Here is a 57,671-nt window from a genome sequence, read left to right as displayed (position 1 = left end):
GCCGAAAGCCCGGCAACAATGACAAAGTAAATGGCAGCCACGGCAAGGAGCGGGAGCATCGCTTCGTAGGTCATGCTACGGATAATGTCACCACCGCGCGTCAAGTCCATCAGGCCGATGTAGCCGCAAATAGACGTTTCCTTGATGAGAGTGATAAATTCATTCGTAAGCGCAGGGAGCGAGTTCTTGAATGCCTGTGGGTAAACGATGTGGTAAAGGACCGTGCGGAACTTGAGTCCGAGACTGCGCCCCGCCTCGATCTGGCCCGGGTCCACGCCCTTGATGCCGCTACGGATAATTTCAGAAACGTAGGCACCCGAGTTCACGCCGAACGCGACAATCGCCACAAGAATCTTGTTCACGTTCACCGACGAGAAGACGATGTAGTAAATGATGAGCAGCTGGATCATCATCGGGGTGCCGCGTATTACGGCGAGGTAGACTTTAGTCAGTGCGTTCAGAACCTTGTAGCGGCCGTTGAATTCGTTGCCGGTGCGAATTTGCGCCACGACAAAGCCAATCAGAATGCCAAGCAGTGCCGCAAAGAGCGAAATGATGAGCGTGTTGCGGAGGCCCAACGCGATAAACTTCCAACGGGAATCCTTCACGAAGTTCTTGCGGAAATGTTCGGCAAAGCTCTCGTCGCTTTCCACCGCCTCGTCGCCGCGGACAATTACGACAATTTTCGAGAGCGTGTACGGAGTCGTGAAGTTGATGGACTTCTTGCGTTCTTCGGTCACGGTAAAGCCTGCGAAGCCGACATCCGCCTTGCCCGAAGAAACAGCGTTGATAATCGCATCGAATTCGATGTCCTGGATTTCGACGGTACGGTTCAGGTAGTCGGCGATGTAGTTCACGATTTCGATATCGAGGCCGACAATTTTCGCATTTTCGTAGTATTCGTACGGCGGGAACTGAGCGTTCGTCGAGAGCACAAGCTTCGGACCTTTGGTCACCTTCTTTTGATAATGGTAGTCGCCGGTGCGGTAGATGTAAGTGTTAAAGAGCGAATCGTAGACTCCGTCCTGCTTCATGGCGGCGAGCGCCTGGTTCACGGAATCGAGCAGAGCTTCGTTCCCCTTCGCGACAACGCCCGCGTACATTTCCTCGACAAAGACTTCGTCGAGAATATGGAGCGACGGATTTTCGCGCACGAACGCCTTGGCGGGCTGGTCGTCACTCAAGACCGCGTCGATTTTCCCTTGCTTGAGCGCCTGAATGGCATCAGCGAGTTTCGTGTAGCGGTCCACATCGATTTTCGCGGTATCGCCGCCAAAATCAGACGCGTAAATATCGGCGGTGTTGCCGATCTGCACGCCCACCTTCTTGTGGCCGAGATCATTAACGCAGTGGACTTTATTGGGGATTACCGCCTGCTTGCTATCGCAAGACACCAGGGCGAGCGCATAAAGCGCGATGAGGATTGGGAGGAGGAATTTTCGCATCTTTTTCACCTTAGATGCAAATTTAGAAAAATGTCACCTTATTTGAAAGGGGGAAGAATCCCCCTAACTCTAGCCACAGCTTAGCCTGCTCCGTACGCAACCGAGACCACCCGGCTCTATTGCAGAAAAGAAAAGCCTATTTAGCCTCGGGCTCCGCACAACGAATGTTTCAGGTTTTTCTATACTTGCGGCATGACTTTTTCGACTCTTATCGGCATTGTTCTGTTGCTAGCCCTTGTATTTTTTAAGGTCAAGGGCAAAACGCCGAAAAAGAATCCGAAAATGTACCACGGCGATGGTCGCCGCAAGACTTTCCGCGACTTTGAGCAGGAACGCCGCAAGGGGCTAAGTAACGGAATTCGCGGGTTGGACAAGCCTTTTGAATTGGGCGGATACGGCATTACGCACGCGCCCACACGCAGCGAGAATTTCTTTAAGCCGGACCCGAAATTCAACGACGAGCGAATCGCAAACGACCCGCGCGGAATCTTTGGCGAAGCGGCCATGATGGCACTCACCGCACGCGTCTGCGACACCGACAAGCGCCGCTATGTGCTAATGCAAAACTTGTACATTCCCGCCCGCGCAGGCTACACCGAAATCGACGCGCTGCTTTTACACCAGTCGGGCATCTACGTTCTCGAAAGCAAGAACCTTTCGGGCGAAATCGCAGGCGACCTCGAAAGCGAACGCTGGATCCAGCACCTGAGCGCAAACACCGAACATACGTTCCACAACCCGATTCGCCAGAACATCGGGCACATTATGGCATTGGAACATTTCCTGAAAATTCGTCACGAGCAGGCGCATTTTATTTCGTTCGTGGTTTTCAGCGACCGGTGCACCTTGCGAAAAGTTCCCAAGGACAACGAATTCTGGAGCATCGTCCACTGCAGCGAATTGCAGGACGCCCTACTCAAGCGCATTGCAAGCCGCAAGACGATTTACACGATGCAACAGCTCGAAGACTTTTACTACAAATTGCAAGGTTGCATGAACGTGAGCGAAGAAGTAAAGAAGCAACACAGGGAGTATGCGAACGCAAGAGGAAATAAGACATAGATCCTTCGACTTCGGCCCTTCGGCAGGCTCAGGGACCTTGAAAGATTAACGAATATGCTAAAAGACGAGAGAACGGACCTGAGGTCCTACAGACGAGAAACTAGAGAAAAGAGCTATGAAACAGATTGTAAAGAAAACAGTTCTCGATAACGGTATCACTATTTTGACGGACTATATGCCGCATGCTTACTCGGTCGCGGTTGGCGTCTGGGTGCCGCGCGGATCGCGTCACGAAGCAAAAGATGAATTTGGCCTGAGCCACTTTTACGAGCACCTAGTATTCAAGGGTACCGAAACCCGGAGCGCACTTGAAATCGCCCGCGCTATCGAAGACAAGGGCGGGAACCTGGAAGCCTACACCACCCGCCAAGAAACGGGATTCTACGCGCAGATTGAACGCAGCCACTTGTCGCTCGCCGTAGACGTGATCGCCGATATGCTCATGCACCCGCGCATGGACAAGAAGGAAATGGAAAAGGAACGCCGTGTGATTATCGAAGAAATCCACAGCTACGACGACATTCCCGAAGAAATCGTGGGCGACGTCTTTAACGCCATCCATTTTAAGGGTTGCGGCATCGCACATTCCATTACCGGAAATATCAAGCAGGTCAAGGCGCTCTCCCACAAGCAAATGCTCAGGTACAAGGAGCAGGTGATTAGCGAGATTCCGCTTTTGATTTGTGCCTCGGGAAAGGTGAATCACGAAGAACTTATTGCACTTTGTTCTGAAAAATTCGCACAAAAGAAAGTGAACGGAACTATGCCCACCGACATCTATAAGGCTCACAACAGCGTCAAAGTCGTGCAGAAGCAGGATATTGCACAGTCGAACCTTTTCTGGGGTTTAAGTTTTGACCGCAGTCTGATGGATGAACGCGCACGCTGCGCCCTTTCACTCTTTAACGTGGCGATGGGCGCCGGCATGGCCAGTCGCCTGTTCCAAAAGATTCGCGAAGACAAGGGCCTCGCCTACTCCGTGTATTCTACCGCCGACGTTTACCTCGACTGCACCGACTGGGGCGTATCGCTGGCCACGGAACCGCACCAGTTGCAGACCGCTCTCGACTTGTCGCTTGCCGAAGTCCACAATTTCTTGAAACGCGGATTCAACAAGGGCGAATACGAACGCACCAAGACCAATATTCTGGGTGCGATGTACTTGGGAGCCGACAGCCCCGAAAAGCGTGTGGTCCGCATGGCAGAACAGGTGTTGCACCTGGGTGAATTCTACTCCATGGAGCATTCCGAGAAAATCATTAACTCCATGAGCGAAGACGAAGTCGTAGAGACAACGGGCAAGCTTTTTGCCGCCGCCAAATTCTCAGCAGCCGTCATTGAACCCGCCGGCAGAAAGAAGACAGAACTCGACGCAGATTTTTTCTAAACGCTACCACGACCAGCGAAATCCCGATACCTCCGTCAGAAAGATTCCCGCCTACGCGGGAATGACATTCTAGGCGAACGCCTCGATGCAAAAAAGCACCCCGCTCGATTAGGAGCAGGGTGCAATTTCTCGCGTGAAGATGAAGCTAGGCTTCAGCTCAATTAAGCAGCCTTCACAGTTTCGACGACCTTGGCAAATGCTGCCGGGTCGGCGACGGCCATATCGGCGAGAACCTTGCGGTTCATCTGGATGTTGGCCTTGGAAAGCTTGTAAATGAACTGGCTGTAGCTGATGCCATATTCGCGGACAGCTGCGTTCAAGCGAGTGATCCACAGAGAGCGGAAGTCACCCTTCTTGTCACGGCGGTGAGCGTAGGCATACTGACCGGCGTGGGCTACGGCGTCAATAGCAAGGCGAAGGTTGCTCTTGCGACGGCCATAGAAACCCTTGGCGGCCTTGAGGATGTTTTTGCGGCGTTCGCGGGAAGGAACTCTGGTTTTAGCGCGTGGCATTCTTACACTCCTTATGCAACGACAAGCAGACGCTTGACATGGTAAACATCGACTTTCTTAACGAGAGCGCCCTTACGCAGGTTACGCTTACGCTTCGTGGACATCTTGGCAAGAATGTGGCGCATGCCAGCACGCTTGAACTTGACGTGGCCGGAGCCAGTCAGGCGGAAGCGCTTCTTAGCACCGCTGTGTGTTTTCATCTTAGGCATTTTTACCTCTTTAGGTTATTAAGTTGAAGCCTCACCTGCTGCCATGGGCTCGGTTACGGGCTTTGGTGCCTGGTCCTGCTTTTTGGCAGAGCCTGCACCGCGTTTAGGACCGTAAATCGAAAGCATTGTGTTGCCTTCGACTCGCGAATCCATTTCCAAGTCGCCGTACTGGAGCAAGTCTTCTTTTGCGCGCTCCATCAGGCGTTTGCCGTAGTCCATGTGCGCCATTTCGCGCCCACGGAACTGCATAATAAGCTTGACCTTCATGCCATCCTGCAAGAACTCGGCGGCCTGCTTGATCCTGTACAGGTAGTCGTTCTCGGCAGTCTTCGGGTGCATCTTAATTTCCTTAAGCTTCACCACGTGCTGCTTGGCCTTTGCGGCCTTGGCCTTCTTGATCTGTTCAAACTTGTACTTGCCGTAGTTAATGATACGGCATACAGGCGGCTTAGCATTGGGAGACACTTCCACCAGGTCCAGTCCGGCGTCTTTCGCCATCTGGAGAGCCTGTTTGGTATCCATGATGACGGCCTCGCCATCTTCTTTCACAAGACGGATCGGGGAAATGCGAATGTCTTCGTTAATGCGGGTTCCGTCACTCTGTCTGTTCGGCATGCGGCGGTCGCGGGGGTTTTGTAACGCCAAGTTAAGCTACCTCTGGTAAATGGTTATTGTGGCGGTAAATATAGTTTTTTTACAAAAAAATGCAAGAACTTTTTAAAGAACCCCTTTGAAAATGGTTAAAATTTTGTATAATTGGACTTGCTCGCGGCGGTAGCTCAATGGTAGAGCCTTAGCCTTCCAAGCTAATGGTTGCCGGTTCGATCCCGGTCCGCCGCTCTTAGACCCTTCTCTAGAAGGGTCTTTTCTTTTGTTTCACCTCCCTTCAGGAGGTCTTTTTTGTTAATTGTAAAACGAACGCGAAAGCCCCAAAAACTATTCGGGCATATTATTGTACAACGAAATTCTCCGCAACCGAATCCGAACAGGAATCGACCTCGCGAACAGTCGCCAGCGATCAATTTCGCACCATACGACTTCCGGAGGATTGAACCAGCTCATTTCAAAGACGCTGAAATGCTTATTCAGAAAACGATGGATGAAGTTGATAAATTTTTTCTTGGAAAAACGGCCAAAATTTCCACCGTCTAGAATTTTTTCGAGCAGCATTTTGCCACGGCGCTCATCGGACTTGCAGAGCAACTTTTCCTTTTCCAGGCCATACAGATTTTCAAAAATCCACATGACGGCCCCACTCATTTGCAACAAAGAAAAACTTGCAAGGTGCGAAGCGACTTCTGCGCGGTCCTCTTCCGACGAACGTTGCAACAAGATGTAATAGTCCGTCAGCTGCTTAAGGCCAATTCCGCTACCCAAGAAATGCCGCTGGATGTGAGACATTTGCATCACCAGGGCAAACCGAATCGAAGGCGAGTAGAACCCTTCGGGAACCTTTTCCGCTTTCAGGATTTCAGATTCCAGATAACGTTGCATTCGCGCATTCGAAAACGGGTTATGGTTTCCCGACGAGGGCCAAAAATGGATTTCGACAGGAATATCATTTTCCGTAGGGAGCAGGTGAACATGATGCTTAGACAAGACATCATCCCTGCTGACGACATAGCCCATTTGTTTCAGCAAATTGAGAATACTTTTTTTCCCGCCTTCTACCCAGAGGTCGATATCCCCCGCTTGACGCAAAGAAGGATCGGGGTAAAGCCTTGCATTCGCTGGTCCCTTGAGCACTGCAGTTCTGCGTCCCATCGCCCCAAACTTGGCGGTCAGGCGAGCGGCATATTCATTCAATAGCTTGTTGTGCCCCTTAATGGCTTCGGCCTCGCTTGCCCACTGAAACATCAGTCCCAGCGACGGTTTCAAGTTCTGCGGCAAACGGCATACTGCTCCATAAACCATTCCGGCCAAAAGCTGTTTCAGGGCTTCATCATGGATCTTATTCCACTCTTCATCACTCCACTTTTGCGAAAAAGATACCGCAGAACCTGCGGGTGCCAAAGCCAGCTGCAAAAGTTCAAACAGTTTTTTATTCTCAGAAAGCATTGCCGAATTTACCAGGGAAAGCGCCATAAAGTCACCGAACTCGTTTTGCACCACAATCTACATTTTTTTTCCGTGAAAAGTTTTTTCTATTTTTTTTGCGAAATACTTGAACGGAAGGTCTTTATGGAATTAGGTAAATTCAACCGCGCCCGCGTCGAAGAAATTATGCCGCAGGGCTACTACCTGGAACTCGAAACGGGCGGGCGCGTGCTGCTCCCCGGTAAAAAAGAGGAATTCACGCTCGAAGTGGGCGAAGTCCTCGACGTGTTCGTTTACATGGATTCCGAAGACCGTCCCATCGCAACGCTCGACAAGCCCTACGCAACCGTCGGAGAATTTGCCGTTCTCGAAGTCAAGGACGTCAACCGCTACGGTGCATTTTTGGACTGGGGGCTCAACAAGGACCTTTTCCTCCCCTTCAAGCAACAGCTCGGGGAACTCCGCCGTGGAGACCGCTGCGTCGTATTCATTCTTGAAGACGACAAGAGCAACCGCATCGTTGCTACCGAAAAAATCAAGAGCTTTTTAGACCCCGACACCTCGGAACTTCACCTGGGGCAAAAGGTGCAGCTCGCCGCCTACGAAGTAACACGCGACCACATCGACTTCCTTGTAGATTACCGCTACACGGGCCGCCTCATGGTTACTCCCAATACGCCGCGAATCTACATCGGCGACACCATGGCGGGTTACATCCAACGTTTCACCGAAGATGGCAAGATTACGCTGAACCTCACCCCCGTCGGCTACAAGGGCATTATGAAAAGCGAAAGCCCCGCCGCCATCCTCAAGAAACTTGAAGAGGCCGGTGGGAGCTTACCCTACGGAGACCACAGCGATCCCGAAGAAATCCGTCGCGAATTTGGCATGTCCAAGAAAACCTTCAAGAAGATTCTGGGCACGCTTTTCCGCGAAGGAAAGATTGTCATTGATGGCGACGGTTTCCGCGCCGCCCGTTAACTATCCGCTACAGAATAACTCTGCGCATTACTTTACCGTGAACGCAGTTCCGTCGTAGTCAATGACTACGGGCTTTGCGGCACTCACGTTGCCAGCGAGAATTGCATGGCTCAGCGGGCGTTCCACGTTCCTTTCCAGGTAACGCTGGATCGGCCGCGCGCCGAATTCCGGCTGGTAAGCGCCGTCGGCAATGGCATCGAGCGCCTTGTCGGTCAGCGTGAGCTGCAAATCCTGACGGGCGGCGCGTTCGGCAAGCCCCTTGAATTTGAGCCTTACGATGTCACGAATCTGCGGCTTCGTTAAGCTCTGGAACACCAGCACTTCGTCCAAGCGGTTCAAGAATTCCGGACGGAAGAATCCGCGGAGTTCCGGCTCAATTTCCTTGAGCGTCACGGGCTTTGCATCGCCCGCGCGGTTCTGGAAGTGCGCGGCACCCAGGTTCGACGTCATCAAGATCAAGGTGTTCTTGAAGTTCACGGTACGGCCCTTGCCATCGGTCAGACGACCGTCGTCAAGCACCTGCAACAGCGTGTTGAACACGTCGGGGTGAGCCTTCTCGATTTCGTCGAGCAGAATCACGCAGTACGGATGGGTACGCACGGCTTCGGTCAACTGGCCGCCTTCTTCGTAGCCCACATATCCCGGAGGCGCACCGATTAAACGGCTCACGCTATGCTTTTCCATGTATTCACTCATGTCGATACGCACGAGCGCCGCTTCGCTGTCAAACAGTTCAGTCGAAAGCGCACGGGCAAGTTCCGTCTTGCCGACACCTGTCGGGCCCAGGAACAAGAAGCTACCGATCGGCGCATTCTCGCGGCTAAGGCCACTACGGTTACGCAAGATAGCTTCAGAAACCGCTTCCACAGCTTCGTCCTGGCCAATCACGCGGGCATGCAGGCGTTCGTCCAGGTGCAACAACTTGGCCTTTTCGCCTTCACAAAGTTTGGTCACCGGAATTCCGGTCCAACGGCTCACCACGAGGGCGATGGTCTCTTCGGTCACCTCTTCGCTCAGGTCGCCGTCGCTTGCAGACTTCCTGATTTCTTCCGTCTTCGCGGCGATTTCCTTTTCGAGGTTCACAATCTTATTGTACTTGAGTTCGGCGGCGCGGTTCAAGTCGTAGCGGGCTTCGGCCTGCTCCATCTCGTCCTTCGCCTGCTGCAAGGACTTCTTGAGGCCCTGCAACTCGGCATTCTTCGCGCGCCTTTCCTGCCAACGGTCCTGCATCAGCTTTACAGCCGCATCAGTCGTTGCGAGTTCTTCGCGGAGTTCTTTCAAGCGCTTCAAGCTGTTGTCATCAGTTTCCTTCGCCAAGGCCTGTTCCTCAATTTTCATCTGCAGTTCCTTACGCTGCAAAGTATCGAGAGCTTCCGGCACGGTATCCATCTGCGTCTTCACAAGGCTTGCCGCCTCGTCAATCAGGTCGATGGCCTTATCCGGCAAGAAACGGTCACTGATGTAGCGGTTCGAAAGCTTCACGGCTGCCACAAGCGCGTTGTCGTGCAGACGCACGCCGTGGTGCGCATCAAAACCGTCCTTGATGCCACGGAGAATGGAGATAGATTCCTCTTCGCTCGGCTCGTCAACCTGCACGGGCTGGAAACGGCGTTCCAAGGCGGAATCCTTCTCGATGTACTTGCGGTATTCCTGCGTGGTCGTCGCACCGATGCAGTGCAGTTCACCACGGGCCAGTTTCGGCTTGAGCATGTTGCCCAAGTCCATGGAGCCTTCCGTCTTGCCCGCACCCACGATGGTGTGGATTTCGTCGATGAACAGCAAGGTATTACCATCTTCTTCAAGGGCGTCGAGCACCGCTTTCAAACGTTCCTCAAAATCACCGCGGTACTTTGCACCCGCCATCAACGCAGACAAATCGAGTGCAAACAGCTTCTTGCCCTTCAGAGCGTCAGGCACATCGCCGCGATAGATTCGCTCGGCAAGGCCTTCCACAATGGCGGTCTTACCCACGCCGGGTTCACCGACCAGGCACGGGTTGTTTTTCGTCTTTCGGCTCAAAATCAAGATGACGCGGCGGATTTCTTCTTCACGGCCAATCACCGGCGAAAGCTTTCCGTCGGCAGCCATTTCCACGAGTTCACGACCGTACAGTTTCAGCGGAGACTGTTCCTCGGCATTGGCGGCACCCGCAAACGGGTCCGACAGCCAGGTTTCCACGACTTCCACGGAACCGAGGGCGTCTTCGAACACCTTCGCAAGGCCACGGTCGCCCGAGAACTTCATCAAGGCCACGAGCATGTCGCCCGGAGTCACCATGCGGTTCACCTGACGCGCCGCCTGCACGGAGGCACGCAAAATGCGGTTCAAGTCGTTATCGGGTTCCACGTCGGGGTTCACGCCTTCCATACGCGGAATCTTCTGCACGAACGGTTCCAGCTTGCCGCGAAGCTCGTTGGTCTTCGTGCCCTTGGATTTATAAAGTTTCTTCAGGGTGGCATCGGGGCCTTCTACAAGCCCGACTGCCAAATGAGCCGCACCCAGGTAAGAATGTGAGCAACGGTCACGCAGGCTCTGCGCCTTCGCCAAAACTTTTTCTGCATCGTTGTTGAAATCGGACATATTTTCCTCCATTGACCGCTCGGCTCTATTGTAGATATTAAATACGATATCGCCTCGCTCTCGCGAATATGCCTCGTTAATACTCGGCAATTTCGCTCACAGTTTCTTTTTTTACCGCTTTCTAGATGCAAAACCCGTGCCAAGGGCCTCGCTCGGCAAAAAAAAGCCCAAATTCGGCTAAAAAAACAAAAAATGTCGCATTTTTCAGCATCATTTTTTCAAAATAAGACGCACGGGTGTTTAATCTTATGACCGCGAAAATATGGAATGAAGGAAGTGAACGTCCCTACACCAGATGCTCTCGAAAACGAGGTTCCCATATGACAAATCGGAACATTCCGACTTGGAATATCGTTCTCTTGAAAAAAAATTGAACTTTTGGCTTATTTCGTTTTTGGAAAGTATATTAGTATGCATCAGGGTCGAAGTGGACCCAATGTTAGGATACGACTATGATATAACGGCTTATTACGAGCAGAGGTAAAACTTATGCGTATTATGCACTTGCTAACCATAATGTTGGTTATTATGACAGCTTCTGTATTTGCAACAGAAAATCAAAAACTCCAAAAAAACGCCGCCGAATCCCAAACGCAGTTAGAATGTAATCATGGAGAAAACGGGAATGCTGATGCATGTAAACAAATAGACGCAGAAGTAGGCGACAAGGCTATGCTCAAAGACAAAGATCAATCAGAAAATTACGGCATGGTATTAAATAGAGGGCATGACAGAAATGTACCAAGCAAGGATATTGAACCGGACAACTCAATGGCGTGGCATGAGGGGCAGTCAACAGGAACCTCCTCTGGCAAGAGAAAAGTCAAAATGGCTGTTGGAGGGATGATGGCTGGATTTGGAACATTATTGGTTCTTCACAGCGTATATCTATTTAATTCGCCGGTCCATAATTCAGATAGAGAATCTAGGGATGCAACCGCAGAAGCATTCTCTACAGCTACATTACAATTTGGCCTTGCTGCTCTAGAACTTATTATTGGCGTACCCATGGTCCTTGTGGGGGTTCCGATCTTAATTTCCAACAGTACTCAATATTCTATTAAGAACGAATCTGACGACGAGTATCAAATGGCGCTTGAACGCCAAGGTGCAACTAAGAAAACAGTAACCGTTTCAATAATCCCCATGGTGAATTTCGATAAAGCTGGAGGCGGCATCAACGCGCTCCTGAATTTTTAGGTCACCTTGAAAAAATCTAAAAATGATCGTCTACTTCTAAAAAAAATCGGCATTTTCCGCAAAAAAACAAAAAAAACGGTGTTCTGGACGCAATAAGTGTTGTAAAGTACAACAACACTTTATCTACCCTACCCCTACCTTTTACCCCTCCACAAATCTATTTTATAGACACGAAACCAAACATCCCAAACACCAACTACGGCATCCCTTGGGGGGATGCCGTTAGTTTTTTTACCAAAATGACGGTTCAAGCTATTTCGAAAGGCACTGCGCCGCTTTCAGCGTGATATCCAGTTCCAGCTTTTTCTGGTCCTCGAAAGCGGTCTTCATCAGGCTCCGCACCGTGTAGTCCTTCTTGATGGACTTGAGCACACATTCGCAGGTCGCCTTGTTCACATCGCCCGCCTTGAGGCATTCCTTTACAAAGGCGTTATCCGTTTCGGCCGGGAACTGTTTCGGCAGGCAGGGTTCCACAAAATCAAAGCCCCACTTTTCAAAGTTGATGTCGTCACCACCGGCCCCCATCGAACCGAGGACCTTACCGATAAACTGATCGTCCTTCGTCAGGCGGTCAAAGGCGCAGTTGCAGGACTTGTCGGCCTGATTGGCCCCGAGCCATTCCATGGACTGCACGGTACAAGACTGCACAAAGTTATCCTTGAAGAGCGGACTCTGCAAAATCGCCTTGAAAATCATCAAATCCTCCGGCGCAAGGCCCAATCCCGCCGATGCCCCGCCCTGATTTTGGGCTGCAGACGCTGCATCCAGGGACTCCCCGCAATCCGTCGTCGACTGCACGATAAAGTTCACATACGAGGCATCTTCTTTGCCCTTCGCGAGGTCGCTTTCGTACTTGTTGAAGGTCGCCTCGCTGTATTTCGCCTCGAGCTTTTTCAGGACACATTCACAAATCGGAGCTTCAACACCTTCCTTGCAGCTCTTGAGGAACTTGTCCCGCGTCGGAGCGGAATACCCCTTGTTTTGGGCACTTGCCATGATCGACGCCGTAGAATTTTTGGACGGAGCCACCTTGGAGGGGGCCGCAAAAGCAACAGAGGCCGCCACCAGAGACAAAAATAGGGTTTTAAGTAAGTTCATAACGCACCGTGTTTCACCGAAAATAGAAAAAATCTTCAAGAAAGGAACGGCGCTACTCAAGTTTACGAACCAAGCGCAAGCCCTGAAATCCATGATGCAACGAACGGAATCTTGCTACAGGCCATGGTTTATCGAAATAATTACATTTGTATCGATTTAAAAATTCACAAGCTTTCCCAATATCATAGTAACGGGCATTGAAAGCATTACATTCTTCGTTCCCTAAGAAAACTCGATTTCCAGATATTATGGCAACACTTTCTTCCGCGTTCCCATATACATCATATAATCCATAAGGATTTTTCTCAAATTGTTTTACTGGATACACGCCAACATTTTCATCTATACAAGCAACATTGGAATACTGTCCTAAAGCCCGTTCATCTGCAGAATCCCCCCAAAAAAACACCGTTTGATTTCCGCCCAATTTCAAAGCTTCCCACTCTTGTTCAGACGGTTCTCTATACCCATTTGCAGCAGTATCATACACATCAACAGTTCTATTATACTTATTTGGAGAATGAAATAACATCGTTTTATTTGTATCAACAGAATCTAAAGGAACATTATAGCGCATCACACTATTCAAGCCATCAAGTACAGAACGGTATTCAGCATACAAGTGAAAATAAGCTGCAGGATATTCTAGCAAATTTAAGGTATCCCTTGACGGATAAAACAACTGCCGTTTATAGCCATTTTTTGATTTAACCCTTTTTCCATTTTTTTCAAGCCAAAGAGCATCCCGCAAAGTAATTTCCGTTTTATCAACTATAAGATCATATGTGAAAGAAATTTCTACATATTTAGATTCAGGGTTAGCCTTCACAATATTTGTTTTTCTTAACGCATTCCATATTTTGTGTGGAGACTTGCTTAATTCCACAATTGTCTGATTAACTAAAATCCAGCTAGAATCTGCATCTGTCAAGTCATTTAAATTTCTTGCAAATAAAACAAGGATGCTTCGTGTATAAGGCGAGCCGTCTACATAAACACAATTTGCAGAATCTATATGTGCAGAGCCATTCACAACCCAAGTTCCATCGCCCGTATTAAAGTTCTTTTCAGGGCATAGTTTAACACCCTGATTCCAATCCACCTCGTACCATTTCTTACGCCCACTTGATCTTGTAGAATTTACTGATTTATAAGAATTATTTTCCACAACACTCTTTTCTTTAGCGGCTATATAATATTTTTTCAAACCTTCTATTTGAAAAACATTCTGAGCCGAATGCACTTTATTCAACGTAGTTAAACAATTACCGTTAGCATCAAAAATGCAGAAGTCTCCCCCAAAAGAACAAGAAAGAAATATCAGCAATAAAGAAATCACTCTTTTCATAATCACCACTCCTAAAAATTTAATAAACGATACATTAAATAGTTGCCGTACGCCCCATTTCGTAACCATTTCGTATCATTGATAAATTCGAATTATACAGCAATTTCTCAAAAAATAAAATGCAAAACACAAAACACTTTTCTACATTATAGGTACTATGAGCTTAAAATTTGAAACCCCCATTACCGAAGTTCCGCTGTTCCACCAGGGTAAAGTACGCGACATGTACGACCTGGGCGACAGCTTCCTGATGGTCGCCAGCGACCGTCTTTCCGCTTTTGACGTGGTGCTCCCCACCCCGATTCCTGGTAAGGGCAAAATCCTCAACCAGCTTTCGCTGTTCTGGTTCAAGCACCTCGGCATGAAGAACCACCTCATCACCGCCGACGTGAACGAATACCCGGCCGTGCTCAAGAAGCACGCCGACTACCTCCGCGGCCGTTCCATGATCGTAAAGAAGGCCAACCGCCATTCCGTGGAATGCATCGTGCGTGGCTACATCGTGGGTTCTGGCTGGAAGGACTACCAGAAGACCGGTAAGATTTGCGGTCATGTTCTCCCCGAAGGCCTGCAGCTCTGCCAGAAGCTTGAAAAGCCGCTCTACACGCCGAGCACCAAGCCCGATGTTGGCCACGACGAAAACATCAGCTTCGAACAGACTTTCGACATCGTTGGCGAAAAGGTTGCAACGACTCTCCGTGACATGTCCCTCGACATCTACACGAAGGCTCGCGACTACGCCGCCTCCAAGGGCATCATCCTCGCCGACACCAAGTTCGAATTCGGTGAAATCGACGGCGAAACCATCCTCATCGACGAAGTGCTGACTCCGGACTCCAGCCGTTACTGGCCTGCAGACAAGTACCAGGTGGGCAAGAACCAGGAAAGCTTCGACAAGCAGTACGTCCGCGACTGGCTCGAAACTCTCGACTGGGGCAAGACCTACCCGGGTCCGGAAATTCCGCCTGAAGTCGTGAAGAACACGCTCGCCAAGTACGAAGAAATCTTCGTGCGCCTCACCGGCAAGCAGCCGGAATTGTAATAGTTCGGGCGCGATGCGCCCTTTGAGCTATGAGCGATGAGCTGTGAGCTCGGAGGCTACGCCTCCTTTGAGCAAAAAGAACCTAGTACCAACTAGGTTCTTTTTCATTTTTCTATAAACTCAGAGCGGAGCGACCTCATCGCTCACAGCCCACCGCTCTCCGCTACTTTTTCGTCAAGCGGAGTATTCCTTGCTTGTTGAATTCAGGGGCATCCTTCGGGAAGGGATTCTTGGCTTCGGCGCGGAGCGCGTAATGTACGCCTTCGCCGAGGTCGACTTCAGAACCGGACTTAGCGGGAATGCCGTCGCCAAACAAGGAATCGGCCGCCATCAACAAAGCTTCTTGCGGGTCTTCGGCACTGGCCGCGATGCACAAATCCGGCAACACGAACGTTGCAAGTCCGAGCGTATAAATCGAATCGCCCGCTTCCACAAAATTAATCCACGGATCCATCGGGTATTCGCCGTCGCCCACTTCTTCGCGGAAGCCCGCATCGGTCCAGGCAGCGCCACACTGCTGCATGTAAACGCCTAGAGCGCCCGCGTTGAACACCTTGAGAATCGCCATGTTCACCTGTGTCACTTCCTCGATATTTTTCACTTCGCCGAGCAAGAACAGAAGCGACTTGTGAGCCTCGATTGCGGCCGCCGTTTCAGCCGAAATCTCCTGATGTTCCTTGAAGATTTCGGCAAGGCCGTCCACATGTTCCTTGCGGACCACCTTGAACATTACTCTGCAACCGGGAATGATTGCGGAGGTTGCATCGGCGGCAAGCGTCACAGTTTCGGTAATGGCGAGAGGTTCGCCGACTTCTTTCGTAAGGGGAAAAGCTAGAATGAATTGAGGCATAGTTAGTTGAATGAAGAATTAAGAATGAGATATTAGTTCTCTAACAGCATTTTTTAAAAGGTCATTGTCACTTGGTTTAGGGAGGGCAACGTTTTCGTTTTGCCCAATGGCAGCAAGCAGAGTTTCTGTCGAAAATTTAGATTCATCAATCGTTGCGGCATAGCCTTCGTTGGCAAGATCGCGTCCTAGAATCACCTGTTCATACTGTCCCGGCGTCGGCACAAATATGCAACGGGCACCAAGAACAGCCATATCCATCACGGTGCTGTAGCCACCGCGCGAAATCACCCACTGCGCCGACCGCACCACAGAAGCAAACTGGTCGTCTGGCAAATGCGTGAACAAGTCCAAATTACGCTCATTGGAACTTTTCACTCCAAGCGACGGCTTGCCAAGGATAATCGCATGGCGTCCCGGAATCTTGACAAGCGTTTCTCGCAACAATTTCTCGAAACGACTTCGCGCAGGTTCCACTCCCGAAACGACCGCTACAAAGCAATAGGGGCCGCGTCCACTCAAACAAGCGGGCGTTTCCGACTCCATTCCGCTGAATCGCGACAACGCGCCCACGTACTTTACAGGGACAGGAGCCTTTGCCACATGCGAAAGCGCCCCCGCATACCCCGGAAACTCCGGCAAGTCCGGCACCCAGACTTCATCGAAACGTTTCATCACCGAGGCATGCCAAAGCATTCCGAGCGTTTCAAACGCCGACAGCACTCGCGGAAACGCGATACGACGCTGGTGCGTCATGTAAATCGATTTTGCTTTCCGGCTATAAAACCCGAAACGGTTATCGGAAACCAGCACATCGTAATGGTAACGCGACACCATCTCTTCGGCAAAGCGATGTTCAAAACTCATGACAGAACGCAAGTGCGCTCCGTTTTTCACAAGCCACAACACCATATTGTAGCCATGCTTCGGGTACACGATGTTGTACGAAGGCGCCAAGCGCTCACGAAGTTCCGGGAAAATTCCCCGCAAAAGAGACGCATTGGAACGCACCACGGCAAGCTCGACTTCGGCACCCTGATTCAGAAATTCCCGAATCACGGGCACGCAGCGAGTCGCATGCCCAAGTCCCCAGTCGAGTGGTGCGACGAGGACTTTCAACGAGAGGCCTCCAGCCAGGCATTCGCCCAATCGCCGTGGTCGCAGTCCTTATCCTTCTTGTCGCCTTCATCAATGCGAAGTTCAAGGACCTGAACCCCCGACACATCCAGTTTCAGAGCCTGCTTTTCCGTAGAATACAAGCGCTTGCTACGGAAAATTTCACGGTCATCGCCCATCACGATAAACGAAGCTCCGTCGCCACAAGCACTTTCGTCATCTAGGCCGACCGTCGCGTAGAACGTATTGTAGGTTCTCGGCAACTTATAGCGGAGATAAGAAGACGCATGCGAACCGATACCGTAACGGAAAACTTCCTTGTCCAAGGTTATCTTATGGTGTTCCACCGATTCATTGATCTGCGGAGAGCCCCACGCCTGGTTAAAGGAATCTATTCTCAGGCTAGAAAGCAAAAGAACCTCGGGCGATTCGACAAAGAAGTCCTTCGCCAAGCGAAGCGTATCGGAATCGGGCATCAGACATTCCAGGGACACGCGGTTCATACCGGCTCTAATCTTGGAAGAATCGAGCGCCAAGGTATCCGCTTCCTGCGAAAGCATCAGTTCCTCCTGCAGTTCCCCGTTCAATGCATAATTACAGGTAATGGTCTCGGGGAAACGCTTGTTCACCACCATCGAATTGTTTTCCATGTCGCCTACAAAGAAATTCTGCAAGTAGGTAGACACTCCCTTCTTTGCCGAAATCTTATAAATGGCAAGCGGATAGCCGAACAACTTGGGTTCAATCAACACGCGTTCGCTCTTGTAGTCCTGCAAGATTTCGTCCACCTGGTCCGTTGTCTTGAAACCCACCACACGCGATTTCCTGTTCAGCTGGCCGTAACCATCCTGACCGCGGACCATGTAAATGTTTCCGCCAGACACCTGCTGCCACTTGGCAAAAGTCTCGTTGTCCCACCCCATAAAGGTGCGTTCGCTAAACGAGCTATGTCCCGAGGCAAGCATCTGCCACGGGCGTGCATAAATAAAGATGGACTTTTCGGGGAAAGTTTCCAGAACGTGGTCCAGATAATCTTCTTCGCCCAAAAGCTTATTCTTATAGTAAAGCATGTTGTGGCGGTAACTGTCGCCATGGTAAACCATAAGGCCAATCGACAACGCTGCCGCAACCACGAAAATAATCTTTCCGGCAGCATCGGCTTTCATCTTGGTCGTAAACGCAAGAGCGTCGTATAGGCCAAGCGCCATAATCAGGGCAAACAACGGAAGCGCCACCAGCACGTAACGCTGGTTAATGTCAATCGTAAAGGTACCCGACACATTCAGAAGGATGACAAAAATCTGGATGCAGAAGGTGATCCCCAAAAGGGCACCGCGCCAATACCTACGGGAGTAAATCAGGCGGAACAGGAGCCATACCGTAGCCGCCAAAAGGATAATCGTAAATGTCGTGTAGAACGGATTTTCCATGATGCCGCCAAAAGACGGATCCTTGTCCAGATTCAGCATGACTTCGATATTGGTCTTCAGATTGAACCACAGGTTTTCAAACGAATGAGCCGCATGTTCGCCCCCCTGGAAATCGTAACCACGGTAGGCAGCCATCGTATTCACCGAAGGCCAGCTTACGGCAATCACCGAAGCCACGAACAACGGAAGCCTGTGCGCCTTTTCAAAGAAATACTTATAATAGAAAAGAGCGAACGGAACAAAGGCAAACACCGTTTCCTGGCGAGTCTGCGCAAAGAAACCGAGTAGCGGAACCGTCAAGAGGAAATGTTTCCAGTTCACCTTGCTTGCCGGGACAAACGCATACCAAGCCATCAACACCGAAAGCAGGAAAATATACAGCACCTCGGTCGAAGCTGACCTGGCCTGCAGCAGGTAAATCGGCATCCCGCCCAAGAAGGCCGTTGCCGCGAGAGCCGCCCAGTCGTTCTTGAACCACTTGGAAAGTGCAAAGAAAAAGAACAGAAGGCTGAACAGGTAGAAAGGATAATTGACCAACAGGGCCGTATCGCGGTTCGGCGGCATAAAGTTGAATACCAGCGAATACACAAAGCCTAGCGCCTTGCCCTTGAAGTTATTCACCTCGTGCTTGCAATCCAGAACGCCATCGTTCCAAATGCCCTCATTACAGATGCCACCCGTATGTTCAAAATACATCTGGAGGCCCATGGACTCCCAGCTAGTCTCGTCGCTCAACACACGGTGCGTATTGCTGATATTTCCGAACATGAACACCGAAAACACAAGCGCAATCCCCGCAAAGGCGCAGATGCTTTTTCCCGAAGGCTTAAAATCCCTCCAACCGTGCCATATCACGGGCAAGTTCACCACCACACCCACAACAAGCAAAATGAACGTCGAAAGGATGGCGTAATAGCCCCAGTCGATATCCCAGCGCCTTGCATACGGAACGGTAAGATTGTTAAAAATGAGGAATGCGCCCACCAAGACGGCAAGCGTAATACCTAATACGGCAAAATGCCTGCGGCCAACACCCAGGCGTTCAAGAATATTCTTCATGCCGTGAAATATAGTAAGAAGTCACGCCCTGCGGGCTAGTTACTAGTTAATAGGTACTAGAGATCCTTCGACTTCGCCTAACGGCTCCGCTCAGGATGACAGCTGATGACCTGACGCCTGAAGCCTGTAACCTGATACATCATTGCCCTTCGGCAGGCTCAGGGACCTTATAAACAAGGTTAGCGAGCCTGCGAAGCGTGAGCTTGCCGAACCAAAGCTCTAACTACGCGTTTACGTACTTTTCCATGAATTCGTCCATCGGGAGCGGCTTGGAATAGTAGAAGCCCTGCAGGCTCTTGATCTTGAAGCGTAGCAGGAATTCGCGCATTTCGGACGTTTCGATACCTTCTGCCGTCACCGAAGACGAGAACGAATCCGCCAGCTCCGAAATGAAGCGTACCGTATTCTGGTCCGAATTGTTCTTTTCGATATTCATCACGAAACTGCGGTCGATCTTCACCGTCGTCACCGGGAGTTCACGCAGCACGCCAATCGAACTGAAGCCCGTTCCAAAGTCATCGAGCGCCACCTTGATGCCATGCTTGCGGAGCTGCGTAAAGATTTTCTTCAAGAGTTCCATGTCCAAAAGGCGGCAACGTTCCGTAATTTCAAGGCACAGGTTCTGCGGCGGGAAATTCACTTCCTCGATAATTCCAAGCACGTCTTCCACGAAATCGGACTTTTCTAGCTGCGTGTAAGACAGGTTCACGTTCACGATAAAGCCCGGGTAACGAGCCAGGAACTTTTTCGTATCGGTGAGCGCCGTCCGCAAAATCCACTTACCGAGTTCCGGGAACAGGTTGTCCTGTTCCAGCACATCCACGAACTGCACCGGCGGCACCACGCCGTACTCGTCATTTTTCCAGCGGATAAGAGCTTCGGCCCCGATAATCTTTTCGGAAGTCGCATCGACAATCGGCTGGTAGCAGAGGAAGAACCCTTCGCAGTTGTTCACAATGCTATTGCGAATGACGTTGATGCGTTCGATGGCAAATCGTTTGTCGTCGCTCACGTTATTCTTGAGCACGAACAGATCGCCCAGGTGGTTGTTCTTGGATTCGTAATAGGCGAAACGCAGGCAGGAATACACCGTCTCTGCAGACACATCCAATTTATCCAAGTTGATGGCCCCAGCAATAAACGAAAGGACCACTCGGTTGTCGTCAACGATAAAGTCATGAAGAGAATTGTACTGGATTCGCTTGTACAGGTTCTTGAGATCGTCAACAGAAGACTTCTTGCAAACAATGGCGAACTTGGTGCCATCCATTCGGTACCATTCCCCCATACCGTTCGCTTCGACCTTGATCATCTTCGAGAATTCCTGCAGGACGCGGTTTCCGAAGGTATAGCCGTAAATTTCGTTCAATCGGGAGAACTCGTTGATGCCTACCAGCATAATCTGGATGCTGTCGCCCTTCCATCTCGCTGACTGCAGGTCTTCGAGGAAGCCGTACAGGCTCCTGAAATTCGAGATATCATCGAAATAACTCAACGTATCGTTATTCTTGATGTTTCCACCAAAATAATCGGGCTGTCCATTTTCATCTCGAATCACCACGCCACGACAGGTACAGACGATGTAATTGCCATCCTTGGTGCGGACACGGTACTGCAGATTATGTTCACTGACTTTGCCAGAAAATATTTCGTTAATGCTTTCCGCGTATGCGGCTCGATCGTCGGGGTGAACATTTTCCATCCAAACGTTTCCGGCATCTTCCATATATTCACCGGGCAAGCCAAAATATTCCACGGCCTTCTTGGACCATCGTGAGTAATTGTGCTTGATATCGGCAATATACGTATAAGCACCATCCGCCAGAATGGAGAATGCCTCATACAAAGAGTCCAGCTTGATTTTGTATACTTCTTCCATAGCTCACCACTCCTTAAATCACAACGACACGGTTCTTGCCACCATCCTTCGCACGGTAAAGCGCCTGGTCCACTCGGACACATGCTTCATCGGCACATTCTCCATCCTTGATTTCGGTAACACCGATACTCACAGAACGGTGTCCCGCCTTTTCGAAAGCGATTTCATTGAAAGCCTTACGGACACGTTCGGCAAAATCGATAGCCGCATCCTTCGAGGCTTCCTGCAGCAGCACCATAAATTCTTCGCCACCCCAACGGCCAATGGGCGTTTTGACATTGAAGATTTTGAACTTCGGAGCACCGTCAAAATCTTCGACCGCAATATCTGCATACATACCGTCGATATCGTCAAACTTTATATCGTGGGCATTCACGCCGGAAAGTCCACACTCGTCAGCCACACGACGCATCACATACGAAATACCCTTGATGACGTTATCGCCTTCCTGGTGTCCGAAATTATCGTTGATTTGTTTAAAGTTATCGATATCGAGCATCACGAGACAACCCGAAATCTTTTTCTCGGTGCACAAGGAAATACGCCGCTGGATTTCGCCACGGTTAAAGAGGCTCGAAAGCGGATCCGTAATGGCCATCAACGATAGTTTCTCGTTCGCCTCGGCCAGTTCCTGCGTCGCCGCATCGATGAAGGTCGCCAAACGGTTAATCATCGAGACCTTTCCGGAGAACGACTCCTGAGCCATATCCAAGTCGTAATGTTCACCGCCACGGCCTTCTCGCATGGCAGCAATCACCAGCGTCACGTTATGCTGGTTCACGTACTCACCGGTACGCAAAAATTCACTCGAGGTATAGAAGCCCGAAGTCGCAGCAAGGCTCTGCAGCGGAAGCGTTTCGTTACTGATTTCTTCTTTGCCCCAGAACGTGCGGCGGGCAGCACAGGAGAACACCTTGATGACTTCTGGATTGAATTCGCCAATCTTTGCACCATCTTTACGGACGCTAGCCAAGATTGTCCACGGGTCTCCATACGCCAAGCGTGCCTTCACGTTTTCGTCGATATCGGCAGTCATCACCAACGAGCCGTCGTCATTGCAAGAAATCGGCGCACGCAAGATGTTGATGCCATGATGCTTGTAGAAGAACGGGAATTCCAACGTATTGTTGAAGAAATGTTCGTCCTTTAAAATATTCAGGTAACGATAATAGGCCTCGTAGGCGGGCTTGCCATCCAATTCATAAAGAATCGCCTGTTTGGCCTTGGTTACGAGGAATTCACGACCGAGCGGTTTCCAGCCCGTAATATGGGTCGTATAGGTGTAGAAATTTTCGCCACCAATCAGAAGAGCGATAACACCACCCTCGGAATAGCCCTTGACATTCGAAAATACGCAGGCATCGTTACGGTTCAGGTCCGGGTTGAATGCACCGCCGCCGAAAATGGCGATAGAGGGGTCCACGTCCTGAAACGCATCGCAGAACGGAGTCATCGACATACCGCGGATGGTCAGCTGCAGTTCCACCGCCTTGACCCACGGGTTCGCCTTGATTTCCTGCTTGATTTCGTCCACTACACTGAGCGCCGTTTCGGCATTTAGCGTGTACTGAAGCAACTTGACCTGCGTGGTCGGATATTCAAAAATTGTGCAGACAATCGAGATAGACGCCTTGGAAAGCCGCCCTTCGATAATGTTGCCGTTCGTAGAACACCCCATGCAAATTGCCTTGGGGAAGCTCTGCGACACCACGTCACAGACAAGGTCAATTTGCCCCCTATCCAGGGAATCGGAATAAATCTGGAACACCACATGCGACAACGCCTTCGATTTGCACCAAAGGTTAATCTTGTCAAGATCACGCTTTAACGAGGTTATACTATGGTAATCAAACTGGAATTGTTTCATACAAATGGCATCCCAAATAAGAACATTCTATAATCAAGATACCATAATGTAGCGAAAACGTGCAATTTTTTTTTACAATAAATACTCCAAACTGGAATATTCGCACCTAAAATGGGCTAAAAAACGAATTTTTGGATAACCTCGGCGATGCCACCGTGGTTATTGTCAGCCACGGTCACGTAATTTGCGACCTTTTTAGCCACTTCGGACGCATTCGACATAGCAACCCCCACCCCGGCAGCCTCTATCATGGGGCAGTCATTTTCCTCGTCGCCCACCGCAATCGTAGAAGAAAGCGGGACCTTGTAGAAATCGGCCATAAAACGCACTGCATCGCCCTTGTTGCTCTTCAGGTGCGAAAATTCGAGCATTTCGGGCTTGCTGAAGACATCAAAAAGCTTTCCTGCAGTGGTCTTGCGCATCTCGGCGCGGAAATCCACCAGGCTACCGTGATCGAATGGCGTAATGATATTCACCTTGATAGGGGGCTTTACCACCACATTGATTGGAACGTTCGGCGCCAAGCCCGAGGTAACCCCCTCGGAACCGAAATACTCGCGGATATCGTTTACCACCAGGTAATCCATCTGCATAATACGGCAATAGGTCTTGAGCTGTTCCGTCTCATGCTCCGAAACCACCAGGTCCCCCGCATAGGTGTGTGCATGCATCCCGCACTCGTGCGCCCGGTCCATAATGAACTTGACGTCATCTACCGAAATCCGCCGCGTGAGAATCGACTTTTCCGTCGCGTAGTCGTAGATAAGGCCACCGTTGAAACTCACCAGAAAAAAGCCCGGCCTGTCGAAACCGTAACGTTTCGCAAGCATCTTGGCACTCGTGAGCGGACGGCCCGTACAAAGCACCAGCTTGTGCCCCTCCTCCAGCATTTTTGAAATGGCGGACATGTCGACATCAAGAATCTGCTTGTCGTCGGTCAGAAGGGTTCCATCAAGATCTGTAAAGAGGAGTTTCATAGGGCGGAGTCCGGTTTTATATCACATAGATTCAGCAAATGCGGGATATGGAAGTCCACCCAGTCGGGGGTGTCAGGGGTAGGGTTCACGAAAATGGTCGTCCAACCGCGGCGGTACGCCGGTTCCAGGTTACGGAGCGAATCTTCGAGCAGCACGATTTCCTTGGGATTTTCCGGATAAGCAACACCCTTCGTCGAAAGTTTTTCGGCAAGCCACCTTTCCATTTTTTCGTAGGCGCTATCGTGCGGTTTACCCACCCAATCCAACTGTTTCAGGTCGAACACGCCGTCAATCGCCGAATCAATCCCCATGTGCGCCATGCCGGCCTCGCTCCAGTCGTGGCGGCCGTTCGTAAACACGAATCGCGGGCCCTTCAAGCTTTGCAACAGGGCTAGCTTTTCTGGGGCCTTCTTGGGGTAAATCAGGTATTCCGGCTCATGGATAAAGTCAAAAAAATCATCCGGGTCGGTATTGTTCATCACCATGAGGCCGGCAAGCGTCGTCCCGAACCTTTCCAGGTAATCGGTACGGATCTTATGCGCCGACTCAAAGTCGCCTCCGACGGTTTTCTGCACAAAAAGCGAAATGCGGTGGTCCAGCGAATTGATAACGCACCTTTCCTCGGTTCCGTACAAAGTCAGATCGTAGTCGAACAGCCAGACCATAACAGACTAGTATCCCATGGCAAGGCCACCGATCTGGCGCGCGAGGTAGGTCGCGTAGTTGTCCGTCATGCCGCTTACAAAGTCGAGCACCTGGTGGTACGCTTCGGCCACCGTGACACTCTGGCCGATTTTCGCCTGGCCAATGAGTCGCACAATACGGTCGGCACGGTAAGAATTGTTACCATTCAAACGATAGTCGTAAACGCCATTGATAAAGGCGTCAAGCACCGTGGCAAGCGTCGTGTAGCTACCGACTTCAAGTTCGGTCTTTCGACGGTCAGGGTAAATACGTTCTACGCCCAGGCGCTTTGCAATGCGGATTCCTTCCATCACGTCGGACTTGGAAAGCACCGTCAAATGCTTGACGCGCTCCCCCGCCATAATTTCGTCGTAATGCTTCACGAAGGTCATGGCCACATCGTCAATCAGGTTCTGAATGGCAAGGCCGCGCACACTGCTCAAAAAGTCGCGGAAATTCTGGCCGTTTTCCTGGAACTCGCGGTCGATATCCACATCGGGGCCGCACAGGTAACTGAACATACCACGCACATCGCCGTAACTCAAAATGCCAAGTTCAATGGCGTCTTCTACATCCAGGATGCTGTAACAAATATCGTCGGCGGCTTCCATCAGGTAGACAAGCGGATGGCGAACCCACTTGCCCGTTTCCACTTCGGGAATGCCCAAGGTATAGGCCGTTACGCGATAAAGATCCGCCTCGGTCGAGAAAAGACTAGTCGGGAGCCCGAATTTTGCAAGCTGCGGATACTTGATCATGGCGCCAAGCGTTGCGTACGTGAGGCGCATTCCACCATCCAGAAAATGGTATTCCAGCTTACTCAAGATGCGGTGCCCTTGCGCGTTTCCATCGAAGTTGATAAAGTCCGCCATCTCGGTATCGCTCAGGTCGCGCATGGGGGCGGAGGTGCGGTTCTTGCGGAACCATTCGCGGATAGCGGCTTCGCCTGCGTGTCCAAAGGGCGGGTTTCCAATATCATGGGCCAGGCAGGCGGACTGCACGATCGTGCCGAAATGATACTCGTTAATGTACTTGGGCAGATACTTTTTTATCAGGTGGTACACCGTAATCGCAAGGCTGCGGCCCACACTCGAGACCTCGATGCTGTGCGTGAGACGGCTGTGCACATGGTCATTCACCGAGAACGGGTGCACCTGGGTCTTGCGGCCAAGTCGCCTAAACGCTGTCGAAAAAACAATGCGGTCGTAATCGCGATGGAAATCGGAACGGTTCGGGTCCAAATCGGCGGGGTGCCCGTAACGCGTCGCAGATAGCAAAGTATCCCATTGAAGCATGAAACGAAAGATAGTAAATAGTAGACGGTGGTTAGGAATCAAAAATGCCTTCCGGCGTGGTTCGCGGGAAGGCGGTTTAAATGACGTTATTCTGTTTTTTAAATCAGGCGAAGGATTTCTTGTGCGGTCTGTTCGGCAAAGGTATTATCTTGTACAAAACGACGCACTTCGGTCGGGTTGATTCGGGCATATTCCGAAAGGGCTCGACCAATCCCGTTCCTGATGTAATAGTCTTCGTCCTTGGCGCAGGTCAGGCAGAACTGCCTAAGGAGCGGCCAGTCGGTGCGGTCCTTATACTGAATCTGGAAAATGATCGCACTGCGACGCACCCACACGTTCGGGTCGCGGATCCAGGAGGCAATCTTTGACCGGAGGGCCGGCAAGCGGAGGGCAAGGTCCCCTAGAATGCAAGCGGCAAGGGTGTCGACCGTATCGCGCCAAGCGCGGGTTTTAATAAGCTTTTTAAGGAACGCAAGATGTTGCCCACCAAGTAAAGCCTTATGGCGGAACAGATAGTCGCATGCCGCATACTGAATTTCACGATACGGCTGCGTCCACATGTCCTCGACCCTGGCTACCAATTCGTCACCGTCTTTCGGCGGATACTTGTCGAATATGGGATAGGTCACCTCACGACGGGGAACAAGACGAATTCCAAGGAAATCGAACTGTTCACGAGCCTTCTTAGACATTTCGTGCGCTTCCTCTTCATTGGAGATCGCGCGTAGAGCAAGTAGTATTTCTTGTGTAAAGCGAAGCATTTAGCACAAAAATAGTCCAAAAAAAATTTTTTTTCTAGGGCTTGACAAGCATTTTTTTTCATTTTTTTTAAATTTGGTCTGCATTTTTTACAATAAAAAGACATTTTTCACTCTTGACAAGCTAAAAAAACGCTAAAATTAGGTTATATGAATCAAATTTCGGTCAACAATATGCAGGAAATTCTTGACGTCCCCCCCGAACTCAGAGGCCTTTCCGACGACGAAATCATCCGCAATTCCGAGAAATCAAAGAAGGACTTTGCGGGCAAACGCAAAAATGGCGCCGCCAGGCCTTCTAAACGCGATCGCGAAACCATGCGTAAGGAACAGGCCCTGAAAGAAGCCGAAAACATGGCTGCCGAAATATTCGGAAAAAACAAGCACACCAACGCGGATGTTTTTTCCAGCGGTAATTTTGCCATGCCGGAAAACATGGAACTGTCCCGCGAAAAGAAGGAACTTCTTGAAACAGCCTTCACACCGCGCAGCACGGGCTACTCCAAAGTTTCCGCCACGCGTCCTCCCCTTTCCAACAAAGTAGAAACCAAGCACGTCCCGCAGTCCATGATAGCCGAGCCCCCCAAGCCCGCATCGGGCCGCATCCTCAAGGCATCCTTTGGCGTCAAGGGCAAGGAACAACCCAAGGCAATCATCGTAAACGCTGCCGACCTCGCCAAACAAAAGGCCGAGGAACGCGCCAAGAAAGTCCAGGCATTCTTCAAGTCCAAGCACCCCGAAGCAACTACTATGCCCGACGGAACCCCCATCAAGCGTGGCCGCGGAAGGCCGAGAAAAATCGTAGACGGAAAATAGTGTTTAGGAATAAGGTTTAGAAAAAAGCGGACGTTGTCCGCTTTTTTTATTCTACCAAATATCAAAAAACTCCTTCCCGGGGTGAGAAGGAGTTTTAAGAGGCAACGATCAGACTCGAACTGATGAATAAGGCTTTTGCAGAGCCGCCCCTTACCAACTTGGGTACGTCGCCGAAGTGAACCGCAATATAGGTAATATTCTTTTCTTTTTCAAGGGTATACGCATTATTTTTTTCATTTTTTTATTTTTGGCTCATGCAAATGGATTCGTTCAAGGTGAAACTGGGTACCCTGCTTACGACACTATGGGTCAAAAGCCTGCGAGTAAGGATATCCACCCCAGACGATTTTGCACCTGGAATCCTCGGAATATGGCACAGGGACCTTCTTGCAAGCACGGCGGCATTCAAATACTGGGGAGTTCACGCCTTCATATCGCAATCCAAGGACGGAGACCTTTTCGCAGCCATCGCCCAAAAGCTCGGCTACACGGTTACCCGCGGTTCCGACAGCCACGGAGCCTCTAACGTAAGGCATGTTCTTTCGACGCTGAACCAAGGGAAATTCGCCGGCATGGCCCTGGACGGCCCCCATGGCCCGGCAGGACAGATTAAGCCCGGTTCACAGTGGCTTTCTAAGAAAAGTGGCCGCCCCCTTTGGCTTGTGTCGGCCAAGTACGGCCCTCACCTCACCCTAAAAACGTGGGATAATTTCATTTTGCCCCTTCCACTGACATCAATTGACATTGAAATTAAGTATCTTTGTACTTGAATCCTACCATGGTGATTTGAATACTCAAAAAGGAATACTAACGTGATTTTAATGCCACCTAAATTTGTAGCATTTGACCTTGAAACAACAGGCCTCAACAACCAGAAAGACGAAATTATTGAAATCGGCGCCGTCAAATTCACCGTGGAAACCAAGAACGGGAAAGTCGTCCCCAAGTTGCTTGGCGAGCTCGAAACCTTCGTGAAGCCGAACATGATGATCCCGGCCGAAGCCTCTGCCGTGAACCACATCTACGACAGCGACGTCCAGGACGCCCCCGCCGTTGGGGATGCCATCAAGAAGTTCACCGAATTTTGCGGACAAAGTTCCATCCTCATTGCCCACAACGCAAACTTCGACGCCAGCTTTTTGCGCGTCGCCTACAAGAACAACCCGCAGCTCGTGCCCGGGAACCCCGTTATCGACAGCCTTGCCATCTCCAAGGCGATTCTCCCCGAAGCAAGTTCCCACAAGCTCGGCATTCTCGCGAACATGTTCAAGCGTCGTGACGAAATTTCGATGAGTATCGAGGCCGACAAGATGCACCGCGCCGTCTATGACTGTCTGATGCTCATGGAAGTATTCGTGGCGCTCCTCCGCCGCCGGTTCAAGGAAAAGGACTGGGAAATGGCCTGCATCATGAAGAACATCGAAAAGTACAAGGGAATCCCGCAGTTTATCAATAAGTAGGGACCAGGTACCAGGTTTCAGATACGAGGCGCCAAAGGCGCCTTTTTTGATTTCCACTCGCGCTAACGCGCAATTCCGCAAATACGACAAAACACCGCCAAGAGGACCTTGGCGGTTATTTGAAATTTCTAGGCTCGGTAATTAGATGCCGAGTTCCTGAGCAACAGCCTGGATGCCAAGCTTGTTGATGGTACGAAGACCAGCGGCGCTCACGCGAAGCGTGACCCAACGATCCTCTTCAGGAATGTAGAAGCGCTTCTTCTGAAGGTTCGGCAGCTGCTTCATCAACTTCTTACGGTTAGAGTGGGAAACCATGTTACCCACGAGACCGGCTTTGCCGGTAACTTCACAAATGCGGCTCATAATAAACTCCGTTGTTTTATAACAGGCACCAATTTTAGAAAAAAATTAGCAATCCGTCAAGGTTAAATTATCAATCTTGCAAGGCCTTTGGTAGGTTAAACTTGGTAGATTCGACCAATTTTACAAAATTTTCAATTTCTACGGGGGCAAACTTGGACTTAATCCAGTCTACCACCCCCTGCACAAGCACCTCGGGAGCGCTTGCGCCACTCGAAATTCCGACCGATTCGATATTTTCGAACCATTCCGGATCCAAATCGTCGACCGAAGCGATCAAATGACTCTGAATTCCCTGTTCCAACCCAAGTTCCATCAGGCGGCTCGAGTTCGACGAATTTTTCGCTCCCACCACAAGCAGCATGTCCACCTTGGAACACAAGTCGAGCACCGCCGCCTGGCGATTGCCCGTCGCATAGCAGAGGTCCCCAGCATCGGGCCCGATAATATTCGGGAAACGATTCTTGAGCGCTTCGATAATCTTGCGCGTTTCGGCAACCGAAAGCGTCGTCTGGGTAATATAGGCGAGTTCCTTATCGGCGGGGACATCCACCGTGCGGGCATCTTCTTCGTTCTTGATGAGCGTAATCGCGCCCGGCGGAAGCTGACCCAGGGTACCCACCACTTCGGCGTGCCCCGCATGTCCAATCAAAATAATATGGCGACCGGCCGCATAATGCCGTTTGGCACTGTAATGGACCTTGAGCACCAGAGGACAGCTGGCATCCAGCACCTGCAGTCCGCGTTTTTCCGCATCGGCATAAATTTCTTCGGCGACCCCGTGGGCAGAAAAAATTACCACGGAACCCGTCGGGACCTCGTCAAGTTCGTCGACAAAGACAACGCCCTTTCCCTTTAGCGAATCGACCACGAACTTGTTGTGCACGATTTCATGACGCACGTAAATAGGAGTTCCAAACTTTTCTATCGCACGTTCCACCACATGGATAGCACGGTCCACGCCCGCGCAAAATCCTCGGGGAGTCGCAAGAATCACCTTTTTCATAAAAGACCCTTTATAAAATTCAACAACAACGAATAGGAATTCAAGACTTTCTTCTTTTCCTGCATCAAGCAGTTCCGTACCGTATCTGAAGACGGACGCCTGCGACGCAAATAGTCCGACGCCGAATTTATCTGCGCAAGCACATGCATAGAAACTAAGCGCGAAACGACATTTTCGTGTCCCTTGGAATAGGGGCCAACGCAGGTGGAAACGCCCATCCGCAAGGGTTCCCAGAAATCATGGATTCCAAGCACACGGTTGAACGAACCGCCCACCACGGCACTTTTGCTTTTCAAGAGAATCTCGCGGGAAAGGCCAAAACGGCCGACAATCGAAACCGCACCGTTTTGTACCGAAGGATAGTCCACCACCTGCAGTCCGGAGTCCTGCAACCGTTTACGGAACACGCCCTGCTCCGAAAGCCTACGGGGCATCAGCACCACCGATTCTCCCTTGTCTACGGAGTCCTTCGCCATCGCAAGGAACGCATCCATTTCTTCTTGATGAAACGACAGGAACACCGTATCTACGGTCGTATTCTCGGGAACGCAGACTAGACCGCCATCGCGGGACCAGTTCAGCAATTTCCAGTCACCGCCCATCGTACACGGTACGGCGCCCTTGCTCGCATACGAAAAGCGTCCGAGATCGGCAGACGTCTGCAAGCTGGCAAAACCCATCCCCGAAAAATCGAGGAACGGCATAGAACGGCGATAGCGCCCCGATACAAGCGCAATGTTTCGGCGGGTCGATATTTTCGACATCGTCGAAAGATACCCCGGCCACAGTTCGTTTTCGCCAAGAATGAGTCCCAGCGGCTGCACCGAGCTTATAAAGGCGTTCAACGCCGAAGGAATATCCGCAGGGGCAATACATACCTCGGCAACCCCACTACAAATATCCCGCAAAAAAGAAACCGCCTCGACCTTTTGCGAGGTTATCAGAAGTTTCGGACAATGCGGCAGGTCTTCTTTGAGGGCATGCGCAAGGCCAAGCAACATACGGCATTCGCCAAGGCTTGCCCCGTGAAGCCACAAGTACGGGCCATCACTCGGCCATGGCCCCGACAGGCGTTCTTCGATATGGTATTCGCTATCGAGTCCCGGAAACAGGCTCGCAGCACGGGCGAAAGCCTTTACGGCGCCGTCCCATGCGGCCCATCCCAAGTTCACACGCTTTAAGCCCATATCAGGAAATCGACCTTACGGAAAAGCACGAGGCCAACCATCAGCGCAAGCCAAATCCAGGTCCACATGTCGGCAACGATCGCTTCCTTTCCACTACGAAGCGGACCGGGAACATGGATTTCGCGAGGAATGAAGGCGGGCGTATTCATGGCCCACAGTTTCCAGTCGGAACCGTAACGACTTTCAAGATAGAGGTCATCCAGTTTAGCAAGCCTAAAGCCGAGAGCAAGCAAGATTGCAATAAACGGGATCACGAACCAGCTGATTCCCAGGTGCAGAACGATAAGGCCAATACCGATCGCCATATTGGAGGTATAAAGCGGATGACGCATACGGCCATAAGCCCCCCACGTCACAAGGACCGGAGCCTGCTGCGCCGTTCCACGCGTATGGTCGCCAATGGCCCTGCGGGCCTTGACGCGAAGGTAGATGGCGATGATAAAGATGTTGATAAAGACGAGGAACGGAACAATTTCCAAATCTGCCGGAGGGAATACTAAAGCGGCAATCGTCAAAATTCCAAGAATGATTCCCCGGTTGCGGTATAGGAACGGACGCTGCGGACGTTCATCCACTTCGGGAAGATCAATCGTCTTGGCATCGGCACCCGGCACGGAACTCTTGGGAGCGGCCTGTTCCGGCACCTTTTTTTCCGCATTGACCGGTTTTGCCTGATTCACGGATCCATTCGACTGAGCTTTCAACTGTTCTTCCATAGGCGCCTCCACTATAACTGCACAACATTAAATATACATTCAACTTTTGAAGAAAGTACATCATGACTCACAATTATTGTCCATTTGCCAAGAGAATCCGCTGCTTTTAGGTACGCCCGGAGCAGGGGTTCACGGTCGGCAAGCGCCACGGAGGCAAAAGGTTCATCGAGCAAGACGGTACGGCAATCGGAGGCAAGCGCCCAAAGGAGTGCAAGGCGCGCCCTTTCTCCACCGGAAAGCCCGTTTTTCTCAAACAGGGGCGCTGCACCAGAAACCGAGACGAATTCCGCAAGCACGGCAGCTTTCAAGCCCGCATCCGCAGACTTTTCAATGAGTCGGAAAAGCATCCGTTTGGGTGGAAGTTCCAAATCCTGAGCCACGAAAAAGACATCGGAGGGAGAAACGGAAAAAGAATCACATTTTTCAGCTTCTGACAGGGGTGTGTCCTGTTCATCTAAAGATTCGAGCCCCGCCAGCAGGCGAAGCAGCGTAGATTTTCCGACTCCATTCCTGCCGCGAACGAGCACAGGCTTTTCACGGGACCAATCGAGCGAAAGATCCGCAAAGACTAGATTCGTGGAACCATCATAATGAAATTTTGCGTTTCGGAAAAAGACCTTTTTTTCCGCCTTTTTCACATCGAGCCTTTCAAAATCCTCGAGTACATTCACCGCACTCACCGCCGCCCTGAACTGCGGCATCACGCGAGCACATTCCTTGACCGGCTTGTAGCAAAGCAGCACCGCCGAAGTAAACAGCACAAGGCCCGACGCATCCATATACCCGGTTTTCATCAGGAGCGCACAAAATGCAAGCACAAATACCATCGCAAGCACCGAAACCGTTTCGGTCAAAAGCGAAAGCCCGGACTTCCTGATTGCAGCAGAGAGGCCATCGTCGCGAAGCCCGCGCACCTCTTTCAGGAGTCCATTCGAGATTTCCCTGCGTTCATCGCGACCGCTCCACTGCCTAAAGAGTCTACGGGCAAGCGCCAGGTTTCCGCGATAATCGGAGCGGGAACGAAGCAGCGATTCTTCGGCGGGGCCAAGCTTATGGAGCCTGCGCTGCAGTACCGCCACCAGCGGCACCACCACCACGAAAAGGAACAACGTTAGCGGCCAAGAAATAAAGAACAGCACCGGCAGGAACACGATCAACTGCAAAATCGCCTGAACCGCCTGAAAGAACACGCCGCCATTGTTCTGCAACACGACAGTCGCCTCGTAAGCGGCCTCCACCATGCGTTCGCCCTTAGGAGTGTGGAAATTTCTGGGAGAAAGGCCCCGAAGCCGATGCAAGAACCAAGCCTGCACACGGGCAGACGCCTTGAAAAGCCACCCCTCGGAAATTTTGGTCTTTCCGTATAGGAAAACGAGCCGAAGCAGGGCCAACAACATCATGCCCACAAGCCAGGCCGAAAGGGGAATCCGCCCCGCGCCACCCACGATATCGATAAAGGAGCGCACCCCCCAAAGGACGGCGGCATCGGTGGCGCTAGCCAACAGAGCCATCGGCAAGAAGCGGACAACACCGCCTTTTAGGGATTTTTTTAGCCAATTTCGCAGGTTCACGCAGAAAAATTAACTTTTTTTGAGTTATACCCTTGACGGCTTTCTATTCTTTACCTATATTTGGCCCTACTAAAACGCCCCTATCGTCTAGTGGCCCAGGACTCGGGATTTTCATTCCCGCAACAGCGGTTCGAAACCGCTTGGGGGTACGAAAGAAACCAATCAAAAGATTGGTTTCTTTTTTTGCATCCACGAGCAACCGCGCCCCCTCCCCCTCAAAAAAAGATTAAAACACCCCTTGACGGATTAAAAAACTTTCCTATATTTGGTCGCACAAATCGCCCCTATCGTCTAGTGGCCCAGGACTCGGGATTTTCATTCCCGCAACAGCGGTTCGAAACCGCTTGGGGGTATAAAAACAGCACAACGCAAGTTGGGCTGTTTTTTTTTATACCCACAAGCCAACCGCTATACAGGGTATAAAAACGGCACAACGCAAGTTGGGCTGTTTTTTTATACCCACAAGCCAACCGCGACATAATCACCAACCCAAGCCAGGCGTTGCGGGCTGGCGTCTGAAGCCCGCTCGAAAGGGTCGCGTAAGACACATGTCTTTCCCGCCGGAGTTTATCCCGGTCAACGAACCGGGACCAGAATGACATGAGGCTGGAGCGAGGGGAAAACTTTCCCCTTTTTCTCTATTTTCTTAAATCAAAGCTTATTAAATCTCATCTAGAGATCCTGCTCCTACGAACCTTGCGGCCCTTCGACAAACTCAGGGACCTTAGGTTGGTGAGCCTGCCGAACCACGCTCAGGATGACACAACACCAACATTCTCTCGTCTTTCGTCTTTGCACTTCTTGCTAAATACTAGGCTCAATCATGTCAAAAATAAATTTTTGCCGTGATATTCGCCTTACGCATTTATCGCCTCTCGTCTAAATTTCTATCTTTGGGCCATGAATTTCAAGGACCGCATTATCCGCGCTACGGGCAAGAAGACGCCCTTCCGCCTGATTGTCGTCGACTTGACCGCGACGATGAACGAAATCGGCAAAAAGCATAACGCACAGGGTTTCGCCCTCAAGCTCCTCGCCGAAAACTCCATCGCAAGCATTTTCTTGAGCGCCTCGCTCAAGTTCCCGGGCACCGTAAGCTTTACCACCCGATTCTCGGGCGAAATCACGCTGGTGCAGTCGGACTCCACGCCGCAGGGCCTGGTGCGCGCCATGATTCCGCAGCCGGAACTCCAGGCCGTAGGTGGTAACGAACCCGCCCTCATTCCGCAGAGTGTCCGCGTCGTGAAACTGAACGAACAGGGCAAGCGCGTCCACGAAAGCATTATCGAGGCTCCCGCCGTATCGATGGGCCAGAACCTCGCCACCTACCTTTTGCAGTCCGAACAGATCCGCTCGGCCGTGGGCATCGAAGCCGCCTTCAATAAAGAAAATCCGAGCAAGCTCGACTACGCCGCCGGTTTCTACATCGAAGCCTTCCCCGACCTCGAAGACAAGGACATCAACCTGATCGAGGTCATCATCCAGAACTTGCCGAAGTTCTGCGACATGAACACGCCCGAAGGCTTTGACCTGGACGAGCTACTGGACCAGCTGCGCGGCCCCTACGAAATCGACATCGTCAAAGAAATCGACCCGAAGGCCTACTGCCCCTGCAGCCGCGAACGCACCGTGGCAACGCTTGCCACGCTCCCGCTCAAGGACTTGCAGGACCTCGAAAAAGAAGGCAAGGACCTCGAAGTGATTTGCGACTTCTGCCGCACCCCGTACCAGATTACGATTGCGGATTTAAGAGAAATTATTAAGGAACGAAAGAAATAAACGTTAAGGAGATCCCCGCCTTCGCGGGGATGACATTAGTATGTTTACCAAGCAATGTGTCGTTACCCTGGACCTTGAAGGTGTCCTCGCCCCTGAAATCTGGATCGCCGTCGCCGAAAAGACCGGTATCAAGGACCTGCGCCTGACTACTCGCGACATTCCCGACTACGACGTGCTCATGAAGGGCCGCATCAAGATTCTCGAACGCGAAGGCATCAAACTTTCGGACATCCAGAACGTGATTGCAAACCTCGGACTCCTCGACGGCGCCCGCGACTTTATGGACCAGCTCCGCGACGAAGCCCAGGTGATCATTCTTTCGGACACGTTCCAGGAATTCGCCTACCCCATCATGAAGAATCTCGGATTCCCGACTATTTTCTGCCACAACCTGGAAGTCGAAAACGACATGATCAAGGGTTACCATCTGCGCCTCAACGACCAGAAGACTAAAGTCGTGAAGCACCTGCAGGAACTCAACTTCAAGGTGTTCGCTAGCGGCGATTCCTTCAACGACACGGGTATGCTCAAGCAGGCCGACAAGGGTTGCTTCTTCTGCGCGCCGGATTCCATCGTCGCCCAGTTCCCGCAGCTCGAAGCCACCAAGACCTACGCCGAACTCCTGGAAAAATTCCACCAGTTCCAGGCTACGCTGTAAGAGCGATGAGCACGGACCTTCGGTCCTTCGAGGTATGAGGTCGCACCCCTTACAGGGTCGCTTTGAGCACAATCAACAACAAGGTTGTCACGCCCGCGAAAGCGGGCTTTTTTTTTCAAGGGGGGAAGGCTGGTCTTTCGCTACGCTCAAGCCCCAACAGATCGGCTCGGTTATGTCAAACTCCGTTTGCCACAACACTCGCCTTGAAGCTGTTGTCCCCCTCGCTTTAGCCACTGCTCAGCCTGCTCCGCACGCTCACATGGCCTCGGCCTTTGGCCGACGAATGTTCGCTTTGCGGCCAGGCTTTCGCGGTGTCTACCGCTACCCCCACACCTAAGGGGCTCTGCCCCCTAAAACCCCTGTAAGCGAAAATAGCAGCTATGCGGGCTTGGCTATGGCCGAGCACAAACAGTTTCTGCAAAACGTACGCAGCATCACTTTCATTGACAAGCGTATTCTTTTTTTATATTAGGCTAAAAAAAAACAGACTTCAAATGATACGCTATTTTCTTTTTCTTCTGTTCCTTGTCCCAACAGTCCACGCCATCACCTGCACGGAAGGGCTGCTGATGTATTACAAAGAGTGGTATGGGCTTTATCTAGGGGGAACAGATGCTTTCCTTGATAGTACTATTTTTACCTACAGCGATGGAGAATTTCGTTCCGAGAAAATTCTAAGAGAAAAAGACTACCTTGGAAGTATTGTTGAATCGAATCGTGACGGAATAAGTCAAATCGATACGACGATTAAACTTTATCTAGTAGACGATTTTAATTTTCAGTCTGACCACCGCAGCATTGCGAACAAAAAAATTTCAAATGACACTATATCTATCGAAGCTTTTATGAGGGATTCCATTGAACGTAAGCAAGATATTAGAACAACCAAATTTACTACGAAAGTGTATAAAGACGGCCTTATTCTTGACGACATAGAAACTTTAGAAAAAGAGCACGACACTTACGCAACCCATATTGAAGTATCATTAAAAAACGACACCTTGTTCATACTGCATCTTGGATCAGAAGACGGCGCACCGATGGATACTGCTCGTTTTGAAATCTATGTTGCCGACCCAAATGACAGCCATATTTGCCACGAATTCTACCGAGTTCAAGATTGCGAAGATGGTTGCACAGATAACAACGGGAATCCGATAAAAGATGGAGACATTGTACAGTCATACGACCACACAATTACAGAAAATAAAAACGGGTTCATGATAGAAGAAATCCGACACAACGGAACGAACCAATACTTCATGATTTATTCCGATGGAATAACAACATCCATAGCAAAGCGACCTGCCGCAAAAATGAACAGACTCCGACGCGACTTCTACTTTGACACCAAGGGGCGGAAGCAGCAGAAAACCGTTCCCTACAGGGTATTTTTCTAACTCAATTCTTCACGCAGCGGACACTGACACCGGCGTCCTTGTAGTTTTCGAACAATGTTGCTGCATCGTTTTCGTAACGCAAAACCAAGGTGATTGACTCGTCGTCATCGACCTCGGTGGCACTCCAGAAAAAGGCTCCCGAACTGACAAACGACTGATGCGTCTTGCCCCGTTGCGGAAGGCGCACGCCGCCAGGTAACGCGGTAAAGCCGTAATCGTCGGTGCCGTCTTTGTAATGCCCTTTATCGCTCCAGGTATTCGTGGCCTTGAGAATCTTCCCTGCCGTCGAGGAATCCCCGACAAATTCAATCAACGTATTCCATTCGGCCTGACTCGGCAAATGCCAACCACCGGGGCATACGGTCTTCGCTTCGTCCCAGGAATAAAGGCAACCGAACAAGGTCATATATTCCTTTTCGCCGCAGACTGCGTTTCCCGTTTCATAGTCAAGGTTCTCCGCCATCCAGACTTGATCGCCGATTTTCACGGTCTTGTAAGCCTTGCCGTCGCGCGAGTCCTTGAGGGTATTCGAGGAAGCATCGTATTCGCTGTTGGCACCGTTGCCAGAATCGCTGTTGCTAGAATTGTCAGAATTTCCGTTTGCAGCACTCGAGGAACCGTCGCCGCTGCAAGCGACAAGGAATACAACAAGAAACGCAACTAGAGATTGCCACCACCACGCTCCGCTCATGGCAGGCTTCGCAACAAATCTCGCAATGACGTTACTACTCTTCATAAAATCTCCGTTATCCCTAAAAAATGAATTTTCATAGAAAATTTAATTTATTCGAGAGGGATTGCGCCCAATTAAACATGCCAAAACAAAGCATGGGGCATATAAAGTCGGCAAAATCAAGCATTTTATACGCCCCTCGACGCCCCAAAGCATCAACATAGCAGCAAACGGGCTTCAATGGGGCATATAAATTCAGCACAAAGCCCCTTTTTATATGCCCTCACACTCCAAAGCACCTCATTTTCGACACATACAAACTACAAAAGGGCATATAAAACACCCTTCAAAACCATTTTTATATGTCCCAAACGCGAAAAAAGCCATTTTCTCACAATATCTACCCCCTTGCAATCCACCACAAAACGTTTTTTTTATATTATCACAACAAGGAGAAATTATGAAACTCTATACAACGGACTTTATCACCGGCAAAGAAATCGAAACCATTCAGATGGTGCGCGGGAGCGTGGTGTTTAGCAAAAACGTGGTGCGCGACGTCTTCGCTGGACTCAAGACGCTTGTAGGTGGCGAAATCGCCGGCTACACCGAGATGCTGAACGACGCACGTCAAATTGCCATCGAACGAATGGAAACCCAGGCAAGTTGCATTGGCGCAGACGCTGTCGTAGGCGTACGCTTCACCACAGCATCTGTAATGGCGGGCTCCGCAGAAATTATCGCCTACGGAACCGCAGTGAAATTCAAAAAATAAAAGCCGATGAAAATATTCAGCAAATTAAAGAAAGTCAATCTTACCACCCAGATTGCCGTTGCTTTCATTCTGGCGATTATTGTCGGCTGTCTGCTACAGGGCGTTCCCGATGTTTCGAACGCCATTATCAAGCCGTTCGGGAACGTATTCCTGAACCTGCTCAAATTTATTGTGGCGCCCCTCGTTTTGCTGTCGATTACATCGGGCATTCTTTCGACAAACAACCTTTCCACCCTCGGGAAAATCGGACTGCACGCAGTTTGCTACTTCATGTTCACAACGGTTCTCGCCGTCCTTACAGGGCTTGTGACATCTACCATTGCAGTGCAATTCATTCCATTAAGCAACATCACCATCGAAACTGCGACACCCATCGGCGCAGTCAAGAAAATGTCTCTGATAGAGGAGATTGTCAATTTTTTTCCGAGCAACATGATTGCCCCGTCCTACTCGGGAATCATGATTCAGATTATCGTCATTGCCGTGGTGTTTGGGATCGCTATCGTTCATGTCGGGGCCAAGGGGGATCCCGTCAAGAACTTGGTCTTGAGCCTAAACGAAGTTGTCCAACGCGTTTTAAATTACATCATGATGCTGGCCCCTATCGGCATATTCTGCATGTTAACGCCCGTCATCGCCAATAACGGTCCCTCCATACTAGGGTCACTTGCCGCACTGGTTGGACTCGCCCATTTTTGCTTTTTATTCCACGCCATGGCGGTCTATGTTCCCTGCCTCCACTTTTTGGGAGGCTATTCACCGCTAAAGTTCTTGAAACACATGCAGCCAGCCCTGCTATTCGCCTATTCAAGCGATTCATCGGTGGCCACGCTCCCCTACACCATGAAAAGTACCGAACGGATGCATGTCAGAAAAGACATCCGCGACTTCGTCCTGCCACTCGGAGCTACAATCAACATGGATGGCGTTGCCATCTACCTGAGCGTTGCAACTGTTTTTGTAGCGGCATGTTGCGGAATTCATTTAACAATGGGCATGTACATGGGAATCGCGTTCTCGGCAACCATCGCCTCCATCGGGACTCCGAGCGTTCCAGGTGCGTCCCTCACCTTCATGTCCGTGATTTTTGCACTAGTCGGAATTCCCATCGAATATGTCGCTGTCATCGCCGGCGTGGACCGCATCGTCGACATGGCCCGCACCGTAATGTCCATTGTCGGCGACGCTTCTTGCGCCGTAATTATGCAGCGCCATTTTGGCGATAAGCCGCCAAATCCAGAAAAAGAAAGCGCCTAGAGGCACGGCCCCTAGGACACCAGAGATTATTTACCTGCGATTTACTTACCCGCGATTTCTCTAGCCTTCGCCTCGATTTCGGCGATGGCTTTTGCACGGCCTTCGGCAGAGTCTTCGTTAGAGAGCACGAGGTTCACGAACACGGATCCAGCGACCACGGCGTACACATGCTTGCTGAGCACCTTGGACTGTTCGCCGTTGCGGATGCCGAAACCGCCGAGCACCTTCGCGCCACCCTTACCGACGGTGTCGATAAAGTCAAGCGTTGCCTGGTCAATCGTCGTTTCGCTACCGGTCGTACCCGCGCGGAGTGCAGCGTAAATGAACTTGAAGCCCTTGGAGGCCATCGCTTCGAGGCGTTCCTTGGTCATGCTCGGTGCTGCCACCGGGATGTTTTCGAGGCCGTGCTTCTTGCAAGCTTCAGTCAGACCTTCGTCACCATCGAACGGCAAGTCCGGAATGATGCAAGCGGATACGCCCGCGTCCTTGCACATCTTGACAAAGTTCTCGATGCCCGGCGTAAAGGCGAGGGAACCATAAGTCATGATGTAAATGGGCGTTTCAGGGTGGCGTTCGTGAATCTGCTTCACGATGGCGAGGCCCTGCTTGGTGGAATAACCCTTGTCGAGAGCGATGGTCGAAGCCGTCTGAATGGCCGGACCGTCGGCGCTCGGATCGCTGAAGGCAAGCTGGATTTCGAGGATGGTGGCGCCACCCTTCACAAGGGCGTCGGCGATAGCGATAGAAGTTTCTGCGTCAGGAAAACCCGCAATAAGATGAGACATTAAGTTCATAATTAATTCTCGCGGCTTTGCCGCTGTTGAAAGGTTTTAGTAGCTATGGGTCGGGCCTTCGGCCCTTTGAGGTGTGAGGTATGAGGTTTAAGCTTTTGCAATCGTAACCTTGCCTCAAAGCGAAGCGTGCTCAAAGCGGAGCGACCCCAGAGTGCGAAGCACGACCTCATTACCTATTTGTTCATTATCTCCGCGTCGTGGATGTCTTCGTTATTTTCGAGGCGAACAAGTTCGGCCTTCAGGAATTCCTTCCACTTTTCGGGGCGGAACACCGGGCTGGTGATAAAGATGTCCTTGTCGCCGCGGCCACTCATATTGATGACGAGCGCCTTGTCCTTCGGAAGTTCCTTCGCAATCTTCATGGCGGCTGCACCTGCGTGAGCGCTTTCGAGAGCAAAGAGAATGCCTTCGTTGCGGGCAAAGAACTTCACCGCTTCAAGGGCCTCCTTGTCAAGGATTGCCGTGAATTCCACGCGGCCAGATTCGCCGAGGGCAGCGAGCTGCGGGCCGATTCCCATATAGTCGAGGCCTGCCGAAATGGAACGGGTCGGCAGCGACTGACCGTCTTCATCAATGAGGAAGCGGCTCTTGTAACCCTGCAGAATGCCTTCGCGGCTCGCGTTACCCGTCATGCGGGCTGCATTTTCACCCTTGTTCGGGCCAATGCCACCGGCTTCGGCACCAATCAGGCGCACATTCTTGTCTTCGATAAACGGAGTGAACACGCCGATAGAGTTGCTACCACCACCCACGCAAGCAACAACGGCTGCGATGTCAATGTTGCGTTCAGCGGCCTGGCGCTTGACTTCTTCACCGATAATCGACTGGAAGGTACGAACGATATCCGGGAACGGAGCCGGACCGAGAGCAGAACCCAGCACATAGTGGGTGTTCTTGAAATTCGTAGCCCAGTCGCGCATAGCTTCGTTCACGGCGTCCTTAAGGGTGCGGGCACCACTCGTGACCGGCACGACCTTGGCACCGTACATTTCCATGGTCGCCACATTCGGCTGCTGACGACGAACGTCCACCTCGCCCATGTACACTACGCATTCAAGGCCAAGCTTCGCGCAAGCGGCAGCCGTCGCAAGGCCGTGCTGACCGGCACCCGTTTCGGCGATAATGCGGGTTTTGCCCATCTTCTTGGCCAAAAGGCACTGACCAATGGCGTTGTTGATCTTGTGCGCACCGGTATTGGCAAGGCCTTCGAGCTTGATGTAGATCTGCGCACCGCCCAGGAGTTCCGTAGCGGTCGGGGCAAAGTACAGCGGCGTTTCGCGACCAATGTAGTCGCGCTGGATGATACGGAGTTCTTCGAGGAATTCCGGATCATGGATGTACTTGTTGAAGGCCGCTTCGAGGTCGTCGAGCGGACGGCGGATGATTTCGGCAACATACTTGCCGCCGAACTTGTCAAAGAAACCGTTGTCAGAGGTTATGAGGTGTGAGGTAGCGCCTACGGCGCTTTGAGGTGTGGGGGTTATAGTTGCGTGAGTCATTTTGAGCGGAGGGGTTGGGGTTAAAATTCGTAGTTGAGGGGTAAAAATTAAAGGCCTTCGGTGAGTCCGAAAGCCTTTTACAAACACTTGATGAAATCAGCAAAACGGACTCTATTTAGTAGAGCCCCACCACCAGCGGTTGAAACGGATTGCTGAATTCATCTTCATGTTCCCTAATTTAGGAAGTCTAATTCTATTTGGCAAGGGGTTGAGCTGAATTTTTTTCTATTGCATCCGTAACCATGGGTACTACGTGCGTCTTGCGGCTCAACGTTTCCGCAGAATAGCAAATTCCGTCTTTCACGGATTCCCCGAATGCGCTTTCGGCGATTTTCTTCGCCTTTTCAGCATAATCGCCTACCCCATAGTACAAAATATAGGTACCGGCATTCAAATACAGGCTATCTTCCGAAGCCGCCGGATCCGAATTTAGCGTATGCAAGTCCACCTTGGACAACAGAATATCACGGTCCTTTTCCTTGGCAATTTCCGGCATGACTGCAAACATCCGTTCAAAAAATTCATCCTTGGTCGAATCGTCATACCAATTTTCACTCGCGATACCCAAATCAAAACCGCCGATAGTATAATCCTTATAATCCGCCAGGAAAATTTCCTTGTCGGTCATCCCGCTCATATCGTGTGAAGCGTCAGACATTCCCCTAAAAAGACTCCGCACGCTATCCGAGGACATCTTAAGCTGATTCATCAACTCACCAAGCACAACGCTATCCGCACGGGTCGTATTTACCTTGGTCAAGTTCCGCGTATCGGAGAGAATCCCCGCGAGCAAGATTTTGGCCACCTCATCGTCCAACTTTACGCCAGCCTCCTGGTAAAGATACTTTATCAGCGTACAAGTAGATCCCCAAAGTTCTCGCCGCACATAAGCAGAAGAATCCGCATCAATATCCCCCGGCGTATGGTGATCGATAATCTGCAGAATTTTCGCCTCATGCGCCCCGTCAACAGACTGCACATACTCGGCATGGTCGGTCAAAATGAGCCTAGTACCAGGCTTCACCGACACCATCTCATCTGGCAATTCAAATCCCAACTGTTTCGCAACGAACTCCGTCTCTCGATTAACAGGACCCGAAACCTTCGCAACCGCATTATGCCCCATGGCACGCATCAACGCAGCATAAGCCAGGGACGACGTCACCGCATCCACATCGGGAGTCTTGTGCCCGAACACATACGTCGTATCATCCCCCCAATCCATAGCCGCGATACTTTCTTTAAATTCAAAATCACACTTACAACTCGCATTCTGCCCAGTAGAAGAATCATCTCCACAAGCACATATCAGGGTTCCCATCGCCACCCCCAAAAACAAATTAGACAAAAATTTATCTTTCATGCCATAAATATAAGAAAGACTCCCGATCAGCGAGAGTCTTCCGTTAAACACTTGATGAAATGGCAATGCCTGAATCCCTTCTTTGAGAACCTCGTCGATAGCGGCGCTAGCGTCAAAGCGGATTGCCAATTTCACCTTTATGACTCCAATATACATAATAAGTCTTTGATTGTCAACGGGTTAGAGCAATATTTTTGTAAAAATTTCTTTTATAATTTGTACAAAACGGCCCGAGTTAGGCCATTTGGAGCAAACACCCGACAATCCCCCCCCTGTGATTTACATCATTACACGGTTTTTGAATCCTCTAAAAATTTGAAATCCCACTACCATTTAATTATATTTACATTGACATAGTTTAGAGTTCGCTCTTATTCGGACAGCTGGAAAACGACCAAAATTTCATCGTCTAGGAATAAGGCCGATTACTCACACCCCGTGGTGTGGGTCGTTTGTGCCTATTAGACGATAAGGTTTACTTGGTCGTTACCTCAGCTGTTTAGGGCACCTGCGATTCCACACTTTTTTTGTTTGGATTGCATCCTTGAACAAGACGAACTCCGCAGTAGAATTTTTCAAAAACGGAGACGACATGAAATCGAACCAAATCTTGGGCATTGCAAGCCTCCTCACCCTGGGAGTTCTCCCTTTCCTCGCCGCCTGCTCTGGTGAAAATGGAGCCGACGGTCGCGATGCAGATCCGGTAAACCTGGATTCTCTGGCTACGGTTATCCGCGACGAAATCTCGGACAACCTCAGAGATTCACTCTCCTCTATCCGCGAAGACGCAACCGAAACCCTCTGGGATTCCCTCTACGCCGAGCCCTACGTAGACACTATATACAAGATTCTTTTCGACAACGCCTACAGTACAGCCTGGATGGATTCTACGCGACAGTCCCTGCTAGACAGCCTCAATCAAGCGAACTACGACTCGCTCTACCAAGAACTCTACGATCAGGTGTACGCGGACATCTACGCACAAACAGTCACTCGGCAACTAGATGCCTTCAAGTGGACCACCAAGGAAGACATCTATTTGGCTTTCGCCAACCAATATCCCCTGATGTATAAAGATTTTCTCGGAGACAAGGGCGAACCACATCCCGTCCCTATCTCCATAAAAGTCAGAAACCAGTGCGCAGCAAGGTCAGACAAATCCGTTCCTTGCAACTGGAAAAAGATCATGGTCAAGGCCTGGATTACAGACTGGACCGATACGGGAAGCGTCACCGGGTTCGTAAATCCCGATACTGCGAACATTTTCGCCCCCGCACTGACATTTGACATGAGCAAGGCCGTCACACTGACCGCCCCCCAACAAGCCAATATCCAAATTCAGGCCTACGCCCTGGAGAACGACCACGAAATTCTGTTCTACTCCGCATCCGAGCCGACCACGCTTCACCCCGTACAAATCAACGGATGGGAACTTAAAGGCGTTCAAAATAAGAACTGGTGGTATGGAGTTTGGGTCACCCCCAACATGGATTCCATCCCGAATATTCTGAATGACCTGAAGAAGAAGCTCCCCGAAGGATCCGTAAAGATTTACCAGAAATACAGCGACGACGAGACCATCGCCGAAAGTTCCAAGCGCGTCGTCAAGGCAGTCTACGAAGTCCTGCAAGCAAGAAAAATCACCTACCTTCAGAACAACGGTGCCGGAAGTCTCGGACAAAAAATCAACTACCCGATCGAAGTCCTTCGCAGCCGCGACGGTCTGTGTCTCGAAACCGCCGCCCTTTTCGCATCCGTCCTAGAAGCACTTGGAATGCAGCCATTGATCGTAAACATTCCTAACCACGCCTTTGTCGGATGGCGCACCGAAGAAAACAGCAACGTTCTTGACTTTGTAGAAACCACCATGATCGGAGGCTCATCGACTTTTGCACAAGCGAACAAGTCCGGCATCGAAAAATTCAACGAACAAGTCGAAGCAGGGAACTTTGAATCCGGTGATGCAGAACTTATCGATATCGAAGCCGTCCGTAAATACGGTATCAAGCCGAACGACATTCCATAATATTCTAGGGATTTAAAACTTCAGCCTATTCAATTCACGTAGAGACAATATGAAAAAGAAACTTTTTTTCTTGATTCTATTTTGGAGCATCCAAATTTTTGCCGATGACACTTGTTTAGAACTATGTTTTTCTTGCATCGAAGACAGTGGTCGAGAATCTTGCGTCAAAGTTGAAAAGCTTTGCAAGTGCAGCGCAATGCTCGAAGGACTTAAGCAAGAACTAGCCACTCCAGACACAACTCCTGCAGACTCTGCAGCCCCCGCCATTCAGGATTCCCTTGAAGTAGCAACTGCAGACACCCTTGTCAAAACGGACACTGTGGAATCAACAGACTCCATTCAGGACGCGAATCAAAATGTTGCAGTCGTTGAGGAACTCCCTCCCCAGCAGGAAGACTATAAAACCCTACAAGACCAGAACGCAGAAAAGAAGAAACCGCGAAATTTCTATTGGGGCGTTTCTTTGGGCTATGAACAGTTCCAGGAAGAGACGGTTGCAAATTTCGATGTGGAGGAAACCGATGCCCCCTTTGACCACATGGGCGTGAATTTTGGTTTTTTTCTAAGGTGGTATTTCTATAGTGCAGGAAGTTTTCAATTAGGTCTGAACACTGTCTACCATCATGGACGTTACGATATCGAGGAATGTGACTTTCGTGTAGGTTATAAGCGCTACAATTACAGTCACGATGTTTGGATTGATTACCACAACATCATGGCCGAAATCCCTCTCACCTTTAGATTCGGAATTCCCTTTGTATTAAGTCCTTATGTCAGCCTTGATGTTCATGTCAGAAAACCTCTCTACGCATGGATTGACTACTCTGCCGACGTATCCTTACAACTTGGGGATTACTACAGCTACACTTCCCGTTATTACGACTTCGATGACGTCGGCGAATCGGACGCGGCCTTTACAGAAGAAGATTGGGAATTTTTAGGTTATTTAGGATTTGGCCTAGAACTTACACGTCACCTTTCTATTCAGTGGCAGATGCTATTGATTAACGCAGTCACCTACACTAACGAAATTTTGAACTACAAACTGTTGACCAAGTCTTGGCGAATAAGCTTGGATATCGCTTTTTAAAGAGGAATAAATGACTTTTTTTAAAATGATAAAAATATCCACTATGGGATTATTTGTTGCAGCCCTTCTATCTTCATGCAGTGATGAGAACGCATTCAGCATGGCAGAAGATAATCTAGACGATATGGAAGACCATGCCAATAGGGATTTTGACGACTACGAAGAGCAAAACGACGAGATGAGTGAAGCGGACAAATGCTATTACGGAGAAAGTTACCGTTCGGACTCGTGGTGCTGCAGCAACTATGGATTCCGGTGCAATTATGTTTCGAGTAGCTCCTATTACCGTTCTAGTTCAAGCCACGTTTCGAGCAGTTCCTATTACCGCTCTAGCTCAAGCTATGCTTTTAGCAGCTCTTATTATCATTACAGTTCTAGTGCAAAAAACGAAACCATTTATGATGACGATGTATCAACCTTCTTGTATAGGGCGTACTCCGTCGAAATAGACCTAACCTGGTTCAGGCAGCTTACAGACAACTGGGAAAAACAAAAGAAACACGAGGGTGACTACAGCGATGGAGACCCGAGCATATCGTTTGTGATAAAAACATACGCGGACTATACTCTAAAGGATTCCGTCAAAACAGAGGTATTCAAACTAGAAGATGCCGGTACATGGAGCGGGCACAAATATTTTACAAAAGATTTCTCTGGCGGAGTTAACGAGATTGACATTTGTCCGAAGGTTTTCGAACGCAACCTCATTGAAAGCAATGTGGATCACTCCTCTTACTACTGCTACATTATTCGCGATGCAGGAAAGAACGTCAACATACCCATAATGCAATCCGACAATATGGCAACTGATTTTGAACTAGAATGGACTGTTCGGATTAGCTACAATTAACACGAAAAGATGGGCTAAACAGTCCATCTTTTTTGTTTGAAATTTTTCTAACAGAGGCTATAATGCGGCGAAAAGTGCTTTCAGCTTTTCGCTGTTTTTGATTCCGGGGGCATCCTCGACGCCACTCGAAACGTCGATAAGTTCGGGGGCAAATTTGCCAACGAGCTCAGCGACATTCGCCGGGGTGATGCCACCAGCAAGCCAGAGCGGTAATTCACCCGCTTTTTCGCGGAGCAGTTTTTCGGGAATGGTCTTGCCCGTACCGCCGGGGATCCCTTCGACTTTCGCATCTAAGAGAATGCGGGGTTCACCATTCTTGCGGAGAGCCGCAACCTTATCGAAATCGGATTCTTCGCCGACGCGGGCAGCACAATAGTAAGGAATTGCCGTCGCGGCTAAGTTCGACGGGTCAACGCCGTGAAGCTGTATTGCATCGAGCACACCTTCGCGGGCAAGCTTGATGGCAGTTTTGCCTTCAGCAGATTCCGGATCGGTGATGACACCCACAAGGAGTGGTGATCCTTCGACGCGCTGCGCTTGCTCAGGATGACACGCTACGTCATTGCGAGTGGAGCGAAGCAATCTCTCTTTGAAGTTGCGCACGAATTCTTCGGTGGTGAGGCGCTTGGTGGTGCTGAATACAAAGCCGAGCATATCGGCGCCGAGTTCAGCAGCCAATAGACCGTCTTCTTCGCGCGTGATGCCGCAGATTTTGACTAACGGACGATTTGTGCCATGGATTGCTTCGTCACTTCGTTCCTCGCAATGACGTGCTTGTTTCTGCTGTTTGCGCTCTGCAAACTTTTTCCAGAACTTGCCACGGGCATTTTCGGAGCCCGATTCAAACGCACCGACCACTTCTTTGGCTAACGGCGGATTCTTGGCGACCGCCTCGCCCACCAGGATTCCCGTAAACCCGAGATTGCGCGCATAAGTCGCATCGGCCGGGCATAATATTCCAGATTCAAAAACAGCCTTCGCCGGAAGTTTACTACGCACCGACGCCGGCACGAGTGGGTCCGTATGGAAGGTCGCCAAATCGCGAGAATTCACTCCCGCGACAATCGTTTTGGCCGCAGATTCGCCAAGGGCTTCGGTCACGACTTTCAGCTTGCGGAAGTCGTCTTTTTCACGAACTTCAACGAAAGCCTGCATGTCGAAAGACTGCGCACGCTTCGCCATGCGTACAAGCTGCTCGTCATCCAGAATGCGCGCAATCAAGAGCACGGCATCGGCACCGCAGCGGTAGGCAATGTCGATTTCATCTTCGAACAAGAGAAAATCCTTGCGAAGCACGGCACACGCATGCAAGCCCTGCTGACGGCGACGTTCCATCAAGTCGGCAACCGCAATCAAGTCGCGGAGCGATCCCTTAAAAAAATTGCCTTCGGTAAGCACCGAAACCGCCTGCGCATGAGCCTCGGCATAAGTCATCGCTAACGCCACCGGATCCAAATCCGGCGCAATGTCGCCTTTAGAAGGCGATGCTCGCTTGACTTCAAGAATCGCCCCGGCGTTCCCGAGAAATTCGGTATGGCCGCCACGGCGCTTTTCGGGAATCTCGATTCCGAAATTCAGACCCAACCGCGAAATATCTTCGCGGCGCATACGTACGATTTTGGCTAAAATGTCTTCGCTCATGAATTTCCCTTAGGCTTCAAAGTCAAGGCCTTAGAGAAAAGATAGGAAATTATGGCCGATGCCAGGATAGAAAGAAGCGTAGGGCCAAGTATTACAGAATCCATGTGCGACGTGACTTGGTAAACGGCAAAGCCAACCAACCATGCGAACAAGTTCAAAATCCAGTACTTGTGACCCACCTGGTGATTTTTCGCCAAGAAGAACGAAACCAGGAGTACGGCCGCCATGGGCGCAAACACCGAAGCGATCAAGTAAAGGAATCCGATGTAATGATCCATAATACCCGAAATGGCAAGGACCGCGCTGATACCGCTGACCACGACACCCGTGATTTTCGGATTCAACTTGTGGACAATGGCCTTGGCCGATTCGCCGGCAGAGTTCGCCGCCAAGAAGTTGGTGGTCACGGTCGAAAGCACAACGATAATGATTCCCGGAATTCCAAGGCCCGCTAGCAGAATGGCGCGGGCGATATCGTTACCAACTCCGGCCGTTGCAATCTGAAGCCCGATAAAGTACATCCAGAAACTTGCCACCGAGTACGCAATCGCAGAAACCGCCGTAGCACACGTCGGCTTTTCGACATCCTTGGTGTAGTCCGAAATCACCGGCAACCAGGAAAGCGGAAGCGCCATCGAAATTTCAAAGATATTCCAGAAGCTAAGCGCATGTTCTGCGGCAGGCGCGCCCGAAGTTCCGACACCGAACAACTTGGCCGTCAGCACAATCAGGAGCACCGTCAGAACCGCCATCACGACCGTCGTGACTTTCGCAAAACGGCGGAGCCCAACAAAGACCCAAATGGCAATCAGCACCGCAAGAATCACGCAAGTGAGCGGGAAAGAAATCGGGAGATTGAGGCCCGCCAACACCGAGGCCCCCTGCGCATTCAGCACGGCAATCCATGCAATTAACTGGAACAGGTTCAGCGAGGCAAAGAACTTGGAACCGTAAGAGCCGTAAACAGACGCTGTCGTTTCCATGGCGTTCAGGCGGACACGGGCACCGATGAGACCCACGAAAAACAGCAAGATGCCGCCCAGGACATGGCCCAAAATCAGCGGGAGCCAAACGGAATCGTAAGAGGATGCCGCGCCGATTTCAATACCTGCCTCGATTTCAGAAACCGAGATTGCCACCCCAAACCAGATGACACCATTCGTTAAAAGATTCGTGCGTTTTTCCACAATACGCCTCCTAAAATTCTAAGGACGTGCCAAAGATAAAAAAGCACGCCCTAGAACACAAGGAATAGTTTAATACTTCTTTTTAATATTTTGTTATAGATTAAGGCTATTACGAAGAGCAGGTCGCCAGGTAGCGTTGCAACTCTTCGACATAGCGCTCGCCCACCAGGCCAAGCAACATGTTGCGCTTCGAAATGTAGCCGATTTCCATGACGCGGCGCGATTCTTCGCTCTTGTCCTTGAAGGGCACCGCCAAGTAATCGGAACCGTTCAATTCTTCGCAGATAATGCCGGAGCAGAGCGTATAACCGTTCAGGCCGATCATCAAGTTCAGCATGGTGGCACGGTCGTTCGCCTTGATGGTTCGCTTATATTCGTTTGTACTCAAGATTTCTTCGGCAAAATAGAACGAGCTGTTGTCGCCCTGTTCAAAAGAAAGGCACGGGTATTCGGCCAGTTCATCGAGCGTAATGAACTTGTTGTTGGCAAGCGGATGCCCCTTCCACAAGTACACATAGGCCTTACAGTCAATGAGTTTATGGAACGCGAGGTCGCGGGCATTCAGCAAGTTCATGATAACCTTGCGGTTGAAATCGCTCAGGTAAAGGATACCGATATCGCTCTTGAACGAGGCCACGTCTTCGATGACTTCTTTGGTGCGGGTTTCGCGAATGGCGAATTCGTACTTGTCGGTATCAAAGAGCTTGACCGTTTCGACAAAGCTCTTGACCGCAAAAGAATAATGCTGCGTCGAGACGCCGAATTTCTTTTTACGCTTGCCGATTTTGCCGTACTTGTCCAGCACCGTTTCGTAGTGATGGTAAAGTTCGCGGGCGTACGAAATGAATTCTTCGCCTTCGTTAGTGAGCTTGACTCCGCGGCTGGTACGATTGAAGATGAGGATGTTCAGTTCATCTTCAAGATCCTTGATGGCGGCAGTCAGCGACGGCTGCGAAATATAAAGCTTTTCGGCGGCCTTGTTAAAGGAACCGGTTTCTGCAATGCCGATGGCATAACGTAATTGTTGTAGAGTCATGTGGATCGGCCTCCTATTAAAATTCTTTGTAGGTTATTTCCTATTTGTTTGGTAGGAAAAAATATAGATAAAAACTATTGCATTGTCAAGTTGTTTTAAATATTATTTAAAAGTATCCCCGGCTCACTTCGACAAGCTCAGTGACCTTAGCCGGGGAGAATATTCCAAGAATTTCAGTCAACAGCCCTCTGAGGCGATAAGGCAAGCCTTATTGCCTCGTAAGAGTCTTGTACTTGATGGGCTTCGGATTGTCGGCATCTTCACCGAGGCGCTTGCGGCGATCGGCTTCGTATTCGCTCCAGTTGCCTTCGAACCACACCACCTTCGAATCGCCTTCGTAAGCGAGGATGTGGGTTGCGATACGGTCGAGGAACCAGCGGTCATGCGAGATAATCACGGCGCAACCCGCGAACTTGAGGATAGCCTGTTCCAGAGCCTGCAGAGTTTCGATATCGAGGTCGTTGGTCGGTTCGTCAAGGAACAGCACGTTGCCCGGCTTCTGCAGGTTCTTCGCCATGAGCACGCGGTTGCGTTCACCGCCCGAAAGGGCAGTGAGCTTTTTCTGCTGGGCAGCACCCGTAAAGTTGAAGAGTCCGCAGTAGGCGCGACCGTTCATCTTGCGGTCACCCACCATAATTTCGTCGTTACCGCCGGTAATTTCTTCCCACACGGTCTTGGTGTCATCGAGGCTTTCGCGGCCCTGTTCCATGCTGATGATTTCCACAGTCTCGCCAATCTTGAGCGTACCGCCATCGGGCTTTTCCTGACCCATAATCATCTTGAACAAAGTCGTCTTACCCGCACCGTTCGGACCGATAATACCCACGATACCCGAACGCGGCAAGCTGAAATTCAAATCATCGAAGAGTACCTTGTCGCCAAAGGCCTTCTGCAGGTGTTCCGCCTGAATCACGATATCGCCAAGGCGCTTGCCGTTTGCGATGTGAATCTGGGCCACCTTGATCTGTTCGCGAGAATCTTCGGCAAGCAAGTCTTCGTAAGCTTTGAGACGAGCCTTACTCTTGGCCTGGCGCGCCTTCGGAGAAGCCTTCACCCATTCCTGTTCGCGAGCGAGGCGCTTCTGACGATCAGATTCGCCCTTTTCTTCGTTCTTCATGCGTTCAAGCTTCTGGTCAAGCCACTGGGCGTAATTGCCTTCCCAAGGAATGCCGCGACCGCGGTCAATTTCCAAGATCCAGTTCGTTACGTTGTCAAGGAAGTAACGGTCATGGGTCACCAGAATCACGGAGCCCTTGTATTCGCGGAGGTGGCGTTCGAGCCAAGCAACCGTTTCGGCATCCAGGTGGTTCGTCGGTTCGTCAAGGAGCAACAAATCCGGTTCTTCGAGGAGCAAGCGGCAGAGAGCCACGCGGCGTTTTTCTCCGCCAGAGAGGTTTGTGACCGGCCAGTCGCCCGGCGGGCAGCGGAGAGCATCCATTGCAATTTCGATATTGCGGTCGAGGCTCCACAAGTCCTGCGCGTCGATAATGTCCTGGAGCTTCGCCTGTTCGTCGAGGAGCTTGTTCATCTCGTCGTCTTCCATGGGTTCTGCGAACTTCATGGAAATTTCGTTGAAGCGGTCAAGCACAGCCTGCTTTTTAGCGACGGCCTGCATCACGTTTTCCTTGACGGTCAAGTTCGGGTCAAGCTGCGGTTCCTGCGGCAAGTAGCCTGCGGTGCGGCCCGGTTCAATCCAAGCTTCGCCCTGGAATTCCTTGTCGATGCCCGCCATAATGCGGAGGAGCGTCGACTTACCGGCACCGTTCTGGCCGATAATACCAATCTTTGCGCCATAGTAGAAGCTCAAAGAAATGTCCTTCAGCACCTCTTTGTTAGGCGGATAGGACTTGGTCATTTTGTACATGTAGAAAACGAATTTTTCTGCTTTATTCTGTTCGGCCATATTTGCTCGCTTCGCTTCGAGGTGTGAGCGCGGACCAAAGGTCCTTTGAGGTGAGAGGTTATAAATTGTTGGGATAAATAGTTCTTTCCTTAAATATAACAAAAAATGTTTACTATACTTGTGGCATATGAAGTTGTTCAACACTATTATCGTGTGCCTTGCGCTTTCCGTTTTTGCGCACGCCGCAGACAGCACGGCCGTTTCTAGCGACACGGCAACCAACGACAACTTCCAGCGATTCTCGGTACTGCCTTTCGGCGCCTACACCGAAGAAACAAAAATCCAATACGGTGCAGTCTTCGTCCTATTTTTCAAGCCGTTCCAGGACGGCAAAAATATTTCGTCGATGGACTTTATCGCACGCGGAACGACGCGCGGACAATTCCAGTTCCAGTATGCCCCGAACATGTGGCTGCTCGGCGATCACCTGCACATTCCAGCAAAGCTGAACCTGAACAAATGGCAATATTCGCTTTTCGAACGCGGCGCACGCGGTGACTTTGAACGAATCGACGAATACAAGAGCACCTTTGTCTACGGGCGCATCCCCTTCGAAATGAACTTCGGCATTCCGCAGGGAATTCCCTTCCGCTACGGCCCTATTCTTGAAGGCGAAGCCCGCGACAACGAACTTGGCGAAGACATTCCCAAGAATTACCAAGACGGTTTTTACCTAGGCGGTGGCTACCTGCTTGTTTTCGACCGCAAGGACAACAACAACTGGCCCACCAAAGGCTACTACCTGAGTTTCGAAGAAGTCTTTTTCGGCGGAGACTTCAGCTACCATACCGAAACGTTCGACGCAAGACTCTACTCTCCCCTTTTCTGGGAAACCTCCATTGCACTCGGACTTTACGCAAGGCAGAGCCGTGGTGACAACGTCCCGCTCGGCTGCCTCGCCGGTCCTGATGGCACCAAGAGATTCCGCGGTGTAGAATCCGGCATCTGGAGCGACACGCAGACACTGATTTGGCAGATGGAATTTCGCCGACCGCTCTTCTGGCGATTCGCCGGAGTCATCTTTGGTGAAGCCTTGCAATCGGCGCCGTACTTCAGCGAACTTTTCAAGCGACAAATACATTACTCGGTGGGCTTTGGCGGGCGCCTCGCGCTCAACCGTAGCGAAAAGTTGCACGCCCGCGGAGACCTTTCGCTTGTAGACGGCAAGCACATCGGAATCACCATCGACTTGCGCGAATCCTTCTAAAAATTTCATCCAAACGAAAGATGCCCGATCAAGTCGGGCATGACAACGTTGGACAAAAGATTGGATAAAATCGCTTTAGTAATCGCTCGGCAAGTCTTCGGGCAGGAGTTTCATCAACTCCGCCACGTCATATTCCTTTTTCGCCAAACGGTTCGCCTGATTCACCAAGGTCTTTTCGTACAAATTACGAATCCCACGACCATTGCCGAACGTGCGGTCACCCTTCGAAACAATATGCGTGAGCAACGCCTTTAGGCAATTCTCGAATTCAGGCGACAGCACCAATTTCTGCTTTTCAGCCAGACGCTTGAAAATTTCATAAAGTTCACTAACGCTATAATCGGCAAATTCAATATAGCGGTTAAAGCGGGACGACAAGCCGGGGTTACTGTTAATGAACGTCTTCATTTCATCCGTGTAACCCGCCACAATCACCACCAGGCGCTTACGGTCATCTTCCATTCTCTTTAGGAGAGTATCAATCGCCTCTTGGCCAAACGCATCCTGCCCCTGGCCGTCGCTACGGGCGAGCGTATATGCTTCGTCAATGAACAGAACACCATCCAAGGCACTGTCGATGACTTCATTGGTCTTAATCGCCGTCTGTCCGGCATAGCCGGCCACCAGGGACGAACGGTCACATTCCACCAAGTGTCCCTTTTCAAGAACACCAAGATCCTTGTAAATCTGCGCCACAATACGCGCCACGGTCGTCTTTCCCGTACCGGGGTTTCCCGTAAAGACGCAGTGGTAAGACATCGGCACCGACGGAAGCCCCGCATCCACACGCTTGTTTTGCGCAAGAATCATATTCTTGAGCGAGACTATTTCCTTTTTCACCGACAAAAGTCCAATCAACGAATAGAGTTCGCGTTCCGCAGACGATAGCGTAAAACGGGTAATTTTCCTCTTAATGGCTTCCTTGACGACATGCTTCGCCTTTTCGTCCGGTTTATCCTTATCCGTCTTGGGCTTCTGCTCCGGTTTCGGATCGTCTTCCCTATAAACAACCTTCAGCACACGCCAGAACAGGTAGATTTCAAAAAGGGGCATCCACAGGCAAACGTTTTTGGAAAGGGATATGGTAACATCCGGAGCAGGGAGATCAGTATTCATCGAATAAAGAATCAGGGCCACGACCGTCGACAAGGAACAGAAACCGATCATCTCCTTCTTTCGCAAGGCACATTCCATTTCTGCCTCGTCTATCATTAGAAAATAGATGATCTGGACGATCGAGAAAAATCCCATGGCAGCGGAAAATCCCCACGACACGGGATAAAAAGGAATGATCCCCATCAAGCCAGCCACGACGCCTAGAGTCGAAGCCGATATCAAGCCTAAAATCACTTTGATTGCGCGCATACCATAAATATAAGAAAAAAATATGATTTTGAATTTAATTTTGTTTTTTTGCAAGTGCAATCTCCGTTTTTCTATATTTGGTGCAACGAAACTAGGAGAATTTATGCCCGCCCAAGGAGAACACAACAAATGGATAGCGCTTGCGCTTTGCATTTTGCTAGGATATCTCGGCCTGCACCGTTTTTACGAAGGTAAAATCTGGACAGGAATCCTTTGGCTATGCACCGGCGGACTCTGCGGAGTAGGAGTCGTTGTCGACGCCATTTTAATCGTCTTGAAACCGGAACATTACTAGTAGACCGTAAACAGTGGTTAGTAAGCAGGGATGTAAAGGGAACGTTCTTATTGTAATCCTAACCACCAACCACTAATCACTAAGCACTTTTGTATGAAGCATTTATTCGTAATCGCCACAGGAAATCCGGGAAAAATCAGGGATTTCGCGCATATTCTCGGAACCGAAAACAAGGAATTCAAGACGCTGAAGGACATCGGCTTTGAAGGCGACATCGTCGAAGACGGTAATTCTTTCGAAGCGAACGCCATCATCAAGTCCAGCACCGTCGCCAACTGGCTCTGCGAAAAGCATATCGAAGCCTCCGTCCTCGCCGACGATTCCGGCCTCGAAGTATTCGCACTAAACGGCGAACCGGGCATTTACAGCGCCCGCTACTGCGGCTACCACGGCAACGACCAGGCAAACAACGACAAATTAATGCAAAAGCTCAAAGGCGTCAAGGACCGCGGCGCCCGCTACTTCTGCGCCCTTTCGTACCAGAAAGTTGCTGAAGTAAACGGCAAGTGGATCGTGAGCGAGCCCAAGATTTACGAAGGAGAATGCCGCGGGCAAATCAACTACGCACCTGCAGGCGACATGGGATTCGGCTACGACCCGCTGTTTGTTCCCGATGGATTCGACCGCACCTTCGCGCAGATGGAGCTCGCCGAAAAGAAAGACATCAGCCACCGCGGAAACGCCATCAGGGCGATGAAAGCGGATCTAGAAAAGTGAGCACGGCACAAAGTGCCTTTGAGGTATGAGCACGGCGCTTTGCGCCTTTGTTAAAAAAATCCCCGACACCGTCGGGGATCATTTCTTTTACTCAGAGCCTTGCTATGCAAGGCGAACTCACAACTCTAAGCGAACCTGCGAGCGAGCTCAACACCTAGCGGCTTCGCCGCTATTAGAACCAGCGCCAGGTGAGTCCGAAGAGGACCATGCTCTTGTACTGAGCGTTT

General features: G+C 50.6%; 50 protein-coding genes and 4 tRNA genes (1 of these 54 running past the window's edge). 22 read left to right on the top strand and 32 right to left on the bottom strand.

Translation table 11 applies throughout. The annotated features are described in order from the left end of the window. A protein-coding gene (locus tag Q0W37_RS10630; protein WP_297701426.1) for an ABC transporter substrate-binding protein/permease crosses the window boundary here: on the bottom strand, positions 1–1,445 show its 5' portion. Its footprint begins 46 nt before the window's first position; only the first 1,445 of its 1,491 coding nucleotides appear in the window; it begins with the start codon at positions 1,443–1,445; the stop codon falls past the left edge of the window. A gap of 192 nt (positions 1,446–1,637) precedes the next feature. On the opposite strand from Q0W37_RS10630, the gene Q0W37_RS10625 reads away from it, so the two are divergent. Further along, complete coding sequence (locus Q0W37_RS10625) at positions 1,638–2,507, top strand: nuclease-related domain-containing protein (RefSeq protein WP_297701424.1); 870 nt, start codon at positions 1,638–1,640, stop codon at positions 2,505–2,507. 115 nt (positions 2,508–2,622) lie between these two features. Beyond that, positions 2,623–3,894: a pitrilysin family protein gene (locus Q0W37_RS10620; RefSeq protein WP_297701422.1), complete on the top strand. Its 1,272-nt coding sequence runs from the start codon at positions 2,623–2,625 to the stop codon at positions 3,892–3,894. A gap of 161 nt (positions 3,895–4,055) precedes the next feature. Here Q0W37_RS10620 and rplT read toward each other — a convergent pair whose 3' ends face one another. From rplT to infC, 3 genes are read right to left on the bottom strand one after another with little or no spacing between them, the layout of a single operon-like run. Then, entirely contained in the window at positions 4,056–4,406 is a 351-nt protein-coding gene (gene rplT, locus Q0W37_RS10615) for a 50S ribosomal protein L20 (RefSeq protein ID WP_088627192.1), read from the bottom strand. 11 nt (positions 4,407–4,417) lie between these two features. Continuing rightward, entirely contained in the window at positions 4,418–4,615 is a 198-nt protein-coding gene (gene rpmI, locus Q0W37_RS10610) for a 50S ribosomal protein L35 (protein ID WP_072800243.1), read from the bottom strand. An 18-nt stretch (positions 4,616–4,633) separates the two neighbouring features. Next, entirely contained in the window at positions 4,634–5,230 is a 597-nt protein-coding gene (infC, locus tag Q0W37_RS10605; protein WP_173352422.1) for a translation initiation factor IF-3, read from the bottom strand. Positions 5,231–5,383: 153 nt separating this feature from the next. Here infC and Q0W37_RS10600 point away from each other — a divergent pair. After that, positions 5,384–5,455: transfer RNA gene (locus Q0W37_RS10600), tRNA-Gly, on the top strand. A gap of 96 nt (positions 5,456–5,551) precedes the next feature. Here Q0W37_RS10600 and Q0W37_RS10595 read toward each other — a convergent pair. Beyond that, the gene (locus Q0W37_RS10595; RefSeq protein WP_297701420.1) at positions 5,552–6,724 is read right to left on the bottom strand and encodes a nucleotidyltransferase family protein; all 1,173 of its coding nucleotides are present in this window, start codon (positions 6,722–6,724) and stop codon (positions 5,552–5,554) included. A 72-nt stretch (positions 6,725–6,796) separates the two neighbouring features. On the opposite strand from Q0W37_RS10595, the gene Q0W37_RS10590 reads away from it, so the two are divergent. Next, positions 6,797–7,633: a S1-like domain-containing RNA-binding protein gene (locus Q0W37_RS10590; RefSeq protein WP_297701418.1), complete on the top strand. Its 837-nt coding sequence runs from the start codon at positions 6,797–6,799 to the stop codon at positions 7,631–7,633. 27 nt (positions 7,634–7,660) lie between these two features. Here Q0W37_RS10590 and Q0W37_RS10585 read toward each other — a convergent pair whose 3' ends face one another. Then, positions 7,661–10,213: an AAA family ATPase gene (locus Q0W37_RS10585; RefSeq protein WP_297701417.1), complete on the bottom strand. Its 2,553-nt coding sequence runs from the start codon at positions 10,211–10,213 to the stop codon at positions 7,661–7,663. Between the two features lie 528 nt (positions 10,214–10,741). On the opposite strand from Q0W37_RS10585, the gene Q0W37_RS10580 reads away from it, so the two are divergent. Further along, a complete protein-coding gene (locus Q0W37_RS10580; protein WP_297701414.1) occupies positions 10,742–11,413 on the top strand; it encodes a hypothetical protein in 672 nt (223 codons plus the stop codon). 252 nt (positions 11,414–11,665) lie between these two features. Here the strand turns inward: Q0W37_RS10580 and Q0W37_RS10575 are convergent, their stop codons facing one another. Further along, positions 11,666–12,511 (bottom strand): hypothetical protein, encoded by an 846-nt coding sequence (locus tag Q0W37_RS10575; RefSeq protein ID WP_297701412.1) that lies wholly within the window; start codon positions 12,509–12,511, stop codon positions 11,666–11,668. Between the two features lie 52 nt (positions 12,512–12,563). Further along, entirely contained in the window at positions 12,564–13,859 is a 1,296-nt protein-coding gene (locus Q0W37_RS10570) for an SUMF1/EgtB/PvdO family nonheme iron enzyme (protein WP_297701410.1), read from the bottom strand. A 157-nt stretch (positions 13,860–14,016) separates the two neighbouring features. Between Q0W37_RS10570 and Q0W37_RS10565 the strand changes: the two genes are divergently transcribed. Beyond that, complete coding sequence (locus tag Q0W37_RS10565) at positions 14,017–14,901, top strand: phosphoribosylaminoimidazolesuccinocarboxamide synthase (protein ID WP_012820053.1); 885 nt, start codon at positions 14,017–14,019, stop codon at positions 14,899–14,901. A 163-nt stretch (positions 14,902–15,064) separates the two neighbouring features. On the opposite strand, the gene Q0W37_RS10560 is transcribed toward Q0W37_RS10565, so the two are convergent. The 9 genes from Q0W37_RS10560 to Q0W37_RS10520 all read right to left on the bottom strand — a co-directional run bounded on the left by Q0W37_RS10560 (position 15,065) and on the right by Q0W37_RS10520 (position 26,816). Continuing rightward, entirely contained in the window at positions 15,065–15,751 is a 687-nt protein-coding gene (locus Q0W37_RS10560) for a hypothetical protein (RefSeq protein ID WP_297701407.1), read from the bottom strand. Positions 15,752–15,769: 18 nt separating this feature from the next. Beyond that, the gene (locus Q0W37_RS10555; RefSeq protein ID WP_297701405.1) at positions 15,770–16,867 is read right to left on the bottom strand and encodes a glycosyltransferase; all 1,098 of its coding nucleotides are present in this window, start codon (positions 16,865–16,867) and stop codon (positions 15,770–15,772) included. Further along, on the bottom strand, positions 16,864–19,353 hold the full coding sequence (locus Q0W37_RS10550) for an NPCBM/NEW2 domain-containing protein (protein ID WP_297701403.1): 2,490 nt from the start codon (positions 19,351–19,353) through the stop codon (positions 16,864–16,866). The genes Q0W37_RS10555 and Q0W37_RS10550 overlap by 4 nt, the downstream gene beginning before the upstream one ends. A 223-nt stretch (positions 19,354–19,576) precedes the next feature. Further along, on the bottom strand, positions 19,577–21,232 hold the full coding sequence (locus Q0W37_RS10545; protein ID WP_297701401.1) for an EAL domain-containing protein: 1,656 nt from the start codon (positions 21,230–21,232) through the stop codon (positions 19,577–19,579). A gap of 13 nt (positions 21,233–21,245) precedes the next feature. Then, positions 21,246–23,099, bottom strand: a complete 1,854-nt coding sequence (locus tag Q0W37_RS10540; RefSeq protein WP_297701399.1) for a diguanylate cyclase — start codon at positions 23,097–23,099, stop codon at positions 21,246–21,248. 116 nt (positions 23,100–23,215) lie between these two features. Beyond that, the gene (locus Q0W37_RS10535; RefSeq protein ID WP_297701397.1) at positions 23,216–24,076 is read right to left on the bottom strand and encodes a Cof-type HAD-IIB family hydrolase; all 861 of its coding nucleotides are present in this window, start codon (positions 24,074–24,076) and stop codon (positions 23,216–23,218) included. Beyond that, positions 24,073–24,741: a pyrimidine 5'-nucleotidase gene (locus tag Q0W37_RS10530; protein ID WP_297701395.1), complete on the bottom strand. Its 669-nt coding sequence runs from the start codon at positions 24,739–24,741 to the stop codon at positions 24,073–24,075. The genes Q0W37_RS10535 and Q0W37_RS10530 overlap by 4 nt, the downstream gene beginning before the upstream one ends. A gap of 6 nt (positions 24,742–24,747) precedes the next feature. Continuing rightward, entirely contained in the window at positions 24,748–26,037 is a 1,290-nt protein-coding gene (locus Q0W37_RS10525) for a deoxyguanosinetriphosphate triphosphohydrolase (RefSeq protein ID WP_297701392.1), read from the bottom strand. 116 nt (positions 26,038–26,153) lie between these two features. Further along, on the bottom strand, positions 26,154–26,816 hold the full coding sequence (locus Q0W37_RS10520) for a DNA alkylation repair protein (protein WP_297701390.1): 663 nt from the start codon (positions 26,814–26,816) through the stop codon (positions 26,154–26,156). Positions 26,817–26,963: 147 nt separating this feature from the next. Here Q0W37_RS10520 and Q0W37_RS10515 point away from each other — a divergent pair, with 147 nt between their 5' ends. Next, positions 26,964–27,629, top strand: a complete 666-nt coding sequence (locus Q0W37_RS10515; protein ID WP_297701388.1) for a hypothetical protein — start codon at positions 26,964–26,966, stop codon at positions 27,627–27,629. A 99-nt stretch (positions 27,630–27,728) separates the two neighbouring features. Here the strand turns inward: Q0W37_RS10515 and Q0W37_RS10510 are convergent. Beyond that, positions 27,729–27,801: transfer RNA gene (locus Q0W37_RS10510), tRNA-Cys, on the bottom strand. Between the two features lie 88 nt (positions 27,802–27,889). On the opposite strand from Q0W37_RS10510, the gene Q0W37_RS10505 reads away from it, so the two are divergent. Beyond that, a complete protein-coding gene (locus Q0W37_RS10505; protein ID WP_297701386.1) occupies positions 27,890–28,399 on the top strand; it encodes a DUF374 domain-containing protein in 510 nt (169 codons plus the stop codon). A 51-nt stretch (positions 28,400–28,450) separates the two neighbouring features. Then, the gene (locus Q0W37_RS10500) at positions 28,451–29,089 is read left to right on the top strand and encodes a PolC-type DNA polymerase III (protein ID WP_297701384.1); all 639 of its coding nucleotides are present in this window, start codon (positions 28,451–28,453) and stop codon (positions 29,087–29,089) included. A gap of 141 nt (positions 29,090–29,230) precedes the next feature. On the opposite strand, the gene rpmB is transcribed toward Q0W37_RS10500, so the two are convergent. The 5 genes from rpmB to Q0W37_RS10475 all read right to left on the bottom strand — a co-directional run bounded on the left by rpmB (position 29,231) and on the right by Q0W37_RS10475 (position 33,869). After that, on the bottom strand, positions 29,231–29,452 hold the full coding sequence (gene rpmB / locus Q0W37_RS10495) for a 50S ribosomal protein L28 (RefSeq protein WP_014546602.1): 222 nt from the start codon (positions 29,450–29,452) through the stop codon (positions 29,231–29,233). A gap of 70 nt (positions 29,453–29,522) precedes the next feature. Beyond that, complete coding sequence (ispH, locus tag Q0W37_RS10490) at positions 29,523–30,455, bottom strand: 4-hydroxy-3-methylbut-2-enyl diphosphate reductase (protein WP_297701382.1); 933 nt, start codon at positions 30,453–30,455, stop codon at positions 29,523–29,525. Continuing rightward, on the bottom strand, positions 30,452–31,642 hold the full coding sequence (locus tag Q0W37_RS10485) for a glycosyltransferase N-terminal domain-containing protein (protein WP_297701380.1): 1,191 nt from the start codon (positions 31,640–31,642) through the stop codon (positions 30,452–30,454). Before Q0W37_RS10485 ends, ispH begins: the two co-directional genes overlap by 4 nt. Further along, complete coding sequence (locus tag Q0W37_RS10480) at positions 31,633–32,358, bottom strand: isoprenylcysteine carboxylmethyltransferase family protein (protein ID WP_297701378.1); 726 nt, start codon at positions 32,356–32,358, stop codon at positions 31,633–31,635. Before Q0W37_RS10480 ends, Q0W37_RS10485 begins: the two co-directional genes overlap by 10 nt. 11 nt (positions 32,359–32,369) lie before the next feature. Continuing rightward, positions 32,370–33,869, bottom strand: coding sequence for an ATP-binding cassette domain-containing protein (locus Q0W37_RS10475; RefSeq protein ID WP_297701376.1), 1,500 nt, complete (start codon positions 33,867–33,869; stop codon positions 32,370–32,372). Between the two features lie 136 nt (positions 33,870–34,005). Between Q0W37_RS10475 and Q0W37_RS10470 the strand changes: the two genes are divergently transcribed. The 5 genes from Q0W37_RS10470 (at position 34,006) to Q0W37_RS10450 (ending at position 37,766) form a co-directional block, all read left to right on the top strand. Next, a tRNA-Glu gene (locus Q0W37_RS10470) sits at positions 34,006–34,078 on the top strand. Between the two features lie 131 nt (positions 34,079–34,209). Beyond that, positions 34,210–34,282 (top strand) — tRNA-Glu (locus Q0W37_RS10465). Positions 34,283–34,829: 547 nt separating this feature from the next. Then, positions 34,830–35,708: an Hsp33 family molecular chaperone HslO gene (locus Q0W37_RS10460; RefSeq protein ID WP_297701372.1), complete on the top strand. Its 879-nt coding sequence runs from the start codon at positions 34,830–34,832 to the stop codon at positions 35,706–35,708. Between the two features lie 40 nt (positions 35,709–35,748). Then, on the top strand, positions 35,749–36,366 hold the full coding sequence (thrH, locus tag Q0W37_RS10455; protein WP_297701370.1) for a bifunctional phosphoserine phosphatase/homoserine phosphotransferase ThrH: 618 nt from the start codon (positions 35,749–35,751) through the stop codon (positions 36,364–36,366). Between the two features lie 569 nt (positions 36,367–36,935). Continuing rightward, positions 36,936–37,766, top strand: coding sequence for a hypothetical protein (locus Q0W37_RS10450; protein ID WP_297701368.1), 831 nt, complete (start codon positions 36,936–36,938; stop codon positions 37,764–37,766). Position 37,767: 1 nt separating this feature from the next. Here Q0W37_RS10450 and Q0W37_RS10445 read toward each other — a convergent pair whose 3' ends face one another. Beyond that, complete coding sequence (locus Q0W37_RS10445) at positions 37,768–38,502, bottom strand: fibrobacter succinogenes major paralogous domain-containing protein (RefSeq protein ID WP_297701366.1); 735 nt, start codon at positions 38,500–38,502, stop codon at positions 37,768–37,770. A gap of 397 nt (positions 38,503–38,899) precedes the next feature. Between Q0W37_RS10445 and Q0W37_RS10440 the strand changes: the two genes are divergently transcribed. Further along, complete coding sequence (locus Q0W37_RS10440; protein WP_297701364.1) at positions 38,900–39,214, top strand: YbjQ family protein; 315 nt, start codon at positions 38,900–38,902, stop codon at positions 39,212–39,214. A 6-nt stretch (positions 39,215–39,220) separates the two neighbouring features. Then, on the top strand, positions 39,221–40,471 hold the full coding sequence (locus Q0W37_RS10435; protein WP_297701363.1) for a dicarboxylate/amino acid:cation symporter: 1,251 nt from the start codon (positions 39,221–39,223) through the stop codon (positions 40,469–40,471). A 41-nt stretch (positions 40,472–40,512) separates the two neighbouring features. Here the strand turns inward: Q0W37_RS10435 and trpA are convergent, their stop codons facing one another. From trpA to Q0W37_RS10420, 3 genes are all read right to left on the bottom strand, one after another. Next, positions 40,513–41,265, bottom strand: coding sequence for a tryptophan synthase subunit alpha (gene trpA, locus Q0W37_RS10430; protein ID WP_297701361.1), 753 nt, complete (start codon positions 41,263–41,265; stop codon positions 40,513–40,515). 173 nt (positions 41,266–41,438) lie between these two features. Continuing rightward, positions 41,439–42,764, bottom strand: a complete 1,326-nt coding sequence (gene trpB, locus Q0W37_RS10425) for a tryptophan synthase subunit beta (RefSeq protein ID WP_297701359.1) — start codon at positions 42,762–42,764, stop codon at positions 41,439–41,441. A gap of 193 nt (positions 42,765–42,957) precedes the next feature. Further along, entirely contained in the window at positions 42,958–44,262 is a 1,305-nt protein-coding gene (locus Q0W37_RS10420; RefSeq protein ID WP_297701358.1) for a DHH family phosphoesterase, read from the bottom strand. Between the two features lie 457 nt (positions 44,263–44,719). Here Q0W37_RS10420 and Q0W37_RS10415 point away from each other — a divergent pair, with 457 nt between their 5' ends. From Q0W37_RS10415 to Q0W37_RS10405, 3 genes are all read left to right on the top strand, one after another. Continuing rightward, positions 44,720–46,153, top strand: coding sequence for a hypothetical protein (locus Q0W37_RS10415; RefSeq protein WP_297701356.1), 1,434 nt, complete (start codon positions 44,720–44,722; stop codon positions 46,151–46,153). A gap of 49 nt (positions 46,154–46,202) precedes the next feature. Next, positions 46,203–47,243: a hypothetical protein gene (locus tag Q0W37_RS10410; RefSeq protein ID WP_297701354.1), complete on the top strand. Its 1,041-nt coding sequence runs from the start codon at positions 46,203–46,205 to the stop codon at positions 47,241–47,243. A gap of 100 nt (positions 47,244–47,343) precedes the next feature. Continuing rightward, on the top strand, positions 47,344–48,093 hold the full coding sequence (locus Q0W37_RS10405; RefSeq protein WP_297701352.1) for a hypothetical protein: 750 nt from the start codon (positions 47,344–47,346) through the stop codon (positions 48,091–48,093). 57 nt (positions 48,094–48,150) lie between these two features. On the opposite strand, the gene Q0W37_RS10400 is transcribed toward Q0W37_RS10405, so the two are convergent. From Q0W37_RS10400 to ettA, 4 genes are all read right to left on the bottom strand, one after another. Beyond that, positions 48,151–49,734 carry a bifunctional indole-3-glycerol phosphate synthase/phosphoribosylanthranilate isomerase gene (locus Q0W37_RS10400; protein WP_297701350.1) on the bottom strand — a complete coding sequence of 528 codons (1,584 nt, stop codon included), beginning with the start codon at positions 49,732–49,734 and terminating at the stop codon, positions 48,151–48,153. Further along, positions 49,731–50,921 carry a cytosine permease gene (locus tag Q0W37_RS10395; protein WP_297701348.1) on the bottom strand — a complete coding sequence of 397 codons (1,191 nt, stop codon included), beginning with the start codon at positions 50,919–50,921 and terminating at the stop codon, positions 49,731–49,733. The genes Q0W37_RS10400 and Q0W37_RS10395 overlap by 4 nt, the downstream gene beginning before the upstream one ends. Positions 50,922–51,030: 109 nt before the next feature. Then, entirely contained in the window at positions 51,031–51,957 is a 927-nt protein-coding gene (locus Q0W37_RS10390) for a LysR family transcriptional regulator (RefSeq protein WP_297701346.1), read from the bottom strand. Positions 51,958–52,165: 208 nt separating this feature from the next. Next, positions 52,166–53,860, bottom strand: a complete 1,695-nt coding sequence (gene ettA / locus Q0W37_RS10385) for an energy-dependent translational throttle protein EttA (protein ID WP_297701344.1) — start codon at positions 53,858–53,860, stop codon at positions 52,166–52,168. A gap of 127 nt (positions 53,861–53,987) precedes the next feature. Here ettA and Q0W37_RS10380 point away from each other — a divergent pair, with 127 nt between their 5' ends. Then, on the top strand, positions 53,988–55,067 hold the full coding sequence (locus tag Q0W37_RS10380) for a BamA/TamA family outer membrane protein (RefSeq protein WP_297701342.1): 1,080 nt from the start codon (positions 53,988–53,990) through the stop codon (positions 55,065–55,067). A 75-nt stretch (positions 55,068–55,142) separates the two neighbouring features. On the opposite strand, the gene Q0W37_RS10375 is transcribed toward Q0W37_RS10380, so the two are convergent. After that, complete coding sequence (locus Q0W37_RS10375; RefSeq protein WP_297701340.1) at positions 55,143–56,432, bottom strand: AAA family ATPase; 1,290 nt, start codon at positions 56,430–56,432, stop codon at positions 55,143–55,145. Between the two features lie 103 nt (positions 56,433–56,535). On the opposite strand from Q0W37_RS10375, the gene Q0W37_RS10370 reads away from it, so the two are divergent. Both Q0W37_RS10370 and rdgB read left to right on the top strand, forming a co-directional pair. Continuing rightward, positions 56,536–56,727 carry a TM2 domain-containing protein gene (locus tag Q0W37_RS10370; protein ID WP_297701338.1) on the top strand — a complete coding sequence of 64 codons (192 nt, stop codon included), beginning with the start codon at positions 56,536–56,538 and terminating at the stop codon, positions 56,725–56,727. A gap of 93 nt (positions 56,728–56,820) precedes the next feature. Beyond that, entirely contained in the window at positions 56,821–57,444 is a 624-nt protein-coding gene (rdgB, locus tag Q0W37_RS10365; protein WP_297701336.1) for an RdgB/HAM1 family non-canonical purine NTP pyrophosphatase, read from the top strand. Positions 57,445–57,671: the final 227 nt, after the last annotated feature.

The sequence above is a fragment of the uncultured Fibrobacter sp. genome (assembly GCF_947166265.1).
GTDB lineage: Bacteria > Fibrobacterota > Fibrobacteria > Fibrobacterales > Fibrobacteraceae > Fibrobacter.
The sequence above is the reverse complement of the archived record's forward strand: the minus strand, read 5'-3'. Positions and strand labels throughout refer to the sequence as shown.

What these genes read in the sequence shown, in the direction of transcription:
- Q0W37_RS10625 (WP_297701424.1), top strand. Translation starts at nt 1,638, where the DNA reads ATGACTTTTTCGACTCTTATCGGCATTGTTCTGTTGCTAGCCCTTGTA.
- Q0W37_RS10620 (WP_297701422.1), top strand. Translation starts at nt 2,623, where the DNA reads ATGAAACAGATTGTAAAGAAAACAGTTCTCGATAACGGTATCACTATT.
- rplT (WP_088627192.1), bottom strand. Translation starts at nt 4,406, where the DNA reads ATGCCACGCGCTAAAACCAGAGTTCCTTCCCGCGAACGCCGCAAAAAC.
- rpmI (WP_072800243.1), bottom strand. Translation starts at nt 4,615, where the DNA reads ATGCCTAAGATGAAAACACACAGCGGTGCTAAGAAGCGCTTCCGCCTG.
- infC (WP_173352422.1), bottom strand. Translation starts at nt 5,230, where the DNA reads ATGCCGAACAGACAGAGTGACGGAACCCGCATTAACGAAGACATTCGC.
- Q0W37_RS10590 (WP_297701418.1), top strand. Translation starts at nt 6,797, where the DNA reads ATGGAATTAGGTAAATTCAACCGCGCCCGCGTCGAAGAAATTATGCCG.
- Q0W37_RS10585 (WP_297701417.1), bottom strand. Translation starts at nt 10,213, where the DNA reads ATGTCCGATTTCAACAACGATGCAGAAAAAGTTTTGGCGAAGGCGCAG.
- Q0W37_RS10580 (WP_297701414.1), top strand. Translation starts at nt 10,742, where the DNA reads ATGACAGCTTCTGTATTTGCAACAGAAAATCAAAAACTCCAAAAAAAC.
- Q0W37_RS10575 (WP_297701412.1), bottom strand. Translation starts at nt 12,511, where the DNA reads ATGAACTTACTTAAAACCCTATTTTTGTCTCTGGTGGCGGCCTCTGTT.
- Q0W37_RS10570 (WP_297701410.1), bottom strand. Translation starts at nt 13,859, where the DNA reads ATGAAAAGAGTGATTTCTTTATTGCTGATATTTCTTTCTTGTTCTTTT.
- Q0W37_RS10565 (WP_012820053.1), top strand. Translation starts at nt 14,017, where the DNA reads ATGAGCTTAAAATTTGAAACCCCCATTACCGAAGTTCCGCTGTTCCAC.
- Q0W37_RS10560 (WP_297701407.1), bottom strand. Translation starts at nt 15,751, where the DNA reads ATGCCTCAATTCATTCTAGCTTTTCCCCTTACGAAAGAAGTCGGCGAA.
- Q0W37_RS10550 (WP_297701403.1), bottom strand. Translation starts at nt 19,353, where the DNA reads ATGAAGAATATTCTTGAACGCCTGGGTGTTGGCCGCAGGCATTTTGCC.
- Q0W37_RS10545 (WP_297701401.1), bottom strand. Translation starts at nt 21,232, where the DNA reads ATGGAAGAAGTATACAAAATCAAGCTGGACTCTTTGTATGAGGCATTC.
- Q0W37_RS10540 (WP_297701399.1), bottom strand. Translation starts at nt 23,099, where the DNA reads ATGAAACAATTCCAGTTTGATTACCATAGTATAACCTCGTTAAAGCGT.
- Q0W37_RS10535 (WP_297701397.1), bottom strand. Translation starts at nt 24,076, where the DNA reads ATGAAACTCCTCTTTACAGATCTTGATGGAACCCTTCTGACCGACGAC.
- Q0W37_RS10530 (WP_297701395.1), bottom strand. Translation starts at nt 24,741, where the DNA reads ATGGTCTGGCTGTTCGACTACGATCTGACTTTGTACGGAACCGAGGAA.
- Q0W37_RS10520 (WP_297701390.1), bottom strand. Translation starts at nt 26,816, where the DNA reads ATGCTTCGCTTTACACAAGAAATACTACTTGCTCTACGCGCGATCTCC.
- Q0W37_RS10515 (WP_297701388.1), top strand. Translation starts at nt 26,964, where the DNA reads ATGAATCAAATTTCGGTCAACAATATGCAGGAAATTCTTGACGTCCCC.
- Q0W37_RS10505 (WP_297701386.1), top strand. Translation starts at nt 27,890, where the DNA reads ATGGATTCGTTCAAGGTGAAACTGGGTACCCTGCTTACGACACTATGG.
- Q0W37_RS10500 (WP_297701384.1), top strand. Translation starts at nt 28,451, where the DNA reads ATGCCACCTAAATTTGTAGCATTTGACCTTGAAACAACAGGCCTCAAC.
- rpmB (WP_014546602.1), bottom strand. Translation starts at nt 29,452, where the DNA reads ATGAGCCGCATTTGTGAAGTTACCGGCAAAGCCGGTCTCGTGGGTAAC.
- ispH (WP_297701382.1), bottom strand. Translation starts at nt 30,455, where the DNA reads ATGAAAAAGGTGATTCTTGCGACTCCCCGAGGATTTTGCGCGGGCGTG.
- Q0W37_RS10485 (WP_297701380.1), bottom strand. Translation starts at nt 31,642, where the DNA reads ATGGGCTTAAAGCGTGTGAACTTGGGATGGGCCGCATGGGACGGCGCC.
- Q0W37_RS10480 (WP_297701378.1), bottom strand. Translation starts at nt 32,358, where the DNA reads ATGGAAGAACAGTTGAAAGCTCAGTCGAATGGATCCGTGAATCAGGCA.
- Q0W37_RS10475 (WP_297701376.1), bottom strand. Translation starts at nt 33,869, where the DNA reads ATGGCTCTGTTGGCTAGCGCCACCGATGCCGCCGTCCTTTGGGGGGTG.
- Q0W37_RS10460 (WP_297701372.1), top strand. Translation starts at nt 34,830, where the DNA reads ATGAATTTCAAGGACCGCATTATCCGCGCTACGGGCAAGAAGACGCCC.
- thrH (WP_297701370.1), top strand. Translation starts at nt 35,749, where the DNA reads ATGTTTACCAAGCAATGTGTCGTTACCCTGGACCTTGAAGGTGTCCTC.
- Q0W37_RS10450 (WP_297701368.1), top strand. Translation starts at nt 36,936, where the DNA reads ATGTATTACAAAGAGTGGTATGGGCTTTATCTAGGGGGAACAGATGCT.
- Q0W37_RS10445 (WP_297701366.1), bottom strand. Translation starts at nt 38,502, where the DNA reads ATGAAGAGTAGTAACGTCATTGCGAGATTTGTTGCGAAGCCTGCCATG.
- Q0W37_RS10440 (WP_297701364.1), top strand. Translation starts at nt 38,900, where the DNA reads ATGAAACTCTATACAACGGACTTTATCACCGGCAAAGAAATCGAAACC.
- Q0W37_RS10435 (WP_297701363.1), top strand. Translation starts at nt 39,221, where the DNA reads ATGAAAATATTCAGCAAATTAAAGAAAGTCAATCTTACCACCCAGATT.
- trpA (WP_297701361.1), bottom strand. Translation starts at nt 41,265, where the DNA reads ATGAACTTAATGTCTCATCTTATTGCGGGTTTTCCTGACGCAGAAACT.
- trpB (WP_297701359.1), bottom strand. Translation starts at nt 42,764, where the DNA reads ATGACTCACGCAACTATAACCCCCACACCTCAAAGCGCCGTAGGCGCT.
- Q0W37_RS10415 (WP_297701356.1), top strand. Translation starts at nt 44,720, where the DNA reads ATGAAATCGAACCAAATCTTGGGCATTGCAAGCCTCCTCACCCTGGGA.
- Q0W37_RS10410 (WP_297701354.1), top strand. Translation starts at nt 46,203, where the DNA reads ATGAAAAAGAAACTTTTTTTCTTGATTCTATTTTGGAGCATCCAAATT.
- Q0W37_RS10405 (WP_297701352.1), top strand. Translation starts at nt 47,344, where the DNA reads ATGGCAGAAGATAATCTAGACGATATGGAAGACCATGCCAATAGGGAT.
- Q0W37_RS10400 (WP_297701350.1), bottom strand. Translation starts at nt 49,734, where the DNA reads ATGAGCGAAGACATTTTAGCCAAAATCGTACGTATGCGCCGCGAAGAT.
- Q0W37_RS10390 (WP_297701346.1), bottom strand. Translation starts at nt 51,957, where the DNA reads ATGACTCTACAACAATTACGTTATGCCATCGGCATTGCAGAAACCGGT.
- ettA (WP_297701344.1), bottom strand. Translation starts at nt 53,860, where the DNA reads ATGGCCGAACAGAATAAAGCAGAAAAATTCGTTTTCTACATGTACAAA.
- Q0W37_RS10380 (WP_297701342.1), top strand. Translation starts at nt 53,988, where the DNA reads ATGAAGTTGTTCAACACTATTATCGTGTGCCTTGCGCTTTCCGTTTTT.
- Q0W37_RS10375 (WP_297701340.1), bottom strand. Translation starts at nt 56,432, where the DNA reads ATGCGCGCAATCAAAGTGATTTTAGGCTTGATATCGGCTTCGACTCTA.
- Q0W37_RS10370 (WP_297701338.1), top strand. Translation starts at nt 56,536, where the DNA reads ATGCCCGCCCAAGGAGAACACAACAAATGGATAGCGCTTGCGCTTTGC.
- rdgB (WP_297701336.1), top strand. Translation starts at nt 56,821, where the DNA reads ATGAAGCATTTATTCGTAATCGCCACAGGAAATCCGGGAAAAATCAGG.